Annotated in this window: 29 protein-coding genes and 1 tRNA gene; 21 read left to right on the top strand and 9 right to left on the bottom strand. The window is 69.8% G+C overall.

All coding sequences use genetic code 11. The features are described from left to right. Positions 1-139: 139 nt before the first annotated feature. Positions 140-1,141 (bottom strand): sigma-70 family RNA polymerase sigma factor, encoded by a 1,002-nt coding sequence (locus tag ACZ4XX_RS26410; protein WP_468510352.1) that lies wholly within the window; start codon positions 1,139-1,141, stop codon positions 140-142. 406 nt (positions 1,142-1,547) lie between these two features. Between ACZ4XX_RS26410 and ACZ4XX_RS26405 the strand changes: the two genes are divergently transcribed. Next, positions 1,548-2,621 carry a questin oxidase family protein gene (locus ACZ4XX_RS26405; RefSeq protein ID WP_468510351.1) on the top strand — a complete coding sequence of 358 codons (1,074 nt, stop codon included), beginning with the start codon at positions 1,548-1,550 and terminating at the stop codon, positions 2,619-2,621. A gap of 127 nt (positions 2,622-2,748) precedes the next feature. Here the strand turns inward: ACZ4XX_RS26405 and ACZ4XX_RS26400 are convergent, their stop codons facing one another. Then, positions 2,749-3,555, bottom strand: a complete 807-nt coding sequence (locus tag ACZ4XX_RS26400) for a dioxygenase family protein (protein WP_468510350.1) — start codon at positions 3,553-3,555, stop codon at positions 2,749-2,751. A 123-nt stretch (positions 3,556-3,678) separates the two neighbouring features. Between ACZ4XX_RS26400 and ACZ4XX_RS26395 the strand changes: the two genes are divergently transcribed. Beyond that, positions 3,679-4,167, top strand: a complete 489-nt coding sequence (locus ACZ4XX_RS26395) for a MarR family winged helix-turn-helix transcriptional regulator (protein WP_468510349.1) — start codon at positions 3,679-3,681, stop codon at positions 4,165-4,167. A 142-nt stretch (positions 4,168-4,309) separates the two neighbouring features. Here ACZ4XX_RS26395 and ACZ4XX_RS26390 read toward each other — a convergent pair whose 3' ends face one another. Beyond that, positions 4,310-5,839, bottom strand: a complete 1,530-nt coding sequence (locus ACZ4XX_RS26390) for an MFS transporter (RefSeq protein ID WP_468510348.1) — start codon at positions 5,837-5,839, stop codon at positions 4,310-4,312. A gap of 215 nt (positions 5,840-6,054) precedes the next feature. After that, a complete protein-coding gene (locus ACZ4XX_RS26385) occupies positions 6,055-6,720 on the bottom strand; it encodes a TetR/AcrR family transcriptional regulator (RefSeq protein ID WP_468510347.1) in 666 nt (221 codons plus the stop codon). A 418-nt stretch (positions 6,721-7,138) separates the two neighbouring features. On the opposite strand from ACZ4XX_RS26385, the gene ACZ4XX_RS26380 reads away from it, so the two are divergent. Then, positions 7,139-8,410, top strand: coding sequence for a M6 family metalloprotease domain-containing protein (locus tag ACZ4XX_RS26380; RefSeq protein ID WP_468510346.1), 1,272 nt, complete (start codon positions 7,139-7,141; stop codon positions 8,408-8,410). Here the strand turns inward: ACZ4XX_RS26380 and ACZ4XX_RS26375 are convergent. Beyond that, positions 8,397-10,109 carry a class I adenylate-forming enzyme family protein gene (locus ACZ4XX_RS26375; protein WP_468510345.1) on the bottom strand — a complete coding sequence of 571 codons (1,713 nt, stop codon included), beginning with the start codon at positions 10,107-10,109 and terminating at the stop codon, positions 8,397-8,399. The genes ACZ4XX_RS26380 and ACZ4XX_RS26375 overlap by 14 nt on opposite strands. Before the next feature lie 203 nt (positions 10,110-10,312). Here ACZ4XX_RS26375 and ACZ4XX_RS26370 point away from each other — a divergent pair, with 203 nt between their 5' ends. From ACZ4XX_RS26370 to ACZ4XX_RS26340, 7 genes are all read left to right on the top strand, one after another. Further along, positions 10,313-10,852, top strand: coding sequence for a hypothetical protein (locus ACZ4XX_RS26370; protein ID WP_468510344.1), 540 nt, complete (start codon positions 10,313-10,315; stop codon positions 10,850-10,852). Positions 10,853-11,008: 156 nt separating this feature from the next. Then, positions 11,009-11,845, top strand: coding sequence for a DUF4097 family beta strand repeat-containing protein (locus ACZ4XX_RS26365; protein WP_468510343.1), 837 nt, complete (start codon positions 11,009-11,011; stop codon positions 11,843-11,845). Positions 11,846-11,937: 92 nt separating this feature from the next. After that, entirely contained in the window at positions 11,938-12,531 is a 594-nt protein-coding gene (locus ACZ4XX_RS26360) for a GtrA domain-containing protein (protein WP_468510342.1), read from the top strand. 313 nt (positions 12,532-12,844) lie between these two features. Further along, positions 12,845-15,097 carry an MMPL family transporter gene (locus ACZ4XX_RS26355; protein WP_468510341.1) on the top strand — a complete coding sequence of 751 codons (2,253 nt, stop codon included), beginning with the start codon at positions 12,845-12,847 and terminating at the stop codon, positions 15,095-15,097. 367 nt (positions 15,098-15,464) lie between these two features. Then, entirely contained in the window at positions 15,465-16,520 is a 1,056-nt protein-coding gene (locus tag ACZ4XX_RS26350) for an ATP-binding cassette domain-containing protein (protein WP_468510340.1), read from the top strand. Beyond that, the gene (locus tag ACZ4XX_RS26345; RefSeq protein ID WP_468510339.1) at positions 16,517-17,332 is read left to right on the top strand and encodes an ABC transporter permease; all 816 of its coding nucleotides are present in this window, start codon (positions 16,517-16,519) and stop codon (positions 17,330-17,332) included. The genes ACZ4XX_RS26350 and ACZ4XX_RS26345 overlap by 4 nt, the downstream gene beginning before the upstream one ends. Before the next feature lie 394 nt (positions 17,333-17,726). After that, a complete protein-coding gene (locus ACZ4XX_RS26340) occupies positions 17,727-18,173 on the top strand; it encodes a hypothetical protein (protein WP_468510338.1) in 447 nt (148 codons plus the stop codon). A 143-nt stretch (positions 18,174-18,316) separates the two neighbouring features. Here ACZ4XX_RS26340 and ACZ4XX_RS26335 read toward each other — a convergent pair whose 3' ends face one another. The 3 genes from ACZ4XX_RS26335 to ACZ4XX_RS26325 all read right to left on the bottom strand — a co-directional run bounded on the left by ACZ4XX_RS26335 (position 18,317) and on the right by ACZ4XX_RS26325 (position 24,657). Continuing rightward, positions 18,317-21,733, bottom strand: a complete 3,417-nt coding sequence (locus ACZ4XX_RS26335; protein WP_468510337.1) for a HelD family protein — start codon at positions 21,731-21,733, stop codon at positions 18,317-18,319. A 93-nt stretch (positions 21,734-21,826) separates the two neighbouring features. Then, the gene (locus tag ACZ4XX_RS26330) at positions 21,827-22,201 is read right to left on the bottom strand and encodes an alpha/beta hydrolase (protein ID WP_468510336.1); all 375 of its coding nucleotides are present in this window, start codon (positions 22,199-22,201) and stop codon (positions 21,827-21,829) included. Further along, positions 22,198-24,657 (bottom strand): AAA family ATPase, encoded by a 2,460-nt coding sequence (locus ACZ4XX_RS26325; protein ID WP_468510335.1) that lies wholly within the window; start codon positions 24,655-24,657, stop codon positions 22,198-22,200. The genes ACZ4XX_RS26330 and ACZ4XX_RS26325 overlap by 4 nt, the downstream gene beginning before the upstream one ends. 303 nt (positions 24,658-24,960) lie before the next feature. Here ACZ4XX_RS26325 and ACZ4XX_RS26320 point away from each other — a divergent pair, with 303 nt between their 5' ends. The 6 genes from ACZ4XX_RS26320 (at position 24,961) to ACZ4XX_RS26295 (ending at position 36,437) form a co-directional block, all read left to right on the top strand. Then, entirely contained in the window at positions 24,961-27,147 is a 2,187-nt protein-coding gene (locus tag ACZ4XX_RS26320; RefSeq protein ID WP_468510385.1) for an N-6 DNA methylase, read from the top strand. Positions 27,148-27,237: 90 nt separating this feature from the next. Continuing rightward, positions 27,238-29,247, top strand: a complete 2,010-nt coding sequence (locus tag ACZ4XX_RS26315; protein WP_468510334.1) for a type I restriction-modification system subunit M — start codon at positions 27,238-27,240, stop codon at positions 29,245-29,247. After that, positions 29,247-30,470, top strand: coding sequence for a restriction endonuclease subunit S (locus ACZ4XX_RS26310; RefSeq protein WP_468510333.1), 1,224 nt, complete (start codon positions 29,247-29,249; stop codon positions 30,468-30,470). Before ACZ4XX_RS26315 ends, ACZ4XX_RS26310 begins: the two co-directional genes overlap by 1 nt. Positions 30,471-30,472: 2 nt before the next feature. Continuing rightward, entirely contained in the window at positions 30,473-33,673 is a 3,201-nt protein-coding gene (locus tag ACZ4XX_RS26305; RefSeq protein ID WP_468510332.1) for a type I restriction endonuclease subunit R, read from the top strand. Between the two features lie 119 nt (positions 33,674-33,792). Further along, a complete protein-coding gene (locus ACZ4XX_RS26300) occupies positions 33,793-34,461 on the top strand; it encodes a hypothetical protein (protein ID WP_089115549.1) in 669 nt (222 codons plus the stop codon). Between the two features lie 386 nt (positions 34,462-34,847). Then, positions 34,848-36,437, top strand: a complete 1,590-nt coding sequence (locus tag ACZ4XX_RS26295; protein WP_468510331.1) for a serine/threonine-protein kinase — start codon at positions 34,848-34,850, stop codon at positions 36,435-36,437. Positions 36,438-36,600: 163 nt separating this feature from the next. Here ACZ4XX_RS26295 and ACZ4XX_RS26290 read toward each other — a convergent pair whose 3' ends face one another. Then, positions 36,601-36,948: a helix-turn-helix domain-containing protein gene (locus ACZ4XX_RS26290; RefSeq protein ID WP_468510330.1), complete on the bottom strand. Its 348-nt coding sequence runs from the start codon at positions 36,946-36,948 to the stop codon at positions 36,601-36,603. A 515-nt stretch (positions 36,949-37,463) separates the two neighbouring features. On the opposite strand from ACZ4XX_RS26290, the gene ACZ4XX_RS26285 reads away from it, so the two are divergent. The 5 genes from ACZ4XX_RS26285 to ACZ4XX_RS26265 all read left to right on the top strand — a co-directional run bounded on the left by ACZ4XX_RS26285 (position 37,464) and on the right by ACZ4XX_RS26265 (position 42,003). Further along, positions 37,464-38,507 carry a hypothetical protein gene (locus tag ACZ4XX_RS26285; RefSeq protein ID WP_468510329.1) on the top strand — a complete coding sequence of 348 codons (1,044 nt, stop codon included), beginning with the start codon at positions 37,464-37,466 and terminating at the stop codon, positions 38,505-38,507. Positions 38,508-38,749: 242 nt separating this feature from the next. Further along, complete coding sequence (locus ACZ4XX_RS26280; protein WP_468510328.1) at positions 38,750-39,679, top strand: hypothetical protein; 930 nt, start codon at positions 38,750-38,752, stop codon at positions 39,677-39,679. Further along, a complete protein-coding gene (locus ACZ4XX_RS26275; protein ID WP_468510327.1) occupies positions 39,676-41,181 on the top strand; it encodes a hypothetical protein in 1,506 nt (501 codons plus the stop codon). The genes ACZ4XX_RS26280 and ACZ4XX_RS26275 overlap by 4 nt, the downstream gene beginning before the upstream one ends. 190 nt (positions 41,182-41,371) lie before the next feature. Further along, a tRNA-Arg gene (locus ACZ4XX_RS26270) sits at positions 41,372-41,444 on the top strand. Between the two features lie 130 nt (positions 41,445-41,574). Further along, positions 41,575-42,003, top strand: a complete 429-nt coding sequence (locus ACZ4XX_RS26265; RefSeq protein ID WP_468510326.1) for a hypothetical protein — start codon at positions 41,575-41,577, stop codon at positions 42,001-42,003. The last annotated feature ends 218 nt before the right edge of the window (positions 42,004-42,221 follow it).

Genomic DNA, 42,221 nt, shown 5'->3' with positions numbered 1-42,221 from the left:
GCCTTGGGGGGGGGAAAAACTCTGGAGAACAAAGAAGACTGGGCGCCCGCCCCGCCCCCCCCCCCCCCCCCTTGGCACCCGGGGGGGGGCCCCCCCCGCCCCCCCCCCCCCCCCCCCCGGGCCCTGGCAGTCGGCCGCCCTAGGCCACCGCGTCGAAGCCCGTGTCGTGCGCCATCTTCTTCAGTTCCAGCAGCGCGTGCTTCTCGATCTGCCGGATCCGCTCACGGGTCAGGCCGTGCTGCTTCCCGACCTCCGTCAGCGTCCGCTCGCGCCCGTCCTCGATCCCGTACCGCATGCGGATGATCGAGGCCGTCCGGTGGTCGAGCTTGTCGATGAGGTCGTCGAGCTCCTCGCTGCGCAGCAGCGTGAGCACCGACTGCTCCGGCGAGATCGCCGACGTGTCCTCCAGGAGGTCGCCGAACTGCGTCTCGCCCTGGTCGTCCACCGACATGTTCAGCGAGACCGGGTCACGCGCCCAGTCGAGGACGTCGACGACCCGCTCGGGCTTCGTGTCCAGCTCGGCCGCGATCTCCGTCGGCTCCGGTTCGCGGCCGTGCTCCCGGTTGAACTCGCGCTGCACCCGGCGGATCCGGCCGAGCTCCTCCACCAGGTGGACGGGGAGCCGGATCGTGCGGGACTGGTCGGCGATGGACCGGGTGATGGCCTGACGGATCCACCACGTGGCGTACGTGGAGAACTTGAAGCCCTTCGCGTAGTCGAACTTCTCGACCGCGCGCACCAGGCCCGCGTTCCCTTCCTGGATCAGGTCGAGCAGCGGCAGCCCGCTGCGCGGGTAGCGCCGGGCCACGGCCACCACGAGCCGCAGGTTGGACTTGATGAAGAGGTCCTTGGCACGCTCGCCCGCCTCGTAGAGCGCTTCGAGCTCTTCGCGGGACGCGCCGCCGGCCTCGGTCTCCACCTCTCCGTCGAGTATCTGCCGGGCGTAGACGCCCGCTTCGATCGTCTGGGAGAGCTCGACCTCCTTGGCGGCGTCGAGCAGGGGCGTACGCGCGATCTCGTCGAGGTACATGCCGACCAGGTCGCGGTCGGCGATCTCCCCGCCCACGGCGCGAACGCTGCTTGCCCGTGCGGCCCCGCTCTTGGCGGAGGTCTGACGACGGGCGACGGCACGGGTTGCCATGCGTGCTCCCTTGCTGAGTAGGTCGCGACACCTTTTCGGGTGCCCTGCATCCGACGGAAACAACGACTGGAATCAGGACAGAATTCCCACCCGGCACATGGATTTTCGCGATCATGCAGTATCCTGCGCGGCCGCCGCCCCTGCGGACATGCCTCCCGCACCCATGGAAGTGCAGGTCAGACCCGGCACGGGGGGTGATCCGACGCCGCTCACGGATTCCCCGACCACACCGTCGGTGAGACCGCGATCACATGCGGCGTCATCCCTCAAGACGCGTGGCCGGGCCATCGGGTTGCGCGTGGACGGGCGGAGCACTCTCGGTCTCCCGGACCAGGTCCCGGGCCGCCTCCCGGACTAGGTCCCGAGCCCGTTACGGCCCACCCCTCCCCCGCCCTAGCGTCGCCCCATGAGCGACGCATCCGGAACCGATACAGACCGCGCCGACGCCGTCCACGCAGACACGTCCGGCACCCTCGACGAAGCCCTGGAACGCCTCCACACCACGGGCCCCGAGCGCAACGGCTGGCTCACCAACCACGCCCCTATGGCCGTCGAGGCCCTGGTCCGCAACGGCCAGGCCCCGACCGTGCACCGCTGGCTGGACCACTACGCGCACAAGCTGGAGGAGCTGCCGCCCCCCTCCCGGCCGGTGACGGCCGACGGCTGGCGCGAGGCGCTCGGCGACCCGGTCCGGATCACCGACTGGACCCGCTTCTTCGGCCGCGAGCTCGACGGGCGCCCCTGGCGGGAGGTCCTCGCCGAGTGGTGGCCCCGGCTGTTGCCGGGGATCTCGGCCTCGGCGACGCATCCCGTGATCCGCACCGGTCACGCCGTACGGACCCTCCTGGCGTCCGAGGGGGCGTCGGGGGCCGGGGCGACGACCGCACCCCGCCTCGCCGAGCTCGCGCACGCCCTCGGCTACTGGGCGGCCCGCAACCAGCCGCTGCCGCCGCTCGCCGCGCTGCCCGCGGCGCCGACGGCGGCCGCCGCGCTCGACGCCGTACCGCCGGTTCCGGTGCAGGAGGGCGGGATCCGCGACCGGCTCCGGCAGCTGACGGCGTTCCCGGTCTGGGGCGCGGCCCCGGATCCCGACACCGCGAAGGTCCTGCTCACCGAGCTGGTCACGGCGGCCACGCACCGGTACGCGACGCACGGCCACGGCGAGCCGGTCATGCTGGTCCACGCGGCGACCGCGCCCAACGCGGTCCTGCGCGCCCTGCCCGCGCTCCCCCGCGAACTGTGGGCTCCGAGTCTGGCGGCGGCATGGGCGGCGGCGGCCGCGGTGACCGCCGCGTACACACCGCCGGAGCCCGTCGCGTACACGCCCACGCTCCTCACCGCCGAGGAGATCTTCGAGCGGGCGGCGACGCACGGCGACGACCACACGATCAAGTTCACCGACACGGCGCTGGACGTCGGCGACCCGCTCGCCCTGACCGCCGCGACCCGCTCGATCGAACTGAACCCGCCGCTGTTCTGACGTGGTTCCGAGGCGGTTCCGAAGCGGTTCCGAGGCCGTCCTGAGCCGGCTCGGAGGCGGCTCAGGCGAGGTCCGACGGAGGTCCGGCGGAGGTGCGACGGGGGTCGGACGGGGGTCGGCCCGTCGGCTACCCGAACTGCACCGACCGCTTGGCGAGCCCCATCCAGAAGCCGTCGATGACCGACCGCTCCGCGTCGAGGTCGCCGGCCGCGTCCGCCGCGCCCATCGTGACGAAGAGGGGGGCGAAGTGCTCCGTACGCGGGTGGGCGAGGCGCCCGGCCGGCGACTTGTGCTCGAAGTCGAGGAGCGCGTCGACGTCCTGCGCGTCGAGCGCCTCGTGCCCCCAGGCGTCGAACTCGGCCGACCAGCCCGGCACCCCACCGCCGGTGTGGCGGAGGGCGGCCAGGTTGTGGGTGAAGAAGCCGCTGCCCACGATCAGGACGCCCTCGTCGCGGAGCGGGGCGAGCCTGCGCCCGATGTCCATGAGGCGACGCGGGTCGAGGGTCGGCATGGAGATCTGGAGCACGGGGACGTCGGCGCCCGGGAACATCTCGACGAGCGGCACGTACGCGCCGTGGTCGAGGCCCCGGTCGGGGATGTCCTGCACGGGATGGCCGGGCGCGCGGAGCAGCTTGCGGACGGCCTCGGCGAGCCGGGGTGCGCCGGGGGCCGCGTACTGGACGCGGTAGTAATGCTCGGGGAAGCCCCAGAAGTCGTAGACGAGCGGGACGGTCTCGGTGGCGCCGAGGGCCAGCGGGGCCTCCTCCCAGTGGGCGGAGACCATGAGGATGGCCCTGGGGCGCGGAAGGTCCGCGGACCAGGCGGCGAGTTCTCCGGGCCAGACGGGGTCGTCGGCGAGTGGCGGGGCGCCGTGGGACAGGTAGAGGGCGGGCATCCGCGCGGGCGTGGCCTCTGTTTCCAGCGTGGCGTCCATGGCGACCACCTCCGGTTTCTCGATCGCAGCAGGTCCTTGAAACTTCAAGCGTTCTGCATGCACCGTAGACCTATGTAGTTCAACTTTCAAGAACGAGTCGTACGATTGGGCACCATGGGAGACATGACCGAACCCCGCTGGCTCACCGACGAGGAGCAGCACGTCTGGCGCGCGTACCTGCACGCCACCACGCTCCTCGAGGACCACCTCGACCGCCAGCTGCAGCGCGACGCCGGGATGCCGCACATCTACTACGGGCTCCTCGTCCAGCTCTCCCAGGCCCCGCGGCGCCGGCTGCGGATGACCGAGCTGGCCAAGAGCGCCAAGATCACCCGCTCCCGCCTCTCCCACGCCATCGCCCGCCTGGAGAAGAACGGCTGGGTACGACGCGAGAACTGCCCCTCCGACAAGCGGGGCCAGTTCGCCCGGCTCACGGACGAGGGCATGGAGGTCCTCCGGCAGAACGCCCCCGGCCATGTGACGGCGGTCCGCCAGGCCCTCTTCGATCGTCTCTCCCCCGATCAGGTGACGCAGCTCGGGGCGATCATGCGCGTCATGGCCGAGGGTCTCGAACCCTCGGACACGGACGCGGACCTGCCCTGGCTCCGCTGACGAGCAGCGGAACCAGGGCAGGAATCAGGGGGCAGGAATCGGGCGGCGTACGGGGCCGGGCCTCCGGGACCGGCCTCCGTACGACCGGGGGTCCGGGACCGGCCTCCGTGCGACCGGGGGTCCGGGACCAACCTCCGGGGTGTCAGTGCGCGATGACCGGCACCTTCAGCTCGTCCTCCGCGCCCTCGCCGGAACCGGCGACGACTCCCATGTCCGGCTTCCCGGTGTTGATCAGGGTGAAGGCGATCGCGGCCGAGACCACCAGGATGCCGACGGCCCACCAGATGGCCGCGGTGTAGCCCTCGACCATGCCCTGGAGCTGGAGCAGCTTCTGCGCGGCCGGAGTGGTCGCGCCCGCCGCGTTGTCCGTGAGGTACGCGGTGGTCGCCGAGGCGGCGATCGTGTTCAGCAGGGCCGTACCGATGGCGCCGCCGACCTGCTGCGAGGTGTTGACCATCGCGGAGGCCACACCGGCGTCCCGCGGGTCCACGCCGTGCGTGGCGAGCGACATGGCCGGCATGAACGCCGTACCCATGCCCAGGCCGAGCAGCAGCTGCGCGGGCAGGATCAGACCGGCGTACGAGGTGCCGATCTCCAGCTGGGTGAGCAGCAGCATGCCGAGACCGGCGGTCAGGAAGCCCGGGGCCATGAGCAGCCGCGGCGGGACGCGGGTCATCAGCCGCGTACCGATCTGCGTCGAGCCGATGATCATGCCCGCGATCATCGGGAGGAACGCGAAGCCCGTCATGACCGGGGAGTAGCCCTTCACGACCTGCAGGTAGTAGGTCAGGAAGAGGAACAGACCGAACATCGCGATGACGGCGAGACCCAGCGACAGGTAGACACCACCGCGGTTGCGGTCGGTCAGGACCCGCAGCGGCAGCAGCGGGGACTTCACCTTCGCCTCGGTGAGCACGAACGCGGCGAGCAGCACGGCGGAGCCGACGAACATGCCGATCGTGCCGGCGTCGCTCCAGCCCTCGGACTCGGCGCGGGTGAAGCCGTAGACGAGCGCGACCAGACCCAGGGTGGACAGGATGACGCCGGGGATGTCGAGCGTGGAGCGGTTGCGGCTGCCCGCGGGCTCACGGATGACGAGGTACGCGCCGACGGCGGCGACGATCGCGAACGGGATGTTGACGAAGAAGGTCCAGCGCCAGTTCAGGTACTCGGTGAGGAAACCGCCGAGGATCAGGCCCACGGCGCCGCCGCCACCGGCGATCGCGCCGTAGATGCCGAAGGCCTTCGCGCGCTCCTTGGCGTCGGTGAAGGTCACGGCGAGCAGCGAGAGCGCGGCGGGCGCGAGGAGCGCACCGAAGGCGCCCTGGAGCGCGCGGGCACCGAGCATCATGGCCTCGCCGGTCGCGGCGCCGCCGAGGGCGGACGCGAGGGCGAAGCCGATCAGGCCGACGACGAACGTGCGCTTACGGCCCCACAGGTCGGCGATGCGGCCGCCGAAGAGGAGCAGACCGCCGAAGGCGAGGGCATAGGCGGTGATGACCCACTGCCGGTTGCCGTCCGAGATCCCCAGGTCCTGCTGGGCGGAGGGCAGCGCGATGTTCACGATGGTCGCGTCGAGCACGACCATCAGCTGGGCGAGCGCGATGAAGACGAGGGCTTTCCAGCGGCCCGGGTCGGGGTGGGTCACGGTGTTCTCGGAGACTTTCGGCATGGGGGTAGCCACCTCTTGGCGCGTACTGGTGAGAAAAGGACGTAAAGGCAAGTCGAACGGGTGGAGCGCGGGTTACGTGGGTCGGGGCCTCCGAGGTCGGACGCTCCCGGCGGGTGCACTCACGGGGAGTGAGTTCGCGGCGAGTGCGCCCACGGCAACGGCGCTCAGGACGAGGGCGCTCTCGCGGACGCTCGCGACGCGCGCGACGAGGGCGCTCACGATGAGCAGGAGTCGCGTCTCAGGTCCTCCAGGGTCGCGGCCTTCCCGGGCAGCTCGGAGCGCGCGGGCGCCTCCAGGCCGTCGAGGAACAGCAGCAGATGACGGCGGACGAACTGGTCGAAGGACGCACAGCCCGATCCGGGCAGCGGTCGGGTCAGCTGGGAGAGCGCCACCATCAGGTCCCCGACGCCCACGTCGGTTCGCAGCCGGCCGGCCTGCTGCGCCCGCTCCACGAGCCCTTGGACGGCCTCCTCCAGGCGGTCGCGTTCGGCGATCAGGTCGGGGTGGTCCTTGTCGAAGGCGCCGTCGAGCATCGGGCACAGGGCGCCGACGCGCTCGTCGGCGGCGCCGAGGGTGAACCGGCGGAGGGCGGCGAACGTGTCGCCCTCCTCCTCGGCGGCCCGTTCGGCGACCTCCGTGACGCGGGCCATGAGCGAGAGGACGACCTCGTGGACGAGGTCGGCGCGCTCGGGGAAGTTCCGGTAGAGCGTGGCGTTCCCGACGCCGGCTCGGCGTGCGATCTCGTCGTAGGGCACCTGGGAGCCGAACTCGACGAACATCTCACGGGCCGCCGTCACGATCCGCTCGCGGTTGCGCAGGGCGTCCGCGCGGGGGCGGGGTACGCGCCGGGCGGGCGCGGAATCGGCGACGGTGCTGGTCACGCCACGACCTCCTCTGAGGGTCATTCGGGGACATCCGGGGACTCGCCCCCGGCCCATCCGGGGAGTCACCCGGCACATCCGGGGAAGCACTCCCCACTTCGCTGAACACAGTCATAAACGGGGACCGAGTCCCCGGTTATTTCCCCGCCGGCATGTGACCTGAGTCACACCATCGGCCCCGCCCGGACTCCCCCCGAATCTCCGCGATCCGGCCGGGACCGACCCCCCGGCCGACCTCCGCCCGCCCCCCGGCCCGCCCGCCGACCCGTTCCCTGGACCAGCCCCGCGGCCGGTCCACCGATCGGGCCACCCGGCGCGCGCGCCGGAAGCACTCGTCACAGAGTGATCGCACAGCGCGACCCCGCGAGTACCGGAAGGGTCCGCGCCGCCGACCTGCCCCCACCGGAGAGGCGCCCGTATGCAGCACCCCCGACGACGGATACGCAGACCCGTCGCCATGGCCGCGACCACGGCGCTCTCCCTCACGCTGCTCGCCTCCGCGAGCACCACCCTCCCCGGGCCCGCCCCGGCCTCGGCCGGCCCCGTGGCCGCCGCGCCCGACGGCGCCCAGCTGGGACCTTGCCGCATCGCCACCACGATGGGCGTGCAGATGTCGGAGGGGCTCCCCACGGCCCCCGGGTACGTGCGCTCCACGGGCCGGGTCAGGGCCCTGAACCTGATGATCGACTTCCCCGACGCCCTCGGGGACGGCACCGCCATGGGCCGCTTCCGCGAGTTCTTCCCGCAGACCGCCGAGTGGTTCCGCGTCAGCTCGTACGGGCGGCTGCACTACCAGGCCGAGGTCCCGATACCCGACTGGCTGCGCATGCCGAAGGCCTTCTCGGAGTACGGGATCGAGCGCGGCTCACCGTACGAACCGGGCTACCGCTCCCTCGTCGAGGACATCATCAAGGCGGCCGACCCGAAGGTGGACTTCAGCGCGTACGACCTGGTCAACGTCCTGGTCACGCCGAACGCCGGGCCCTCCGCCCTCGACACCGTCCTGTCCGTGACCTTCTCCGGAAACGACGACGCCCCCTATGCGGACGGCGTGCCCCTGGCCAACACGTCCTTCGTCTACAGCCGTCAGGACGACGGCTCCGGCAGCTTCGGGGAGACCGGCTACCGCGTGCTGCCGCACGAGAACGGGCATGTCTTCGGGCTGCCCGACCTGTACACGTCGGACGGCGGGGGGACCGTCGGGCACTGGGACATCATGTCCGAGGACTGGGGTGCCAACAACGACCTGCTCGGCTGGCACAAGTGGAAGCTGGGCTGGCTCGACAACGACCAGATCGGCTGCGCGTCGAGCCCCGGCACCGCCGACTACACGCTCACCCCGCTGGCCGTCGCCGGCGGCCCCAAGCTCGCGTTCGTCCCGCTCTCCGAGACGTCGGGGTACGCGGTCGAGGTCCGCAGCAAGGACGGCAACGACGAGGCGGTCTGCGAGCACGGGGTCCTCGTCTACCGCGTGGAGTCCGACGTGGACACCGGCCACGGCCCGGTGACCGTCTCCGACAGCGAGCACGCGAGCGGCGGCTGCACCCGACGCGCCAACGTCCACGCGGAACTGTCGGACGCGCCGTACCGCCCCGGAGAGACGTTCACGGACCGGGCCAACGGCATACGGATCAGCGTGCTGGACGAGGACACGAGCGGTACGTACCGGGTACGGATCAGCCGCGACTGAGCAGTTCGCCCCGCAACTCCCGCTTGAGGAGCTTCCCGGTCGGGTTCCGGGGCAGTTCCTCCTCGCGCACGAGGACGTGGACGGGCACCTTGAAGGCGGCGAGGCGCGCACCCACGTGCGTGCGCAGCTCGTCGGCCTCGACGGCGGCGCCGGGCCGCAGCCGGACGACGGCCGCGACCTCCTCGCCCAGGAGCGGGTGCGGCACGCCGAGGACGGCGGCGTCGACGACGTCCGGGTGCTGCTGCAGCACGTCCTCGACCTCGACGCAGTACACGTTCTCGCCGCCCCTGACGACCATGTCGGTGAGCCGGTCGACGATGGTGACCCGCCCGTCCGCGTCCATGCGCGCGAGGTCCCCGGTCCGGAACCAGCCGTCCTCGGAGAACGCCGCGCGGGTCGCCTCGTCGTCGCCCCAGTAGCCGCGGACGAGGGACTGCCCGCGCAGCCACAGCTCGCCGACACCGTCGGCGTCGGGCCGGTCGATCCGGACCTCGGTGACGGGCGTGGGCCGGCCGACGCTGCCGGGGTGGGCGCGGTACTCGGCGCCGACGTTGGACAGGACCCCGCCGCTGGTCTCGGTGAGCCCGTAGCCGTTGCGGGGCTCGAGCCGCTCCCCGTACCCGGCGGTGATGCCGTCGACGATGCCGGGCGGGGCGGCGGCGCCGCCGGTGCTGAGCAGGGTGAGGCTGTCGAGCGGATCGCCGGTGGTGCGCGCGAGGTCGAGCAGCTGGAGAGCGGTGGTGGGGACGCCCGCGTAATGGGTGACGCGGTGCTCCCGGATCAGTTCGAGGGCCCGGCCGGCGTCCCACCTCCGCATCATGACGAGGGTGCCGCCGGCCGCCATCACCCCGTAGAAGGAGGTGAACGCGGCCACGTGGAAGAAGGGGAACGTGGTCAGCGACACGGGTACGGGCCCCGTCCCGGGCACGTCCCCGCGCGCGAGGGCCGCCGCGGCGGCGAAGTACCGCGGGTTCATGGCGGCGCCGGCCTGGGCGAGGTGGGTGGCGACGGCACCCTTGGGGCGCCCGGTGGTGCCGGAGGTGTAGACGATGGTGGCGTCGTGCTCGGGCAGGACGTCCACGAGGGGCGGCCCGAGGTACGGATCGGCGTCGGGGACGTACGGCACGAAGCCGGTCGGTACGGGGGCTGCCGCTACGGGGGCACCGTCACCCTCCGAGTCCGCCCGGTCCGCCCCGTTCTCCAGGTCCTCCAGGTCCGGCCGGTCCTCGCCGCTCTCCCCGTGGAAGACGATGCCGGGCACGTGGTTCCGGGCGGCCCACTCCCGTACCCGCCCGACCCGCTCCCCGTCGACGAGCAGCACCGCGGGGGCGCAGTCGTCGAGGGCGTACGTGAACTCGTCCTCGGTCCACCAGGCGTTGAGCGGTACGGCGACGAGCCCGGCGAGCTGGGCGGCCCAGAAGGCGACCTGCCACTCGGGGTGGTTCCGCATGGCGATCACGGCCCGGTCCCCCGGCGTCAGCCCGTACTCCCCGACGAGCCGCCGGGCCAGCCCGCAGGCGGCGTCGAAGAACTCGCGGTAGGTCGTCCGCCCTTCCTCGGACACCAGGAACACCCGGTCGTCGTAGCCCCAGACGACCTCGACGAACTCCCGCAGCGTGCGGGGCCCGGAGGCGTACACCCCGTCCTCGACGGCGAAGGGAGCCCCGTCCGCAGTGAGCCGCTCGTCTCCACCTGGCATCGCCACCGCACAACCCCCTGAGCATCCGCTCGTCGTCCCAGCGCGGCGACGCTATGCGCACCCCCGAACCGGGTCAACCCGACGGGGGCGCGAGGGCCGAGAGCTGCCGTCATGGCGCCAACCCGGCAACACTCTGGCGCAGCATGGCGCATCATGGCGCCAGATGACTTGCAATGGCGCCACGATGGTGCCACTATTACGTCATGGACCTCACCCCGTACGTGGACAATCTCCGCCATGAGCTCGGCGTGGCCGCCCAGGCGGGCGGCGACGAAGCCCGCGCCCTGGCGGACCGACTCACCGGACAGCTCGAGTCGGCCGCCCGGCTGACCCTCCTCAACGCCCTGTCCGACGCGATGGACGAGATCACCCGCGACCTCGCGCCCGGCTCGGTCGATCTGCGGCTGCGCGGACTGAATCCCGAGTTCGTGGTGACCGCGCCGCCGGCCGCCGACCTCTTCGAGGAGGCCGAGGCCGCACTGCCTGCCCCGCCGCCCCCGGTCACGGCCCCCGTGGAGGGCGAGGACGGCGCCACCTCCCGTATCAACTTCCGTCCGCCGGCCCAGCTCAAGATCCGGGTCGAGGAGGCCGCGAGCCGCGAGGGACTCTCGGTCAACGCCTGGCTCGTCCGGGCCGTGGCCGCGGCCCTCGAACCGGGCGGCACGGCGGGGCGGACCACCCGCAAGGGCACGACGGGCGTGGGCCCCGCCGTCGGCCAGGGCTTCACCGGCTGGGTCCGCTAGCCACCGGCCCGCACGTCCCGGCACTCGGGCACCCGGGGACCACCGGGGCCTCACCGAAGCGGGCCGGCCCACAGCACCGGGCCCGCGCCCCTCACTGCCGCACCGAGGCACATCACCCCAGCACCTACCTCTCCTCAGTCAAAGGACGGCACAGCCATGCCTACGTTCGAAACCCCCGCGCCCCTCTCCGCCACCATCGAGATCGAGATCGGGCGGGCCCGGATCATCGCGGGCAAGCGCACCGACACCGTCGTCGAAGTGACGCCGAGCGACCCCGGCGACAAGCTCGACGTCCAGGCCGCCGCCGACACCAACGTGACCTGCGCGGGTGGAAAGCTGCTGGTCAAGGGCCCCAAGAAGCGCTCGCTCTTCGGAAAGATCGGCGCGGTCGACGTGACCGTCGAACTGCCCGCCGGCTCGGACCTGACCTGCAGGACGGGCCTCGGCGAGCTGGTCGGCGAGGGCCTGTTCGGGAACTGCCGCCTCACCACCGCCGCCGGAGACATCCAGCTGGACGAGGCCGCGGCCGTACGGCTGAAGACCTCGCACGGCGACATCCTCGTCGACAGCACCACCGGCGAGACCGAGATCCACGGCTCGGGCCGGGTGCGGATCGGCCGGATCGACGGATCGGCGACGATCCGGAACCTCAACGGCGAGACCACGGTCGGCGAGATCACCGGCGAGCTGCAGGTGAACTCGTCCAACGGACCCATCGGCGTGGGCCGTACGGGGTCCTCGGTCACCGCCAAGACCGCGAGCGGCGCCATCCGCCTCGGCGAGGTCGTCCGCGGCCGGATCACGCTCGAATCCGCCGCCGGGGGCCTCGAGATCGGCATCGCCGAGGGGACCGCGGCCTGGCTCGACGTACGGTCCGCGGCCGGCCGCGTACGCAACGAGATGGGCGCGGTGGACGGCCCGGGCCAGTCCGAGGAGACGGTCGAGGTCCGCGGCCGCACGAGCGTCGGCGACATCGTCATCCGCCGCGCGTAGCCGCCCGAGCAACGCAGAAGTCCAGGACACGCAGAAGCCCGAGAAACGCAGGCGCCCGAGAAGACGACGAACCGAGGGAGGACGGAACCCCGATGGAACGCACATCACAGCCCGGCACCACCGGCACTCCCGGCACTCCCGGCACTCCCGGCGCTCCCGGCACCACCGGCACTCCCGGCGCTCCCGGCGCTCCCGGCGCCTTAGTCTCCTTCGTTCGCTTCGTGATATTCGGCGGCGGAGTCGGCCTCGCGTCCAGCGCGGCCGTCGCCCTGCTCACCGCCCTCCTGCCGTTCGCCCTGGCCAACGCGCTGGTCACCGTCGTCTCGACGATCCTCGCGACCGAGCTGCACGCCCGCTTCACCTTCGCGTCCGGGCTCCGGCCCGCCGCCCGGCGGGGCCTGCTGCGCTGCGGCCTCCGCCACCACCTGCAGTCCGCCGGAACGGCCGCCGCCGCCTTCTCCGTGACCACCCTCGCGATGCTCGTCCTGCACGCGATCGAGAGCACGCCCGGTCTCGCCGTCGAGCAGACCGTGTACCTCTCCGCCTCGGCCCTCGCGGGCATCGGCCGCTTCCTGGCTCTGCGCCTGTACGTGTTCGCCACGGCCCGCAAGCAGCCCGTACCGGTCACCACCCTCGACCTCCACCGGTTCACGACGCGCCGCGAGTTGCTCACCACCGCGTCCTGACCCGACCGTGCAGGGCGGCGATCCTCGCCCCGCACCACAAGCGCCCCACGCGCACCGCCCGCCCCGCAGCTCACGTGGCCCGCGGCGTCCGCGGCCCCTCTCTCGCACGGCGCACCCAGCCCGTACCGCCTGCGCACCGTCCCCGTACCACCGCCCCGCGCTGCCATGGCGCCATGGCGCCATGCCGCGCCGCCCCACCGGCCACGCACCACCGGCCCCACCGGCCCACCGGGCCCGGCCCACCGGCCTTCGCATCCCCGCATTCCCACACCCCCGCCCGCCCGACCGCCGACCACCCGACGGGAGCCCCACCGTGGCTACGTTCCTCTCCAAACTGGGCCGCCTCGCCTTTCGCCGCAAAGGGGTGACGCTGCTGCTCTGGCTGCTGGCCTTCGTCGGCATGGGCGTCGCCGCCTCGTCCGCGCCGACGCCGCCCGCCGACACGTTCTCGATGCCGGGCACCGAGTCGCAGGAGGCCTTCGACCTGCTGACCGAGAAGTTCCCCGACGCGAGCGTCGACGGCGCCACCGCCCGGGTCGTCGTCCGCGCCCCCGAGGGAACGGAGATCACGACGCCCTCGACGCGTACGGAGGTCGAGCGTCTCGTCAGCGAGCTGGGGACGTCGTCCCCGCAGGTGGTGGGCGTCGCCGACCCGTACAGGTCCCCCACCGTCGGCATCAGCGAGGACGGGACGACCGCCTACCTGGTGGTGACGTACAAGGTCCCCGCGCCGGAGGTCGACGACACGGCGCACGACGCCCTCGACGCGGCCACCGAGCAGGCCCGCGAGGCGGGTCTCACCGTCGAGGCCGGCGGTGACGCCGTGAAGATCGAGCAGGCCATGGGCGGCACCGGCGAGCAGATCGGCATCCTGGTCTCCGCGTTCGTCCTCGTCCTGACCTTCGGCTCGATGATCGCGGCCGGAATGCCGCTGATCACCGCACTGATCGGGGTGGGCATCGGCATCTCGGGCATCACCGCCCTCGGCTCCACCTTCGGCCTCTCCGGCACCACGTCGACCCTCGCGATGATGATCGGCCTCGCGGTCGGTATCGACTACGCGCTGTTCATCGTGTCCCGTTTCCGCGCCGAGCGGGCCGAGGGACGTACCCCCGAGGAGGCCGCGGGGCGGGCCGTCGGCACCGCCGGCTCGGCCGTCGTCTTCGCCGGTCTCACCGTCATCGTCGCCCTCGCCGGGCTCGCCGTCGTCGACATCCCGATGCTCACCGAGATGGGCCTCGCCGCGGCCGGAACCGTCGCCGTCGCCGTACTCGTCGCGATCACGCTGGTCCCCGCCCTCCTCGGCCTCGCGCCGGTCAAGGTGATGGCCCGCAAGGGGCGCCTGCGTTACGCCGTGAAGCCGCTGTCGGAGCGTCAGCGACGCAGGGCCGCCCGGCACGAGGCGAAGCTCGCCCGGAGGACGAAGCCCCACCTGGGCACCCGCTGGGCCCGTCATGTCCTGCGCCACCCCGTGGTCGTACTGCTCGTCGGCGTGATCGGCCTCGGCACCATCGCCGTACCGGCCGCGAGCCTGGAGCTCGGCCTGCCGGGCGAGGGCCAGATGTCGACGCAGACGACCCAGCGCAAGGCGTACGACCTGCTCTCGGAGTCCTTCGGGCCCGGCTTCAACGGCCCGTTGACGGTCACCGTGCAGAACACGTCGGCCAAGGCCGCCGGCAACGAGATCGGCAAGGCCCTCGCGAGGACGCCCGGCGTGGCCTCGGTCTCGCCGGCCACCGCCAACCCGGCGGGCGACACCGCGATCCTCACCGTCGTCCCCACCACCGGCCCGACCGAGAAGAGGACCGAGGAGCTGGTCCACGCACTCCGCGACACCGCCGACGACCTGGAGCGGAACACCGCGTCGCGGATCCTGGTCACCGGCCAGACGGCGATGTTCATCGACTTCTCGCAGACCCTCGACGACGCGCTCCTGCCCTATCTGGCCCTGGTCGTGGGTCTCGCCTTCCTCCTCCTGATGGTGGTCTTCCGCTCCGTCCTGGTCCCGCTCAAGGCGGCCCTCGGGTTCCTGCTCTCGGTGGCCGCGGCGCTCGGCGCGGTCGTGGCGGTCTTCCAGTGGGGCTGGCTGGCCGACGTCTTCGGCATCGACGCACCGGGCCCGATCATGAGCACGATGCCGATCTTCATGATCGGCGTGGTCTTCGGCCTCGCGATGGACTACGAGGTCTTCCTGGTCAGCCGCATGCGTGAGTCGTACGTCCACGGTGCCCGCCCGGGCGAGGCGATCGTCGACGGCTTCCGCCACGGCGGCCGGGTGGTCGGCGCGGCCGCGGTCATCATGATGAGCGTCTTCTCCGGCTTCATCGTGGAGGACAACGACTTCGTGAAGATGATCGGCTTCGCCCTCGCGATCGCGGTCCTCTTCGACGCCTTCGTGGTCCGGATGGCGATCGTGCCGGCGCTCTTCGCCCTGCTGGGCAGGTCCGCCTGGTGGCTGCCGGCGTGGCTGGACCGAATCCTGCCCCGGGTGGACGTGGAGGGCGAGAAGCTCGCCGGAACGCAGCCGGCGCCACGCTCGCCGCGGGAGGACACCCTGATCGGCTGAGCACCGCGTACATCCGCCCACCCGTGACCCCACATCAGGCGCCCCATGGCACCGGCCCACCCAGGCCGGCGCCATGGGGCGCCTTTCCGCTGAGCGGCCCAGGAGCGACGAAGACGCAGGTCAGAGAAGGGCGGCGCCACATGGCGACAGACAGACCCAAGAGTGGCGCCATGATGACTCGACATGGCGCCATGGCTGTGCCACGATGATGGCGCAAGCACGGCAGGGATGGCGCCAAACGAACGCCACTCCAGCAGGGAACACCAGCAGCCCCACCCCAGCGCGCCCCCACACCCAGCTCAGCCCCATCACCCAGCTCGGCCCGGCCCCACCCCCCAGCCCCAGCCCAGAGAAAGGCCCGCAGACCATGAGCACCACGAACCACCCCACGCACACGGCAACCGCGGCGGCCGCAGCGGCCACCGCCGCCCCCGGCACGCGCTCCACAGCGATCTCCGCGACCGGCCTGCGCAAGTCGTACGGCGACAAGGTGGTGCTCGACGGCATCGACCTGCGGATCCCCGAGGGCACGATCTTCGCCCTGCTCGGCCCCAACGGCGCCGGCAAGACGACGACCGTCGAGATCCTCTCCACCCTGATCACGGCCGACGGGGGCGAGGCCCTGATCGCGGGCCACGACGTGAAGGCCGACGCCGACTCGGTACGCACCCTGATCGGCGTCACCGGCCAGTTCGCCGCGGTCGACGGGCTGCTGACCGCCGAGGAGAACCTGCTCCTCATGGCCGACCTCTACCACCTCAGCCGCGGCGAGGGCCGGCGTCGCACCGCCGAACTCCTGGAGCGGTTCGACCTGACCGAGGCCGCCCGCAAGAACGTCGCCACCTTCTCCGGCGGCATGCGCCGCAAGCTGGACCTGGCGATGACGCTCGTCGGCCGGCCGCGGATCATCTTCCTCGACGAGCCGACCACCGGCCTCGACCCGCGCAGCCGCCGCGACATGTGGGAGCTGATCAGGGACCTGGTCACGGAGCAGGGCGTGACGATCTTCCTCACCACGCAGTACCTGGAGGAGGCCGACCACCTCGCCGACCGCATCGCGGTGCTCGACCACGGCAAGCTCGTCGCCGAAGGCACGGCGGAGGAGCTGAAGCGACTGATCCCCGGCGGCCACGTACGCGTCCGGTTCGCGGACGAGACCCGCCTGGCCACGGCGGCCGCGGTCTTCGGCATCGCCACGCGCGACGACGAGGCGCTCGCGCTGCAGATCCCCAGCGACGGCACGGTCGCCAACCTCCGCGCCGTCCTCGACGCCCTGGACGGCAGCGGGGTCCAGGCGGAGTCGCTCACCGTGCACACCCCCGACCTCGACGACGTCTTCCTCACCCTCACGGGCAAGCAGAACGCCCCCACCGTCCCCGCCCCGTCCACCGCCGCCACCACCCAGAAGGAGTCGAACCGATGAGCACCGCGACCCTCGCCCCGGCCAAGCCCACCCGCTCGTACGCCCTGCGCGACTCCCTGACGATGCTGCGCCGCAACATCAAGCACATGCAGCGCTACCCGTCGATGACGATCTCGATCCTCGTCATGCCGCTCCTGATGCTGCTGCTCTTCGTGTACGTCTTCGGCGGCGCGCTCGGCGCCGGCATCGGGGCGGGCGGCGACCGCGGCGACTACATCAACTACCTGGTCCCCGGCATCATCCTGATGGCCGCGACCTCGGGTGCCGTGGCGACCGCCGTGTCGGTCTGCACCGACATGACCGAGGGCATCGTCAACCGCTTCCGCACGATGTCGATCTCCCGCGGCTCCATCCTCACGGGCCACGTCATGGGCAGCGTCCTCCAGGTCGCCGCGGTCCTGGTCCTGGTCACCGGCGTCTCCCTGGCGATCGGCTTCAGGCCCGACGCCTCGGTCGTCGAGTGGGCGGCCGCCGCGGGCCTGCTCCTCTTCCTCGCCTTCGGCATGGCCTGGCTGTCCGCCGCGATGGGCATGGGCGCCAAGACCGTCGAGTCCGCGAGCAACGCCCCGCTGCCGCTGACCTTCCTGCCCTTCCTCGGCAGCGCGGTCGTCCCCCCGGAGTCCATGCCGACGGCCCTGCGCTGGTTCGCCGAGTACCAGCCCTTCACCCCGATCAACGAGACCCTCCGCGGCCTCCTGCTCGGCTCGGACATCGGCAACGCCGGCTGGATCGCCCTCGCCTGGTGCACGGCCCTGGCCGCCCTCGGCTACTTCTGGTCCCGCGCGGTCTTCAACCGCGAGGTAACCCGCTGACCCCACCGTCCGCCCACACGAGAAGGGCCGCCCCGGGACCGATCCCGGGCCGGCCCTCCCCAACACCGCATCACCTCAGCACACCCCCACGCCCGTCCGCTACGCTGTCTCCGTCCGCCTTCGTGGGATCTGCAGGAAAATAGATCACCGCAGATCAGGACGAATGCACTGGAAGACCGCCGAACGCGCCAGGGCGTTTTTCCGAACGAGTTTCCAGGTTCGCGCAGGTCGCGCCAGGTCTCATACCGTTCACCGGCCGCCACTCGGAGTGCTGGCTGGAGCACCTCAATCCACCCCTATGGATATGCCAGCTCACCCATCCGACGGCCCAGAAGTTGCTACTCAAATAGCAGCTCGTGAGGCTTGAGATGTGACCCCTCATGCTGCCCCTTGGGTGCCCTGGCCCCGCTTCGACCGCCGCGTCTATATCCTCCTACTGGACGACCAGCGCCGACTCCTGCTGTGCGGTGGGTGCTGCGGCGGCTGGACCGTCCCGCAGGTCCGCATGACAAGCGGAGCCCGGTTCAGGGAGTCGGCTGCCCGATTCCTTGACGAGCAGTTCGGGTTGACGCATCCGCGCTTCGGCTCCGTCTACGGGTTCCGGCAGTCGAGCGCTGGCGACAACTGGGAGTTCGATCGCGTGACGGCGGCACGTGTCTTCATCGTCCGTATCAGCGACACCGAGGGGGCGGCAATCGAGCAGAGATCACCCACCCACTCTCGATGGGGTGTCGAAGACCTACGAAGATGGAGGCGGGAGATCCACCCTGAGGGCATCGTCCCGCTGACCACCGGATACATCGAGGGGTGGATTCCCGACGGCCCCATCTCTCTTTGTTGAGCGCCTGCAAGTTGTGCCCCTGGTTGCCGGGGCCAGCACTTAATCGGGGCATCAGGACTGCTCTACTTCACTCCCAACCCACGCGGTATCACCTGCGCCTGCTTCACCTGCTACAGCAGGCACAGGAGCGAACTGAACGACGGCTACTGGTGATTACTTACCCCGGAGGAGCCAAAGGCGGTGTCCGCGTTCTCGCCGCCCCAACCGGTCGGGCTGCGCCAAATGACATTGACGCGGAAGACGTCACGAATCGTGTCCACGGACCAGTCCTCGGCGGGCGGTTCGGAGAGAACGAGGTAAAGACCGTCGGCCGGCGCGGGCAGCGTGTGGTTGATCTCGAGCAGGCGGGTAGCGCCTGATCGCAGGTCCGCGTAGGTGGAGCGGCCTGCGCCCAGGGCCTCGTAGAGGAAGAGACCGTGCGGGGTGACACAGCTGACGTCGACGACCGCGGAATCGGCCGGCTGGAGGTCCGCCCAGAGAAGTGCCGACTTCAGCGCGTGGCGGACCGCCTCGTGCTTCTTGCACGTACGGTCGGCATCGGCAGCCGCTTCCAGCACGCGGAGGAAGCCGTCCTTCGTGGTCACGGCCGGTGTTGCGGCGGTGGTGTCCGCGGTGGTCATCTGTGCTTCTTCCTTCTGATCGGGTTGCGGCGGGGCGACGGGGACCGCGCCGTCGGAGTTCGGTTTCGTCTCCGTGCCGAAGCGCTCCTGAAGCTCTCGTCGTGCTTCGGCGAGGGGCCCTGCCCAGCCGGAGGCGCCCAGTTCCTCCGCGAGCCGACCTGCGTCGAAAGTTCCCTCCTTGAGCGCACGGTTGGTTGTCGCGGCAAGGTCTCGAAGAACCCCGAGTCGTTCTCTGTCCGGATCGCCGAACAGGTGAAGTACGTCGACCCAGTCGGCCTGGTCACGTCGGAGGATGCGGTTGGCCATGCCCTGGAGTTCGGAGAGGTAGCTGCGGGCCTCGGGAATGTCGCCGTCGCTGCCGGTCAGCTCTCCCAGCACGGCCAGCGCCGCGAGATAGCGCCCCGCCATCCGCTCCGAGATGGGCGACCGGCCACGCTGATCGGCGGTGAGCACCGTCTGACTCGTGTCGTTCGCGAACACCCAGCAGTCCAGCTCGTCACCCCGGCGCGGGGGAACCGAGCCCTGGCGGACGGTGAGCACGAGCGGCCGGTCGATCACCGGAGACAGCGGCCTGACCTTGTACCGGCCACCAGAGACGTGACCCAGGACCTCGACCCGGACGTCGCTGCCGATCCGGGGAAGGCCTTCCGCCGCGTCCGCCGGGCGGTCGTCGGGTGCCGCGGGTCCGGTGTCGACCGCGGCGGCGGTGAGCGCCGCCGGCAGCGGGGCGGTGTGCAGGACCGCCAGGCTCTGGGTGCTGCGGGTGAGGGCCACGTACAACTGGCCCAGTCCCGCGGGGCCGCGGTCGGCGATGGTGGCGGGCTCGATGACCAGGACGTGGTCGTACTCCATGCCCTTCGCCTGGGCGGCGGCCAGGACGGACACGGCCTCGCGGTGCCGCGCGCCGACGGCGTCGCCCTCGTCGATCCCGCGGCTGATCGCGTCCAGCCAGTCCGAGTCGTCGGGGACGATGACGGCCACGGACCGGGGGCTGCTGCCGTCGCTGGTGTGGACGAGCCGGGCCACGTGCGCGACGGTGTCGTCGAGCAGCTTCCACGGCTCGGTCGCCACGGTCCGTACGGCGTCCGCTCCCGCCTCGCGGACGGCCCGCGGGTAGGGCAGGTCCGGAGCGATCGTCCGGGCGAGCGGGGCGACGAACTCCATGATCTCGGCGGGCACACGGTAGCTGGTGCTGAGCTGGGCGACGCTCCAGTCGCCGTGGTTGGAGAGGAGTGTGCCGAGCAGGTCCCAGCTCGTCGGGATATGGGCGCCCGTCGCCTGCGCGAGGTCGCCCAGGATGGTCATGGAGCCGCCCGCGGCGCAGCGCCGCCGCAGGGAGCGGGCCTGCATGGGCGTGAGGTCCTGGGCCTCGTCGACGACGATGTGGCCGTAGCGCGGCGGGGTGTCGCCGCTGATCAGTACGCGGAGCTCTTCGAGGCAGACGTGGTCGTCGAGGGTCCACGGATCGGCGTCGGCGCTGGCGGCGCGGGCTCGCAGCAGGGCCGCCTGCTCGTCCTCGTCGAGGATGCCGTCGGCGCAGACCCGCAGGAGGTCGGCCGAGTCGTAGAGGCTGCGCAGGGCCTCCCGGGGGCCGGGAGACGGCCAGACGCGTTCGACAAGGCGCTCGACTCGGCGGTTGCGCTCCAGGTCACGGCGGATCGTGCCGGTCTGCCCGCGGCGCGGCGCGACGGCGGCGAGCTCCTGCAGGAGCCGGTCGACGAACAGGCCGCGGAAACGGTCGCGCCGCTCCCGGAAGGGCCCGTCGCCGGCGTGGGCCTGGTCGAGGAGGGCGAGGACCTCGGACTTCGGCACACGAAGGGTCGTACTGCCGGCGTTGACGACGATCCCGGGTTCGTCGCCCTTGAACGAGGGAACGGCGGTGAGGGGGTCGAGCGCCTCGGGGCGGTAATCGCTCTCGACGCGACGCCGTAGCACGGCCGCCATGCGGTCGTCCGACTTCACGAGGCGCGCCTTCGGCGAGTCGGTGCCGAGGATCTCGCCCTCCCACAGCCGGTCCAGCTGGACGGCGTTGACGTCCCGGGTGCCGAGGGTGGGCAGGACCTGTCCGACGTAGTCGAGGAACCGCTGGTGGGGGCCGATGACGAGGATGTCCTGGGCCTTGAAGTGCTCGTTGTTGACGAGCCAGGTCACCCGGTGCAGACCGACCGCCGACTTACCGGTACCAGGGCCACCCTGCACGACGAGGATGTCTGAGGGGGAACCGGTGACCAGCTCCATCTGGTCACGGCGGATGGTCTCGACGATGTCCCGCATCCGGCCGCCGCGCGACCGCTGGAGCTCCCGCAGCAGGAAGTCGTCGGGCTGGAGTGCCTTCCGCCGCTGCCGCCGCACGACGTCACCGGGGGTGGGGGCGGGCGGGCGCTCCGGGCCCTGGGGCGCCTCCGTCTCCTCCGCCACGCTGTCGTCGGCGGCTTTGCGGGGTTCCGGTACGGCGGCGAGTTCGGGCTCGGGCACGACCAAGGGCGCGGGAACGGACGCCGACGAGGAGATCTCGTCGAAGTAGCTCTCGACGACCTGCCGCACGCAGCGGAGCTGCCGGCGCAGGACCACCTCGCCCGGGTCCTCGGGCCGGGCCTCGATCCAGGTCTTCGCCAGGGGACTGGTCCACGGCAGCACCACCAGCTCGTGCGACGCGTCATGCACGCTGCGGCGTCCGATGTACCAGGGCCGGGCCTCTCCGCCCGGGTCCTGCGGCGCGTCGACGCGGGCGAAGACCAGCGCCTCGTCACCGAGCCCTCCGTACGCCGCCGCGCGGGCCTCCGCCTCGGCCCGGTTGGCGATCCCGTCCTTGCCGCTCGCCGAGGCGGTGGCGGCCGAAGTACCGCTCAGTTCGGCCAGTTTCGTGGTGTAGCAGTCGTATGCGTGATCCACCGCCCGCTGCTCGCCGGCGAGGATCTCGTCCCGAGTGGTGGTGCTCATGTGCGTCCTCCCTGCGGTGTCGGGGGACACCGCCACGGGCATGTGCCCGTACCCCGCTGAAACAACTATCAGAAACCGGACGGTGACGAACAGTCAGCGGATCAGTTCTCGGACGAGGTCGTCGGCCTCGATCCGCCAGGCCCGTACCTGGTCGTACGTGGGACCGAGCTCGTACAGGTGGTAGTGGCACCCCAGACTCAGCTGGGACCAGAGGGCCTTTGCCCGTCGCGCCGTCTCCGCCGGCACGACGGAGTGCAGGAGGAGCAGCTTGGCGCGCCCCGTGGTGCGGGACAGCCCGGGCGTCGCGACTTCCAGCACCCGGTCGACGCGGATCTCCAGCGCGGTCCGCAGCGCGAGGCAGGCGCCGCGGTGCCGGCCGGCGGTGGTGGCCTCGGCGAGTTCACCGTCGAGGAGGCGGTCGGCGGCCAGCAGCAGACCATCGACGGAAACGGGAGAGACGGTGGTCATGCGGTCACCTCCGGCTTGCGGATCTTCTGCGCCAGGTTCTCGACGTCCTTGACGAAGCGGTGGCGGTTGGGGATCGAGGCGCCGTCGGAATGGGCTCCCTTCTGGCACTGCTGGATCAGGGAGCATGCCGGGCTTCCGTAGCGGCGGCGCACCTCCTCCTTAACGTCGTTACTGCGGCTCACGTCGCCGAAGAGGGCGAAGGCCGCGACCTCCTGGAACCTCTCCGCGCTGTCGATCGCGGCCTGGAGGTCGTGTTCCGATCCACCGGTGCGGTGGTGACGGATCCACGCGACCTCCAGGAAGGCGTTCTCCAAGGCGATACGGCACAGGCCGGGCAGCACGTGGCTATACGTCTCGGCGGGAAGGCCCGGGGTGGCAGCGATGGCCCGGGCGTCGCCGATGGCCTGCGCAACCGGGTCGTCGATGCAGTCGACCTTCACCCGGGACCCCTCGCCACGCGTCACCTGGAAGACCGTGACCGGCAGCTCCTGGTCGGTGAACGCCTTCTGCAGACGGGGGTCGTGGGTGAAGACGACGATCTGCCGGTGCCTGCCCAACTCGTGCAGCACCTGGGCGAGTCCGTGCACCTTGGTCGGGTCCATGGACTGCACGGGGTCGTCGATGACGAGGAAGCCGAACGGGCTGTCCGCGGTCGTGGCCCTCGGCAGGAAGAGGGAGAGCGCGAGGGAGTGCAGCTCCCCCTGGCTCATGACGTCGAGCGCCGGGGCATCCTGGCCGTCGACGGAGGCCGCCATGACGAGCTTGCGGACGTTCGCCTTCTCACTGCCCTTCAGGCTCACGGCCGTAAGGTCGACGTTGCTCTCCTGGCGCAGGCGCTCCCAGATGCCCTGGGTGGCGTCGGTGAAGCGCTCCATACGCTGCTCCCGCAGCTCGGTGGAGAGGTCCTTGAGCCACTTCACAGCCTTGCGGAGGTTGCCCATCAGAGGCTTGTCCCGCTCGGTCTCGCGCGCCTTGTCTGCCCAGGCGGCAAGCCGGATCACGAGCGCGCGCCACCGCTCGTCGCGCTCCTCCAGCTCGCGGGCCGCGTGCCTCCTGACGGTGTCGCAGGCGTCGACGAGGACCGGGGCGGCCTCCTCGGCGCTCCTGGCGAGCTTAACGGGGTCGGTGATCTGCCGGCAGTCGGTCCACGCCTTCCACGGGTCGGCCAGTGCAACGGGGATCCGCTTGGGAGTCTCGATGAGGTTCTGGAGGTTCCGCTTGCCCGTCCGGACGGCGGCCCGCGCGTCCTCGGCGGTCTTCGCCTCGCGACGCAGTTCCGCCACCTGCCGGGAGGCACGGTCGCACCACTCCCGTCCGAGGACCCGTTCCGTTCCGCACGTCGGGCAGACGTCGTCGTCGGGGTGCCGGTCGGCGTGGGCAAGGGCCTTCTCCAGCAGGTCGGCGCGCAGCCGGGCGTTCTCGGCGTCGGTGCCGTGAAGGTCCTCCACGTCGGCGAGGGCGATCCGCAGCCGCTGGACGGCCTCCCCGACCTCCGCCAGGTCGGGCCCGTGCACCCCGGCCTCGATCTGGAGCTCGGCGAGCCGGCTGTCGTCGGCCGGGGGGAGACCGGCGACGAGCGCGTCGATGGTGTCGAGGTCCAGGGCTCCCGGGGTGTCCACGGCGAGCAGGGCCTGTACGGCGCGGTCGTCGTCCTCCAGCGCATAGAGGGCGTCCTTCAGGCCCGGCAGGGTGTCCTTCGTCTCCTTCGCGACGGCGGCGAGAGCCTTCTCCCTCGCGCTCAGCCTGTTGGTCGCGGTGGAAAGCAGGTCCATGCCGAGGATGGTGGCGATCGCGTCGTACCGCTCGGACGGCTTGCCGGTGAGCATGAGGTCGAGGTCGGTGTACGAGAGGAACGGCCGATGGTCGGCGAGGGCCGTGTCCCAGCCGGCCTCGACCAGAGGGACGGTTCCCTGGCCCGGACGCTTGAAGGTGGCCTCGGAGCTGCCGAACTCCTGGCTCGCCCAGGTCCGGGTGAGGGTGCTGTTGCCGGTGTCGCCCTCGATCGCGAGCTTGAGCTCGATCTTGGGGCTGTCGGCGTTGTGGAGGTTGTACCAGTGGCCGCCACGCGTGGCGTCCTGGCCCGGCCGGTGGGCCCGGGTACCGGTGAAGCCGACCTCGATGGCGTCGGCGAGGCTGGACTTGCCGGAGCCGTTGCGGCCCACGACAAGGTTGACGCCCGGGCGGGGGCTGAGGCTCAGCCGGGCACGGGGGCCGATGCCGCGGAAGCCGTTGACGGCGAGGGAGTCGAGGTAGACGCGCCCGACCGGGGAGGTTCCACGGGTCTCGTCCTCGCCCAGGGCCTCCTTCAGAAGCGCCTTCACGGGCTCGGTGAGTGCCGCCGCGCCCAGACGGGTCCGCACCAGATCGGCCAGGGGCGGGGGCTGGTCGGCGGGGTTCGGCCGAGTGGGGTCGGTGGGTTCATCCGCGTTCGGCTGGGGCTGTTCCGTCACGGTCATGTGCTGTCTCCCGGGGGTCCGGATGCTGCTGAGGAGGACGGGGCGGACACCGGCACGCGTGTCGGTGCGGACGTGACGCGGTACGGCGACAGGGCGCGCCACAGTGCGGTCCGCGCGGGCAGCGTCACGCTTCCACTCGGAACCATGACTAAATAAACATGACACTGAAAGCGCCGTCAAACGGCTTGACGAATTTGACGGCTGTTGTAATGTGTTAACCGTCCCTGTCCGACTGGCCCGAGAGGTGCGGAACCCCACGCCATGCCCCAGCAGCCACCAGCCCGACCGGCGCCCGCAGCGCATGTGACGGCCGCCGAGATCTCCCGTATCGCAGGGGTCACGCGCGCCACCGTCAGCAACTGGCGTCGCCGCCACGACGACTTCCCCGCCCCCAGCGCGGGTACGGAAACCAGCCCGCTCTACGACCTGCCGGCCGTCCAGGCATGGCTGCGTGGACGCGGTCACACCTCCGCCGCCGCGCCGACCGAGGAACTGCGTACGGCGCTCCGGTTGCTGGGACCCGGCTCGGGAGTGGCCGCACGGCTGTTCCCGCTGGTGGCGGCCGTGTCCCGCCGCGCACCGGAGGAGCTGGACGAACTCGCCGCCCTACCCGACGACCAGTTGATCGCCCGAGCGGAGAAGACTGCGGGCGAGCTTCCGGCCTCCCTGCCCGAGGCGGAACCGGTCCGCTACGGTCCGGACGACGCGGGCGCGGTCCGCGCGCTGCTGGGTTGCGTCCGCGAGGCGGGGCCACAGGCCGCCGCCGACGTCCTGGCCGAACGCGAACTGGATGAAGGCGCCGCCAGCGGCGTCTACCAGACCCCTAAGGGCCTGGCGCTGCTCATGGCACGACTCCTGCCCGCCGACATGTCCCGCGTTCTCGACCCCGCCTGCGGCAGCGGCACGCTCCTGGCGGCCGCCGCCCGGCAGGGCGCACGGGAGCTGTTCGGGCAGGATTCCCTCCCTGTCCAGGGCCGACGCACGGCGATCCGGCTCCTGCTCGCCGCACCCGAGGCCGAGACGGCGATCCGCGTCGGCGACAGCCTGCGCCACGACGCCTTCCCCGACGTCACCGTGAACGCCGTCCTGTGCAACCCACCGTTCGCCGACCGGGACTGGGGCCACGACGAGCTGGCCTACGACCCGAGATGGGCGTACGGACTTCCGCCGCGCTTCGAGTCCGAACTGGCCTGGGTACAGCACGCCCTCGCGCACCTGGAGCCCGGCGGCCACGCGGTCATGCTGCTACCGCCAGCGCTCGCCTTCCGTTCCTCAGGCCGCCGCGTCCGCGCGGAACTCATCCGCGGCGGGGCCCTGCGCGCCGTCGTCTCCCTTCCGGCACGTGCCGCGTATCCGCTCCACATTGGTCTTCAGATCTGGGTGCTCCAACGTCCCGAGCCGGGCGGCACGGACCGTACGACAGTGCTGTTCGTCGACGGGGAAGGCGAGCAGCGGGAGGGTACCCCGGGCACGGCCTTCGCCAGTGACACGGCCGACGCCGGCACCCGTGGCGGCTCACGCACCCGCCGCTCCGGCTCGTCCTCTTCCTCCACGACCTCCGCCGCCTCTTTCGACTGGACCGGGCTGACAGACCGGGTCCTCGGCCAGTGGACCGCGTTCACCACCGCACCCGACACTTACGCCGACGAGCCCGGCGTCGCCCGCGCGGTGCCGGTCGTCGACCTCCTCGACGACGTCGTCGACGTCACCCCGGCCCGCCATGTCCGGGCGACCGCAGCCGACATCGACCCGGCGGCCCTGGCCCGCCACGTTGACGACCTGTACGGGCAGCTGGCCGAGCAGGTCACCGCGCTGGCGGCCTCCTCCGCCTCCGGCGGGTGGCAGTCGTCCGGGGCATCGGCCCGCGAGTGGCGTACGGCGACCGTCTCCGACCTGGCACGCGGCGGAGCCCTGACCGTGCTGCGGGCAGCGACGCCCGGCACGCGAGGCTCCAAGAGCTCCGGCGCCCCCACCGTGGAGCGGCCGGTCCTCACCGCCCGCGACATCTCGGCCGGAAACCCGCCGTCCGGCACGGCTGCCGACATCCACGCGGACGCCGCGCAACCCGTAGCCGCCGGGGACGTACTCGTACGCGCCGTCGCGGGCGGCGACAACGCGGCCGCGATGACCCGGGTAGCGGACGACTGGGACGCCGGAGCCCTGCTGGGTCAACACATCCACCTCCTGCGCCCCGACCCCGCCCGCCTCGACCCGTGGTTCCTGGCCGGGTTCCTCGGCGCCGAGGACAACATCGCCTCCGCGTCGACCGGCAGCAGCCTCGTGCACGTCACACCGGGCCGCCTGCGCGTACCGCTGCTGCCCCTGGAGGAACAGCAGCGCTACGGGGAGGCCTTCCGCCGCGTGCACAAACTACGCGCGGCCGTCCGTCGAACCGCCGACCTCGCCGCCGACACCGCGGCCACCCTCACCACCGGCCTGACCGCCGGCGCACTACTGCCGCTGGGCACCCCTCATGGCCGTTCCACCTGAAACGCCCCACACGTCCCACCGCACACGACCACACTGGATCCCTGCCGTCCTCCGCCCGGACGGCGCTCTTCGGAAGGAAGCCGGGACCTCTTGAACAGCAGCAAGCACACGGAGCTGGCGAACCATGCCTGGTCCGTCGCCGATCTCCTGCGCGGTGACTACAAGCAGTCCGACTACGGCAAGGTCATCCTGCCGTTCACCGTGCTGCGCCGCCTGGAATGCGTCCTGGAGCCGACGCGCGAGAAGGTCGTCGAGACCGTCGCCAGGTTCGCCGGCCAGGAGATCGACACCGACCACTTCCTGCGCAAGGCCTCGGGTAACTCCTTCTACAACAAGAGCGACCTCACACTGCGGAAGATCGCGGCTGACCCGCAGAACGCGGCGAAGAACCTGCAGATCTACGTCGGCGCCTTCTCCGACAACGCACGCGAGGTCCTCGACAAGTACGAGTTCAACCAGCAGGTCAGGAAGCTCGACGGCGCGAACCTGCTCTACCAGGTCATCGGCAAGTTCACCGACCTCGACCTGCACCCCGATGTCGTGCCCAACCACAACATGGGTTACATCTTCGAGGAGCTGATCCGCCGCTTCGCCGAGCAGTCGAACGAGACCGCGGGTGAGCACTTCACCCCGCGCGAGGTCATCAAGCTGATGGTGAACCTGCTGGTGGCGCCCGACGCGGACATCCTCAGCCTGCCCGGTGTCGTCCGTACGGTCATGGACCCGGCCTGCGGCACGGGCGGCATGCTCAGCGCCGCCGACGACCGCATCCTCGCCCTCAACCCGGACGCGACGGTCGAGGTGTACGGGCAGGAGCTCAACCCCGAGTCCTGGGCGATCTGCCGCTCCGACCTCATGATCAAGGGCCAGGACCCGGAGAACATCCGCTTCGGCAACTCCTTCTCTGACGACGGCCACGCCCGCCGCAAGTTCGATTACATCCTCGCCAACCCGCCGTTCGGCGTGGAGTGGAAGAAGGTCAAGGAGGAGGTCGAGTACGAGCACAAGTCGCTCGGCGACGCCGGCCGCTTCGGCGCCGGCCTACCGCGCATCAACGACGGCTCGCTGCTCTTCCTCCAGCACATGATCTCGAAGATGAAGCCGGTGGACGTGAACGGCGGGGGCGGCTCCCGCATCGCCATCGTCTTCAACGGCTCCCCGCTATTCACCGGTGCGGCCGAGTCCGGCGAGTCCAACATCCGTCGCTGGATCCTGGAGAACGACTGGCTGGAGGCGATCGTCGCCCTCCCGGATCAGCTCTTCTACAACACCGGTATCTCCACGTACTTCTGGATCCTCACCAACCGCAAGGACGCCGACCACAAGGGCAAGGTCGTCCTGCTCGACGCGCGCGACCAGTGGGTGAAGATGCGCAAGTCGCTCGGCGACAAGCGCAAGGAACTCGGCGACGGAACGAACGGCCGCCCCGACCACATCGGGGACATCACCCGGCTGTACTCGGAGGCCCTCCAGGTCGCCAAGGACCCCGGGCACCCGCTGCACAGCAAGGTCAAGATCTTCGCCAACGAGGACTTCGGCTACCAGCGCATCACCGTGGAGCGGCCGCTGAAGCTGCGCTTCGAGGTCACGGAGGAGACCCTGTCCGCGCTGGCGGAGGCCAAGCCGGTGGCCAAGCTGGAGCGGAGCGAGGAGTTCGTGGCGGCGGTGCGTACGCTGCTCGGCACGTCCTGGACGACGAAGTCCGACGCGTTCATCGCACTCAAGGACGCGGTTGTCGCGGCCGGCCTGACGTGGCCGTCGGGAGCGCCGTTCACGAAGGCGGTCCGGGAGACCATCGGCGTCCGGGACCCGGAGGGCGAGGTCCAGAAGATCAAGGGTGCGTCGGAGCCGGACGCGGACCTGCGGGACTACGAGAACGTTCCGCTGGGCGAGGACGTCGAGGACTACCTCAAGCGCCAGGTGCTGCCACACGTTCCGGACGCATGGATCGACCACGCGAAGACGAAGATCGGTTACGAGATCCCCGTGACGCGGCACTTCTACGTGTACCAACCGCCGAGGCCGCTGGCGGAGATCGACGCGGAGTTGAAGTCCCTGGAGGCGGAGATCCAGGTCCTGCTGGGGGAGGTGACGGATTGATGTCTTCCTACCCTACGGTCAAGCTTGGACGCGTGGCCCGGATCATCAGCGGGGTGGGATTTCCTCACTCCTTCCAAGGGCAGGAGTCCGGCGAGTACCCATTCCTGAAGGTTTCAGATCTTTCTACACAAAGGAGTGGCTACAGCGTCATCGGAGCACAAAACTGGGTCAGCCGTGGAGACATCAGCACACTCGGCGCCCGCTTGGCCCCAACTGGCTCAGTAGTCTTCCCTAAGGTCGGCGCAGCTCTTCTCAAGAACCCTCGGCGACTACTGCGGCAACCGTCAGCAATGGACAACAACTTGATGGCTGTCGTACCTCAAGTGGGCGATCCTCGCTTCTGGGTCTATGCGCTGTCACTGATCGATCTCAGCGAGTTGGCCGGCTCCGGCCCACTTCCGTACGTCAACGAGGCACAGATTCGAGACCTGCGAATCAGCTTTCCTGACGAGCGGGAGCAGCGCCACATCGCCGACTTCCTCGATATCGAGATCAGCAAGGTTGATGACCTGGTCTCCAAGAAGGAACGACTGGTTTCCCTCATGAACGAGCGCATCGACAGTCAGGTACTCCAGCATGTGGGATCCAGCCAGCTGGTAAATCGGGCAACCGGCCACCCCACGTTGCCTATTCGGCGGATACTGACCAAAGTAACCCGACCCGCGGTCGCCAATTCGGGTATCATCACAGCATATCGAGACGGCCAGGTAACGGAGCGAAGCCTGCGTCGCGCGGAGGGTTACACCCTTTCGGCTTCTGCCGATCCACAGGGACAGAACGTCCGGGTAGACGATGTGGTCGTTCACGGACTCGATGGCTTTGCGGGAGCCATCGGCGCCTCTGAAGCCATCGGGAATTGCAGTCCTGTCTACCATGTGTGTACCCCCATTGGTAGTGGAGACGCACACTTCCTGGGTCGGCTTCTTCGCCTGCTGGCTCTCCAGGGATACCTCGGTAACTTTGCAACCAGCACACGTGAGCGGGCAGTCGACTTCCGAAACTGGGATCTCTTCGGACGGATCCCCATCCCGATCGTTTCTCCCGACGAGCAGCGTGAAATTGGCGATCGGATCACAAAGCTGCGCCCGCTGCGTGAACTGGTCACGCGCTCCGCATCCCTGGCGGCCGAGCGCCGCCAAGCCCTGATCACCGCCGCCGTAACCGGTCAGTTCGACGTATCCACCGCCAGCGGGCGCAACGTAACGGACGGAGTCACCGCCTAGCCATGAGCCCCATCCACACGGAGTCCGCCTTCGGTGACGCCATAGTCGCCGCCATGGTCGAGCGCGGCTGGCGCGAATCCCGCCCGCAGGATTACCGGGCCGATCTCGGCCTGGACACCAACGAACTATTCACCTTCATCGGCGCGACCCAGCCCGACGAGTGGAGCGAGCTGCTCACCGTCTACGGCGGGGACCCGAACGAGGCCCAGCGCGGGTTTGCCGGTCGCCTCGACCAGGCCATCGCCACCAACGGGCTCCTCGATGTCCTCCGGAACGGCGTCAAGGACCGGGGCGTCCTGCTCCGCGTCGCGTACTTCAAGCCGAACCTCGTCGCCCACGACTCCGTGCTCGACGGCTACCGGGCCAACCGTCTCACCGTCGTCCGCGAGCTGGAGTACGCGACGAAACAGGCCGACTGGGGCAACCGGCTCGACCTCGCCCTCTTCCTCAACGGAATCCCGGTCGCCACGGCCGAGCTGAAGAACCCGCTGACCAAGCAGGGGGTGGAGCAGGCCAAGGAGCAGTACCGCACCGACCGCGACCCCACCGAGCTGATCTTCACGCGCCGGGTCGTCGCGAATTTCGCCGTCGACCCGGACCTGGTCTTCGTCACCACCCAGCTCAAGGGCAAGAACACCCGCTTCCTGCCCTTCAACACCGGCTCCAACGGTCCCGGCCAGCCCGGCGGCGCCGGCAACCCGGCCCCCACCACCTACGGCACGTACGCGACCTCCTACCTCTGGGAGCAGGTCTGGCGGCCGGACAACTGGCTGGACCTGCTTCAGCGGTTCGTGCACTTGCACAAGAGCAAGACGCCCGGTGGTGGCACGACCAAGACGATGATCTTCCCCAGGTTCCACCAGTGGGACGTGGTCAAGAAGCTCACGGCGCACGCCGCAACCCACGGCGCCGGCCACGACTACCTGGTCATGGCCTCGGCCGGCTCGGGCAAGTCGAACACCATCGGTTGGCTCGCCCACCGCCTCAGCGACCTGCACACCCCGACCGACCCCCGCGAACTCGACCCCGAGGCCATCGCCAAGGGTCTCAAGCCGGGCGTGCCGGTCTTCGACAAGGTCATCGTCATCACCGACCGCCGCAACCTGGACGCGCAACTCCGGGAAACGGTCGGTAATTTCGAGCAGACCGCGGGCCTCGTCGTGAAGATCGACGAGAAGTACGGGGCGAAGGGCGAGCAGCTCGCCAAGGCGCTCTCCCGCGACACCGGGAAGATCGTCACCGTCACGCTGCACTCCTTCCCGGCGCTGCTCGACTACCTCCAGCGCAACCCCACGGAGATCCAGGGCAGCAGCTTCGCGATCATCGTGGATGAGGCGCACTCCTCGCAGTCCGGTGACGCCGCCACCGCCGTACGGTCCGCGCTGCGCGACCTCGGCCTGGACTCCGACTCGGACGACGCGGGCGCGACCACGGTCAAGGCCGAGGCCGCCGCTACCCTCGACGAGCAGCTCAAGAAGCGGGCCGAGCAGCGTTCCCGCGCCGCCAACCTCTCCTACTTCGCGTTCACCGCTACGCCGAAGGCGAAGACCCTCGAACTCTTCGGCACGCTCCAGGACATCGACGGCAAGGCAACCTACCGGCCCTTCCACACGTACTCCATGCGGCAGGCGATCGAGGAGGGCTTCATCCTCGACCCGCTGCGGAACTACGTCACGTACAACACGTACTGGAAGCTGGTGAACCAGAACCCCGACGAGCGGGAGGTCGACCCGTCGAAGGCGAACGGTCTGCTCGCCCGGTACGCGCTCACCCACGACTCCACGGTCGCCCAGCACGCCCAGGTAATCGTGGAGCACTTCGTGGCGCACAGCCGGGGCCGTCTCGGCGGGCGGGCCAAGTCCATGGTGGTGACCGCCTCCCGGCAGTCCGCCGTGGAGATGGCGCGCGCGATCAAGAGCTACATCAAGGACCGGGACTACGACACCAAGTACCCCGACCTGGGGGTCCTCGTCGCCTTCTCCGGCTCGCTCACCATCGACGGCGAGGAGACCACCGAGCCGAAGGAGAACGGCGGGCTTTCGGAGAGCGCGCTGCCGAAGGCGTTCGCGTACACGCGTGCCGACGACAAGGCCGCCCGGGCTGGCGGTGCGGGCCAGCGCGAGTACCGAATCCTGGTCGTGGCGGAGAAGTACCAGACCGGCTTCGACCAGCCGCTGCTGACGACGATGTACGTCAACAAGTCACTGACTGGCATCTCCGCCGTCCAGACCCTGTCCCGGCTGAACCGGACCGCCGAGCGCAAGTCCCAGGCGGACCTGGCGGTCCTGGACTTCGTCAACGACGCCAACGACATACAGGACTCCTTCCGTCCGTACTTCGAGGAGGCGAACACCCTCCCCTCCGACCCCAACCTGCTCTACACAGCGCAGAGCCGGGTCATGCAGGCGGCGATCCTGTCCGGGCAGGAGATGGACGAGTTCGCCGCGGCGTACTTCGCCGCCAAGGAGAAGGCCGCGGGCTCACAGTCCAAGTGGGAGAAGCTGCACGCCGAGCTGTACCGGCTGCTCTCCCCCGCCGTCGCCCGCTTCACGCCCCTGCTCGAAAGCGAGGACACGGACGACCAGGAGGCCGCGGAGGACTTCCGCGCCGCTCTCAACGACTACGTCAGGAAGTACGGCTTCCTCGCGCAGATCGTTCCGTACCAGGACGCTGAGTTGGAGCGACTGCACCTCTACGGCCGCTACCTCCTCAACCGGCTGCCACGCCGGGCGGACGGCGGCGTGGACATCGGCGAGATCGACCTCAGCCATATGCGGGTGGAGAAGACTGGCGAGTACGACGTCTCCCTCACTTCCGAGGGGCCGACGACGATGCAGGGCTTCGGTGACGGCTCGGGCGGTGCCAAAGAGGCGGAGAAGTCGCTGCTCTCGCAGTTGATCGACAAGTTCAACGAGCGCTTCGGCACCGAGTTCACTGAGCAGGACGTCATTCGGCCGTTCGAGGAGGCCAAGGCCGACCCGAAGGTGCGGGCGGCGGCCGTCGTCAACGACGAGGAGAACTTCGGCCTCGTCTTCGACAACGTCTTCGCGGACAAGATGGCCGACCACATCGACACCATTGCGGGCATGGGCCGCCAGTACTTCGGCCCCGACAAGGGCTTCAAGTCCAGTCTGGACCGCAGCGCCCGCAAGGCCGCCTGGCGGATGATCCGCCGCGAGGAGGGTCTGGACGACGACGTCTGATGTGTACGCCCCGGCCGGAAGTGCCGGCCGGGGCGACCTGCTGGAGCGGCACGACGCTCCTTGACGATGGGGCAAGGGATCTTCCGCTGCCATGTCGCAGCGGATCGGGAGGGGAAACGATGAACCACGCGCAGGACGAGCTCGAAGAGTCTCGGCTTCAGAAGGCCGTCGAGCTGATCGCCATCACACCGCAGGCGGCCGCTGAGATCGTCGGCGGGTACCGTACGGCGTTCGAGGGCAAGTTCGAGCGGGAGCCCGAGACCCTGGAGGACAAGCGCCGGATCGCAGCCAAGATAATTGGCCGGTACTCCAAACTTTCGGCAGTCACCGGTGCGGTCACTGCAGCCCCGAGTGTGATTCCAGGAGTCGGGACAGCGGTCGCCGTCCTGGGCGGCGGTATCACCGATATCGCCGCGGCACTCAAGCTCCAGATCGACATGTGCATGTGCCTGGTCGAGGTCTACGAGACCGAGCTGAGCGATGAGGACAAGAAGCACCTCGCCTTCGTGCTCGCCTTGGCAGGTTCCGTGGAACAGATGGCGTCAAAGGGTGGCAAGGCAGCGGTCATGAAGATCGCCGAGAAGTTGGTCTATCAGTACCTGCGAGGGCCGGCCTTGGTCACGATCAAGCAGTTGTTCAAGCGGGTGTCGATCACTTTCACCCAGAAGGCGATGGCCAAGGCGATTCCCGCCGGCGTAGGTGTCGCATTCAGCAGCTCAACCAACTACGTCCTGACGACGGTGGTGGGCAAGGTCGCCGTCGCCGTCCTGGCCAAAGATGTGAAGTAGCCACGCTGCATCGGATTCGGCACTGCCGACTCAGTTGCCAGACCGTACTGCAGTCGCCCGTGACGATTTGCCGGAGCGGCAGGTCTTGTGAGGGCGTTGGAGCGTCTGATCCGGCGGTGGGTCCCCGATTCTTCGGAGCGGGGACGGTGTTTCCGTCTCGGCCAACCGAGCAAAACGTGGGGCCCAGCCGCCGGTGCGACCGGGCTCCCCAGGGTGGGGCGCAGTACGCCCTGCCGGCGGGAGGCGGACCGGCCGCCGCACTCTCCTGCCCGTGGTCACCCACCACGACCAAGCCCCGATCGCACCAGGCCGCTGGACGACAGATCAACGCAGCGGTCACACTTGACCCCTGACCGTGACTGTTCATCACGCACACCGGGGGCAAGGTGCCGCAGGAGGCGATCTCCGACCGTTACGAACTCCTGGAGGAGCTCAGCCACGGCGGCATGGGCGACGTGTGGCGCGGCTACGACGCCGTGCTCGACCGGCCCGTCGCCGTGAAGCTCATCCGGCAGGCATCGGTCACCTCTCCGCAACTGGCCGAGGAGTTCGCCAAGCGCTTCCGCCGCGAGGCCCGCATCACCGCACGCATCCAGCACCCCGGTGTGCCGCAGGTGTACGACGCGGTGCTCGACGCGTCGTACGAGCGGCTGTTCCTGGTGATGGAACTAGTCGACGGTGTACCGCTGTCCGCCTACCTGGACCCCGGCCGGCCGCTACCGGTCAGCTGGGCGGCTGCCGTCGCCGCGCAGGTTGCGACCGTGCTGTCGTACGCGCACGACGTCCCGGTGATCCACCGAGACCTCAAGCCGGGCAACATCCTCGTCGCACGCGACGGCACCGTGAAGGTCCTCGACTTCGGCATCGCTGCGATCCTGCGCACCGACGTCACCAAACTGACCGCCACCGGTAGCCCCATCGGCACCCACCAGTACATGTCGCCCGAACAGGTCCGCGGCGGACGCATCACCCCGCAGACCGATCTGTACGCGCTGGGCTGTGTGCTGCACGAACTCCTCAGTGGACGACTCGCGTTCGAGGCGGAGGACGCGTACCTGCTGATGTACCAGCACGTCAACGCCGCCCCCACCCCGCTGCGACAGCTGCGGCCCGACGTCCCCGAGGCGCTGGAGGAGCTGGTCCTGCACCTGCTGCGCAAGGCGCCCGAGGCACGGCCCGCCGACACGCAGGAGGTGTACGCGCGACTGCTGCCGTTCCTCCCACCTCCGGGCCAGGAGCCCGTCACGACTGGCGCCGGGCCGGCTGGCGCGCCCGACCCGACGGGCGTGTTCCGTCGCCCTTTCGCGCCCCGTGCCCGCGCCCAGGCGCTCGCACCTGATGGTTTGCCGCCCACGGCCGTCCTCCCGGGGGGCCAGCCGGTGCCCGTTCCCGCCCAACTGCGCGAGGACATCAAGGAGGCGTACGCCCAGTCCGACGCCCTGTTGGAGGAGGAGCGGTTCGCCCAGGCCGCCGAGGTGCTCGGCGAGATCATCGAACCCGCAGCCCTCGCCCTCGGCTCCGAAAGCAAGGCCGTGCTGGCGCTGCGCCGCCAGCGAGCGGCAATCCGCCTCCTCGGCGGCGACTACCGGGCCGCTCTGCCCGAGTTCGAGGCCCTTGCCGACGCCTACGCCCGCATCACCGGACCCACCGGCGAGCAGTCCCGTGCCTGCCGCGCCCAGGCGGCCCGGTGCCGCGCCGAACTGGGCCAGGTCACCGACGCGCTCGCCGCGCTCCAGGGCGTGCTAAACGTCGTGCGGGCCGTCGATAGTGACGTGAGCGAGGAAGCGGTGGAGCTGCGGCACAACATCGGGATGCTGCTGCTCGCCCAAGGCCGAGCCGCTGAAGCCCGGCAGGCCCTCGAACCGCTCCATCAGGACATGTGCATGGTGTTCGGCCCCGACGACGAGATGACCGTCGAGATTGCCACGGCGCTGGCCCTGATCCGCCTGGACCTCGACGGCGACGCTGCCAGGTAACCCGCTCGTACACCTCGCAGGCCTGCTGGAGTCACTGAAGCAGGCCAAGGCCCCGCACATCCACACCATCCACATCGCCCAGGGGGTCCAGCTCCGCGACGACCGGCTTCGAGCCGCTGGCCGTCGACTGCCACATTCCTCAGGAGCCCGCGGCGTGCGGCCGTCAATCGAGGCCTGGCGACCTCGCCCACCCCACGCTGTCCGGTGCGCTCGAACCTTCGGCGGGTGTCCCTTCCACCTCATCGTTGTAGCCCTCGGGAGCCTCGCCGGCGGCAGGGATGCGCCACTGCACGTGATCAGGCCACAGGATCACACCAAGAGCACCTTCCAGGTCGATCACGGTGAGCGTGTCGGCCCACACTGTGCCGTTCAGGACGTTGGTGATCACCTGCCGATTGACCCCGCTTCTGCGAGCAAGGGCATTGGCGCTCAGTCCTTGGTCAGACATCGCCTGGGCGAGCTTCCGAGCGATGGCCTGTGCGACGAGGGCACCACGGTGCGGCTCCATCATGGCATGCGGCCATTCGCCGCCGACCACGTATGTGTTCGGCCTCTGCGCACGTCTCGTTCCTCCAGGCACCTGACAAGTGTGACGGAAGGGCGCTCGGAATGCGGACCCACCTCACCCATGCTACTGATATAGCACCCCTGGAGGAGCGGGTCCGGAAAGGAATCTCCAGTGATCTTTCGCGAGCGACCGAGCTGCGTCTCACGCTTGGGACGGCCGCTCCAAGCGGCCTATCCACAGCGGCACAGATGGCAGACAAAACTCACCGCCAGCGCTGGCGTGGATCAAGTTATTAGCGTCACGCCTCGCCCCCTACAGCGCCGCCGGGCTGCGCCATGAAGACGTCGCCAGGGGCGCCGCCCTGGCGAGTGCAGGTGCCGAAACGCCAGCGCAGCTCCAACTCCGTCTGCTGGCAGACGCGTTGCTCAGCAACAAGATCCACAGTTTGCCTGCGCCAGGCGACGACCGTGTTCTACGCTGCGCACGCGCCAACTCTCGCACGGCCCCTGGAGGACGCCTTGGCTGACAAACGTCACCACTCGGCACAGGCCGAGCCGGCGAAACCGCTGCCTCACCCTCGCGTGCCTGCGTCGACGTACTGCGACCTGATCTCCACAGCAGGGAGGTTCACCGAGCAGTTCCACGTCAGCGCGCTGGATGAGGCAACTGACATCGGTCCGTGGCGGATCGGGATCTCCATGAAGTTCCTGACCGACTGTGGTCTGGTCGAGAAGATCTCCGCTCGGGGCATCTACAGGCCATCACTGAGCGCTCAGGAGATCGCCCGCGCCTGGGCAAGCGGCCGGACAGAGGGGCTGAGCGCCCTCCGCACGGACTGGCAGAAACTGTGGTTCGTACGATCCGCACGAGAGCGTCTCGAGCAGGGACCCGCACCCCGGGTCGCACTCAGGCTGAAGTTCCTTCGGCAGGTACGAACTCGTGGTCATGAAAAGGCGGTCGACCGTCTCCTCGATCTGATGGTCGCGACGGGCTTTCTCATCGAGGAGCCCGACGGTCTCATCCGGTGGTACGAGCACGTTGCCCCTGCCTCGGGCAGCACCGCAGCGTCCGAGGAGCCCACCGCGCAGACGGGTCCAGGGCAATCCTCCACGACCGAAGAGCCTCAGACAGGCGGGCCGGCTGGCGACGCCGGATTCTCGTGCTCTTCGGACCCCGACGCCGAGGCCTCTCGCCGTTCAGACAAGGACGAGCCAACCGTCCCCGGCCCTCGCAGAGAAGGCAAGGCCGACCACCGCCTGGGCCCCGACGTGGACGTCGAGAAGCTGCTGTCGGCACACCTCGGCATGGGGGAGGCGTGGCACATGAATCCCGATGAGGCCGCCGCTCTGCATGACCACGTGACCGGGCTGGTCACTGTGTTGTCTGCGGTGAGCGCTCGCGCACAGAGGAGCGAGGCGCCGCTGAAGGCCGAACTCCTCGTCCCGCTGTGGCCACTGGCTGCCATCGCGGCGATGGACCGTGGCGAATGGCTCGACACCCATCGGCTGATCCAGCAGCTGGGTTCCGCCGCGCCGCTGCGAAAGGAGTCCATGAACAACTGAGAGCTGGGTCCGGAGGCGCTATCTCCTTGGCCGGTTCGGCGCCTCCGGACCCCCCACCGAAAACCCACCACTTCCCCGCGGGCAAAGAGCCCACGAGAGAGGGGGCTTTGGCGTGCCCTCACACGAGGCGAGAGCCACCAGTCACCGTAGCGCGACTGAGCCGCACACCCCATACGTTTCGTCGAATCCAGTGATCATGACCGCTGTCCGGCGGCACTCCTGTGCGCGAGCGGGAGGCGCCCATGTCTAGGATCACCCTCCGCTCGGCTTTCCTTCGCGTCGTCCGCGAGTGGGACACGGCCGTCCGGCACGGGTGCCTGAGTGCCCAGACCGCCGAGTCCTACATCAAGGTCGGCGAGCGCCTGCTGCGGTTCACCACGGCCCAGGGCGTCACTCGGCTGGACGACATCACAGACGCCGTCGCGCAGACCTTCGTGGACGCGCCAGGACACGACCGGCAAGGGCGACTGATCACCACACCCGCTGACAGCACGCGCCGCGTCCGCAAGTCAGGCGTCGACGCCCTGTTCGCGGAGGCCCGGCACCTCGGCCTGACGACGAAAGCCCCGCTGCTCGACCTTCCACCGATCCCGCGGTCCGCGCCCCGGCCCACCGGCGCGCTCTCCGACCGCGACATCGAAGCACTGCGGTTCCACGCCGAACGCGGCATGCCCCAGACTCGGCACGCCACCGTCCTCGGCCTGCTGCTCTCCGGCCTGCACACCGGCGAGATCGGCTACACCAGCGTCAGCGACCTCGATCTCCCACACGCCCGGGTCTGGGCCTGCGGCACCACTCACACCACAGCCCGCTACTGCCCGCTCGACGACGACTGGAGCATCAGAGTCCTGCGGCTGCGCGCCAACTGCATCGTCAAGCACTCAATCGCGGACGGCTCCGGAACCCTCGCCACCATCGCCGGCTCACCCGCCTACCGGCGCCAGGCCAGCGTGTGCACCGCCTTCGGCGAAACCGTACGCAGCGGTGGCATCGCGACTGAGGGACGCTCGGTGGCCCCGCGCGACGTCTCCAGCTGGCTCGCCGCGAAAATCTTCGAGCAGACCGGTCAGATCGCCGACGTCGCTCTCCGCTTCGGCCTGTCCTCCCTTGATGGTGCAGCCCGGCTGGCCGGCTACCAGTGGCGACCCTCCGTAGAGGAGTCCGACACGTGAGCCCCTCCACCAGTGCCCCACGCAAACTCAAGAAGGCCGCGAAGGCCAAGAAAAAGCGCGATTGGATCCTCGGCCCCACACCCCGGGACATCTTCAGTCCGGCCGGCTTCGATCTCGAACCCAAGGGTCCCGAGGCCCGGAACATCCCGGAGATCGGACGGCTGGAGCTCGTCGTCGCCAACCCCGCCCTGTACGAGGTGGCCACCGCTGTCCTCCCCCGAAAGGAGCCGGGAACACGCGGACGCACCCCCCACTACCCGCCCTACGTCTTCCTCATCTACGTCTGCGCCATCTCTGTCTTCAACACGGCCCGCTCCACCGAAGCCAACCTCCAGCACAAAACAATCTGGGAAATCGTCCGCGAAGGAGTACGCCAGTGCCTGGGCGACGAGGAGGCCGACTCCCTCCCCGAAACCGGCCCTCAACGTCATCACTGGCTGCAGTACCGGCACAAAATGCTCGACGCTCTCCCTCAGCTCCGTGAAGCCTCCCGGGACGCCTGGATCAAACAGGCGCTCGCTCTCGGCTACCTGTCGGAGAAGAGACACCGCGGATGCTGGCTGCGCCCCGACCGTAGCCAGGTGATCAACGGCGACGCCACCGTCGTCAGACCCCCTTCGGACCAGACCGAGGAGTTCACCCGCGACGAGAAAACCGGCGAGATGCGACGACGCAGAGTCGATCCGGACGCCGGAATCCAGATCGAGGGTGGCGACAGGGCCGTCTACGGAAAGAAGATCGTCTCCTTCTCAGTACGCCTGCCGGAGAGAGCTCACAGCCGGATCATCCTGAACGCCGACGGCGCCCGCCACCGGCCCCCGGAAGAGGATCCGGACAGGGAGGAGGAGGCGAGCACGGCCCTGCGCCTCGCCCACGAGATCCTCGACCGCGCGCCAGGCGTCGTCGCCGCCGTGTTCGACACCGCCTGGCGCGGAACCCACCGGGCCAGGCTCGTCGCCCGCGGAATCGTCGTCTACACACCACAGCACGACGGAATCAGCCCCAAACCACTGAACAAGTACCGCTATGACCACTGCATCCACGACGTCTACGCCGCAGCGGGCCGTTCATGCGAACGGCGCATCTCTGTCGACGGGCAGACCATCTACACGCCGCTCCCCGTCCGAGAGCTCCCGGTACGCCCCGGAGTGAACAGCTACCGCTTCTACCACGCAGTGGAAATCCCCTGCAGGAACGGACCACACATCGAGCTGATCCCCGTCTATGAGACGAAGGAGGACAGGGCACTCGATCCCAGAACCAAGCGACCGAAGTTCAACCGCTGCGAGCACCTCCGCCAGATCCCGCCGAACACCGACCTCGGGGACCGCCTCAAGGGATTCCGCCAGGACAGCGAATCCACCAATTGCACCCTCGACTACTCCCACTGGGACAAGCGCCTGCCGGCCTACGGCGCCCCCGGAGCCCTACTCATCTACCTCGGCTTCGCCTGGATGATCAACTCCATCGCCCTCGGCACAGTGGGGGAGCCGCGCAGGTGACCACTGCCTGGTCGGCGGCCAGGCAGCTGCCCTCCAGGCGCCGGGTGGGTAACCCCCTCGCCTGCGCACCCCCACCCGCTACACTGACGGCGGCGCGCCAGTCCGCTGGCGCACCGCTGGATCAGTGGACCGATGTGTCCGGGATCGCGGCTTCCGCCGCAATTTCCTGCACATTTTCCTACAGATCCCCGCCTTCGTAGCTCAGGGGATAGAGCACCGCTCTCCTAAAGCGGGTGTCGCAGGTTCGAATCCTGCCGGGGGCACAGGGGAAAAGAGCACCTACGGATCTCCGTAGGTGCTCTTTGACATCTAGGGCTGACATCAACGGCGCCGGCCGGGGCGCCCCAGGTCTATCTTGATCCCGGCAATGTTCGGCCGACACGGGAGCTGTCCATGTGGGAGACCGTCTCGGTCTTGGTGCTTCTCGTGATCGTGATCCAGCCCCTCCTTCACCGGATACAGAAGCGATGGCACAGCGTGCGCATGACCCAGAGGGTCGCCGCGCTGAACCGCGGGGAAACCGTCCGTGTCCGCTGTGCCGCACGATTCCGCAACTCCGGCGGAGGTCGACGCCGTGCTCACCTGACGGCGAAGCCCGAGGGTGTCTTCGTTTCCACTGCGGACGGCACCGTCTCAAGACTGCAGCTCGGAACTCCGGACACCCAAGTCACCGTCGTTGCCGAGCTTTCCATGCTGGTGTGCGACGTGGCTGGGCGGCAGCTAGAGGTGCTGCTGGCGGCTGAGGAAGCCCACCTCCTCAAGGCCATGGCGGCCCGTCTCCAGGTGCGACAAGAAACAGCCCGCCACTACGGGTCACTCTGAGACCCGCACGGGCGCAGCGGCACGCACCCTAAATCCTGAGTCAGCGGTCACTCACGACTAGGGCGAGTATCGGGTTGTGATCAGTTTGCGGGTTTCGCCCTCGCCGTCGAGCCGGATCCGGCAGAACTTGTTGTATGACGCGAGTGCAACTAACGGACGCTGAGTGGGAGTTCATTGAGCCGTACTTGCCGATCGGTGAGTACGGCCCGTATCCGGAG

This window comes from Streptomyces sp. NPDC029956 (assembly GCF_055574655.1).
This window is presented reverse-complemented; position numbering and strand designations above follow the sequence as displayed.

Excerpts from the sequence above, each read along its gene's own strand:
- ACZ4XX_RS26410 (WP_468510352.1), bottom strand. The coding sequence starts at position 1,141 with ATGGCAACCCGTGCCGTCGCCCGTCGTCAGACCTCCGCCAAGAGCGGG.
- ACZ4XX_RS26405 (WP_468510351.1), top strand. The coding sequence starts at position 1,548 with ATGAGCGACGCATCCGGAACCGATACAGACCGCGCCGACGCCGTCCAC.
- ACZ4XX_RS26400 (WP_468510350.1), bottom strand. The coding sequence starts at position 3,555 with ATGGACGCCACGCTGGAAACAGAGGCCACGCCCGCGCGGATGCCCGCC.
- ACZ4XX_RS26395 (WP_468510349.1), top strand. The coding sequence starts at position 3,679 with ATGACCGAACCCCGCTGGCTCACCGACGAGGAGCAGCACGTCTGGCGC.
- ACZ4XX_RS26390 (WP_468510348.1), bottom strand. The coding sequence starts at position 5,839 with ATGCCGAAAGTCTCCGAGAACACCGTGACCCACCCCGACCCGGGCCGC.
- ACZ4XX_RS26380 (WP_468510346.1), top strand. The coding sequence starts at position 7,139 with ATGCAGCACCCCCGACGACGGATACGCAGACCCGTCGCCATGGCCGCG.
- ACZ4XX_RS26375 (WP_468510345.1), bottom strand. The coding sequence starts at position 10,109 with ATGCCAGGTGGAGACGAGCGGCTCACTGCGGACGGGGCTCCCTTCGCC.
- ACZ4XX_RS26370 (WP_468510344.1), top strand. The coding sequence starts at position 10,313 with ATGGACCTCACCCCGTACGTGGACAATCTCCGCCATGAGCTCGGCGTG.
- ACZ4XX_RS26365 (WP_468510343.1), top strand. The coding sequence starts at position 11,009 with ATGCCTACGTTCGAAACCCCCGCGCCCCTCTCCGCCACCATCGAGATC.
- ACZ4XX_RS26360 (WP_468510342.1), top strand. The coding sequence starts at position 11,938 with ATGGAACGCACATCACAGCCCGGCACCACCGGCACTCCCGGCACTCCC.
- ACZ4XX_RS26350 (WP_468510340.1), top strand. The coding sequence starts at position 15,465 with ATGAGCACCACGAACCACCCCACGCACACGGCAACCGCGGCGGCCGCA.
- ACZ4XX_RS26345 (WP_468510339.1), top strand. The coding sequence starts at position 16,517 with ATGAGCACCGCGACCCTCGCCCCGGCCAAGCCCACCCGCTCGTACGCC.
- ACZ4XX_RS26335 (WP_468510337.1), bottom strand. The coding sequence starts at position 21,733 with ATGAGCACCACCACTCGGGACGAGATCCTCGCCGGCGAGCAGCGGGCG.
- ACZ4XX_RS26330 (WP_468510336.1), bottom strand. The coding sequence starts at position 22,201 with ATGACCACCGTCTCTCCCGTTTCCGTCGATGGTCTGCTGCTGGCCGCC.
- ACZ4XX_RS26325 (WP_468510335.1), bottom strand. The coding sequence starts at position 24,657 with ATGACCGTGACGGAACAGCCCCAGCCGAACGCGGATGAACCCACCGAC.
- ACZ4XX_RS26310 (WP_468510333.1), top strand. The coding sequence starts at position 29,247 with ATGTCTTCCTACCCTACGGTCAAGCTTGGACGCGTGGCCCGGATCATC.
- ACZ4XX_RS26305 (WP_468510332.1), top strand. The coding sequence starts at position 30,473 with ATGAGCCCCATCCACACGGAGTCCGCCTTCGGTGACGCCATAGTCGCC.
- ACZ4XX_RS26300 (WP_089115549.1), top strand. The coding sequence starts at position 33,793 with ATGAACCACGCGCAGGACGAGCTCGAAGAGTCTCGGCTTCAGAAGGCC.
- ACZ4XX_RS26290 (WP_468510330.1), bottom strand. The coding sequence starts at position 36,948 with ATGATGGAGCCGCACCGTGGTGCCCTCGTCGCACAGGCCATCGCTCGG.
- ACZ4XX_RS26280 (WP_468510328.1), top strand. The coding sequence starts at position 38,750 with ATGTCTAGGATCACCCTCCGCTCGGCTTTCCTTCGCGTCGTCCGCGAG.
- ACZ4XX_RS26265 (WP_468510326.1), top strand. The coding sequence starts at position 41,575 with ATGTGGGAGACCGTCTCGGTCTTGGTGCTTCTCGTGATCGTGATCCAG.